The organism is Brachyspira murdochii DSM 12563 (assembly GCF_000092845.1).
GTDB classification, from domain to species: Bacteria; Spirochaetota; Brachyspiria; order Brachyspirales; family Brachyspiraceae; genus Brachyspira; species Brachyspira murdochii.
On record NC_014150.1, the window covers coordinates 1,672,473 to 1,730,143 of the forward strand.

General features: G+C 27.3%; 48 protein-coding genes (2 of these 48 cut by a window edge). 30 read left to right on the forward strand and 18 right to left on the reverse strand.

Features of this window, described 5'->3' with window-relative positions; all coding sequences use genetic code 11:
• From BMUR_RS07355 to fsa, 11 genes are all read left to right on the forward strand, one after another.
• Positions 1-1,931, forward strand: the 3' portion of a protein-coding gene (locus BMUR_RS07355; protein ID WP_244833419.1) for an alkaline phosphatase family protein. The gene continues 463 nt to the left of window position 1, outside the view; 1,931 of the gene's 2,394 nt are visible here — the last part of the coding sequence; its start codon lies off the left edge, out of view; the stop codon is at positions 1,929-1,931.
• 574 nt (positions 1,932-2,505) lie between these two features.
• Positions 2,506-4,104: a hypothetical protein gene (locus tag BMUR_RS14760; protein ID WP_013113974.1), complete on the forward strand. Its 1,599-nt coding sequence runs from the start codon at positions 2,506-2,508 to the stop codon at positions 4,102-4,104.
• 10 nt (positions 4,105-4,114) lie between these two features.
• Positions 4,115-5,071, forward strand: a complete 957-nt coding sequence (locus BMUR_RS07365; RefSeq protein WP_013113975.1) for a glycosyltransferase family 2 protein — start codon at positions 4,115-4,117, stop codon at positions 5,069-5,071.
• A 15-nt stretch (positions 5,072-5,086) separates the two neighbouring features.
• Complete coding sequence (locus BMUR_RS07370; protein ID WP_013113976.1) at positions 5,087-6,208, forward strand: NAD(P)-binding protein; 1,122 nt, start codon at positions 5,087-5,089, stop codon at positions 6,206-6,208.
• Complete coding sequence (locus BMUR_RS07375) at positions 6,205-7,083, forward strand: glycosyltransferase family protein (protein WP_013113977.1); 879 nt, start codon at positions 6,205-6,207, stop codon at positions 7,081-7,083. Before BMUR_RS07370 ends, BMUR_RS07375 begins: the two co-directional genes overlap by 4 nt.
• A 25-nt stretch (positions 7,084-7,108) precedes the next feature.
• Entirely contained in the window at positions 7,109-7,903 is a 795-nt protein-coding gene (locus tag BMUR_RS07380) for a glycosyltransferase family protein (RefSeq protein ID WP_013113978.1), read from the forward strand.
• 17 nt (positions 7,904-7,920) lie between these two features.
• On the forward strand, positions 7,921-9,033 hold the full coding sequence (locus BMUR_RS07385) for a Gfo/Idh/MocA family protein (RefSeq protein ID WP_013113979.1): 1,113 nt from the start codon (positions 7,921-7,923) through the stop codon (positions 9,031-9,033).
• Positions 9,026-9,961, forward strand: coding sequence for a Rossmann-fold NAD(P)-binding domain-containing protein (locus BMUR_RS07390; RefSeq protein ID WP_013113980.1), 936 nt, complete (start codon positions 9,026-9,028; stop codon positions 9,959-9,961). Before BMUR_RS07385 ends, BMUR_RS07390 begins: the two co-directional genes overlap by 8 nt.
• The gene (locus tag BMUR_RS07395) at positions 9,958-10,782 is read left to right on the forward strand and encodes a sugar phosphate isomerase/epimerase family protein (protein WP_083771108.1); all 825 of its coding nucleotides are present in this window, start codon (positions 9,958-9,960) and stop codon (positions 10,780-10,782) included. The genes BMUR_RS07390 and BMUR_RS07395 overlap by 4 nt, the downstream gene beginning before the upstream one ends.
• A 16-nt stretch (positions 10,783-10,798) precedes the next feature.
• Positions 10,799-11,584, forward strand: coding sequence for a glycosyltransferase family 2 protein (locus BMUR_RS07400; RefSeq protein ID WP_013113982.1), 786 nt, complete (start codon positions 10,799-10,801; stop codon positions 11,582-11,584).
• Positions 11,585-11,738: 154 nt separating this feature from the next.
• Positions 11,739-12,392, forward strand: a complete 654-nt coding sequence (gene fsa, locus BMUR_RS07405) for a fructose-6-phosphate aldolase (RefSeq protein WP_013113983.1) — start codon at positions 11,739-11,741, stop codon at positions 12,390-12,392.
• 321 nt (positions 12,393-12,713) lie between these two features.
• Here the strand turns inward: fsa and BMUR_RS14975 are convergent, their stop codons facing one another.
• The 3 genes from BMUR_RS14975 to BMUR_RS07420 all read right to left on the reverse strand — a co-directional run bounded on the left by BMUR_RS14975 (position 12,714) and on the right by BMUR_RS07420 (position 15,315).
• Complete coding sequence (locus BMUR_RS14975; RefSeq protein ID WP_244833422.1) at positions 12,714-12,866, reverse strand: hypothetical protein; 153 nt, start codon at positions 12,864-12,866, stop codon at positions 12,714-12,716.
• Between the two features lie 225 nt (positions 12,867-13,091).
• Complete coding sequence (ligA, locus tag BMUR_RS07415; protein ID WP_013113984.1) at positions 13,092-15,083, reverse strand: NAD-dependent DNA ligase LigA; 1,992 nt, start codon at positions 15,081-15,083, stop codon at positions 13,092-13,094.
• Between the two features lie 37 nt (positions 15,084-15,120).
• On the reverse strand, positions 15,121-15,315 hold the full coding sequence (locus tag BMUR_RS07420) for a hypothetical protein (protein ID WP_013113985.1): 195 nt from the start codon (positions 15,313-15,315) through the stop codon (positions 15,121-15,123).
• 77 nt (positions 15,316-15,392) lie between these two features.
• Here BMUR_RS07420 and BMUR_RS07425 point away from each other — a divergent pair, with 77 nt between their 5' ends.
• Together BMUR_RS07425 and BMUR_RS07430 are read left to right on the forward strand one after the other, a co-directional pair.
• Positions 15,393-15,608, forward strand: coding sequence for a DUF6290 family protein (locus BMUR_RS07425; protein ID WP_013113986.1), 216 nt, complete (start codon positions 15,393-15,395; stop codon positions 15,606-15,608).
• Positions 15,605-15,865 carry a type II toxin-antitoxin system RelE family toxin gene (locus tag BMUR_RS07430; RefSeq protein ID WP_013113987.1) on the forward strand — a complete coding sequence of 87 codons (261 nt, stop codon included), beginning with the start codon at positions 15,605-15,607 and terminating at the stop codon, positions 15,863-15,865. The genes BMUR_RS07425 and BMUR_RS07430 overlap by 4 nt, the downstream gene beginning before the upstream one ends.
• Before the next feature lie 168 nt (positions 15,866-16,033).
• On the opposite strand, the gene aspS is transcribed toward BMUR_RS07430, so the two are convergent.
• Together aspS and BMUR_RS07440 are read right to left on the reverse strand one after the other, a co-directional pair.
• A complete protein-coding gene (gene aspS / locus BMUR_RS07435) occupies positions 16,034-17,797 on the reverse strand; it encodes an aspartate--tRNA ligase (RefSeq protein ID WP_013113988.1) in 1,764 nt (587 codons plus the stop codon).
• 151 nt (positions 17,798-17,948) lie between these two features.
• On the reverse strand, positions 17,949-20,807 hold the full coding sequence (locus tag BMUR_RS07440) for a chromosome segregation SMC family protein (protein ID WP_013113989.1): 2,859 nt from the start codon (positions 20,805-20,807) through the stop codon (positions 17,949-17,951).
• A 614-nt stretch (positions 20,808-21,421) separates the two neighbouring features.
• Here BMUR_RS07440 and BMUR_RS14330 point away from each other — a divergent pair.
• Positions 21,422-21,841: a hypothetical protein gene (locus BMUR_RS14330; protein WP_013113990.1), complete on the forward strand. Its 420-nt coding sequence runs from the start codon at positions 21,422-21,424 to the stop codon at positions 21,839-21,841.
• A gap of 309 nt (positions 21,842-22,150) precedes the next feature.
• Here the strand turns inward: BMUR_RS14330 and BMUR_RS07450 are convergent, their stop codons facing one another.
• Together BMUR_RS07450 and BMUR_RS07455 are read right to left on the reverse strand one after the other, a co-directional pair.
• Positions 22,151-23,059: an Rpn family recombination-promoting nuclease/putative transposase gene (locus BMUR_RS07450; protein WP_013113991.1), complete on the reverse strand. Its 909-nt coding sequence runs from the start codon at positions 23,057-23,059 to the stop codon at positions 22,151-22,153.
• Positions 23,060-23,323: 264 nt separating this feature from the next.
• Positions 23,324-25,303 (reverse strand): ATP-dependent helicase, encoded by a 1,980-nt coding sequence (locus BMUR_RS07455; RefSeq protein WP_013113992.1) that lies wholly within the window; start codon positions 25,301-25,303, stop codon positions 23,324-23,326.
• Between the two features lie 224 nt (positions 25,304-25,527).
• Here BMUR_RS07455 and BMUR_RS07460 point away from each other — a divergent pair, with 224 nt between their 5' ends.
• The gene (locus tag BMUR_RS07460; protein WP_013113993.1) at positions 25,528-26,997 is read left to right on the forward strand and encodes a S41 family peptidase; all 1,470 of its coding nucleotides are present in this window, start codon (positions 25,528-25,530) and stop codon (positions 26,995-26,997) included.
• Positions 26,998-27,313: 316 nt separating this feature from the next.
• Positions 27,314-30,754 carry a DUF4132 domain-containing protein gene (locus BMUR_RS07465; RefSeq protein ID WP_013113994.1) on the forward strand — a complete coding sequence of 1,147 codons (3,441 nt, stop codon included), beginning with the start codon at positions 27,314-27,316 and terminating at the stop codon, positions 30,752-30,754.
• A gap of 196 nt (positions 30,755-30,950) precedes the next feature.
• Here BMUR_RS07465 and BMUR_RS07470 read toward each other — a convergent pair whose 3' ends face one another.
• From BMUR_RS07470 to BMUR_RS07490, 5 genes are all read right to left on the reverse strand, one after another.
• Positions 30,951-31,349 carry a hypothetical protein gene (locus BMUR_RS07470; protein WP_013113995.1) on the reverse strand — a complete coding sequence of 133 codons (399 nt, stop codon included), beginning with the start codon at positions 31,347-31,349 and terminating at the stop codon, positions 30,951-30,953.
• A 13-nt stretch (positions 31,350-31,362) separates the two neighbouring features.
• Entirely contained in the window at positions 31,363-31,677 is a 315-nt protein-coding gene (locus BMUR_RS07475; protein WP_148218323.1) for a hypothetical protein, read from the reverse strand.
• Positions 31,678-31,914: 237 nt separating this feature from the next.
• The gene (locus tag BMUR_RS07480; RefSeq protein ID WP_013113997.1) at positions 31,915-32,538 is read right to left on the reverse strand and encodes a hypothetical protein; all 624 of its coding nucleotides are present in this window, start codon (positions 32,536-32,538) and stop codon (positions 31,915-31,917) included.
• A gap of 86 nt (positions 32,539-32,624) precedes the next feature.
• Positions 32,625-32,816 carry a hypothetical protein gene (locus tag BMUR_RS07485; protein ID WP_013113998.1) on the reverse strand — a complete coding sequence of 64 codons (192 nt, stop codon included), beginning with the start codon at positions 32,814-32,816 and terminating at the stop codon, positions 32,625-32,627.
• Between the two features lie 540 nt (positions 32,817-33,356).
• Positions 33,357-34,469 carry a hypothetical protein gene (locus tag BMUR_RS07490; protein ID WP_013113999.1) on the reverse strand — a complete coding sequence of 371 codons (1,113 nt, stop codon included), beginning with the start codon at positions 34,467-34,469 and terminating at the stop codon, positions 33,357-33,359.
• Between the two features lie 291 nt (positions 34,470-34,760).
• Between BMUR_RS07490 and BMUR_RS07495 the strand changes: the two genes are divergently transcribed.
• On the forward strand, positions 34,761-36,158 hold the full coding sequence (locus BMUR_RS07495) for a DUF4132 domain-containing protein (RefSeq protein WP_013114000.1): 1,398 nt from the start codon (positions 34,761-34,763) through the stop codon (positions 36,156-36,158).
• 220 nt (positions 36,159-36,378) lie between these two features.
• On the opposite strand, the gene serS is transcribed toward BMUR_RS07495, so the two are convergent.
• From serS to BMUR_RS07510, 3 genes are all read right to left on the reverse strand, one after another.
• Positions 36,379-37,659, reverse strand: coding sequence for a serine--tRNA ligase (gene serS / locus BMUR_RS07500; RefSeq protein ID WP_013114001.1), 1,281 nt, complete (start codon positions 37,657-37,659; stop codon positions 36,379-36,381).
• 207 nt (positions 37,660-37,866) lie between these two features.
• The gene (locus tag BMUR_RS07505) at positions 37,867-39,162 is read right to left on the reverse strand and encodes a replication-associated recombination protein A (protein ID WP_041749994.1); all 1,296 of its coding nucleotides are present in this window, start codon (positions 39,160-39,162) and stop codon (positions 37,867-37,869) included.
• Positions 39,155-40,147, reverse strand: a complete 993-nt coding sequence (locus BMUR_RS07510) for a hypothetical protein (RefSeq protein ID WP_013114003.1) — start codon at positions 40,145-40,147, stop codon at positions 39,155-39,157. The genes BMUR_RS07505 and BMUR_RS07510 overlap by 8 nt, the downstream gene beginning before the upstream one ends.
• A 206-nt stretch (positions 40,148-40,353) precedes the next feature.
• Here BMUR_RS07510 and BMUR_RS07515 point away from each other — a divergent pair, with 206 nt between their 5' ends.
• The 11 genes from BMUR_RS07515 to BMUR_RS07565 all read left to right on the forward strand — a co-directional run bounded on the left by BMUR_RS07515 (position 40,354) and on the right by BMUR_RS07565 (position 52,577).
• Positions 40,354-42,204: a methyl-accepting chemotaxis protein gene (locus BMUR_RS07515; protein ID WP_013114004.1), complete on the forward strand. Its 1,851-nt coding sequence runs from the start codon at positions 40,354-40,356 to the stop codon at positions 42,202-42,204.
• Between the two features lie 297 nt (positions 42,205-42,501).
• Entirely contained in the window at positions 42,502-44,103 is a 1,602-nt protein-coding gene (locus BMUR_RS07520) for a flagellar hook-length control protein FliK (protein WP_013114005.1), read from the forward strand.
• Positions 44,104-44,175: 72 nt separating this feature from the next.
• A complete protein-coding gene (locus tag BMUR_RS07525; protein WP_013114006.1) occupies positions 44,176-44,967 on the forward strand; it encodes a flagellar hook assembly protein FlgD in 792 nt (263 codons plus the stop codon).
• 474 nt (positions 44,968-45,441) lie between these two features.
• Positions 45,442-46,494 carry a methionine ABC transporter ATP-binding protein gene (locus BMUR_RS07530; protein WP_013114007.1) on the forward strand — a complete coding sequence of 351 codons (1,053 nt, stop codon included), beginning with the start codon at positions 45,442-45,444 and terminating at the stop codon, positions 46,492-46,494.
• A complete protein-coding gene (locus BMUR_RS07535; protein WP_013114008.1) occupies positions 46,475-47,155 on the forward strand; it encodes a methionine ABC transporter permease in 681 nt (226 codons plus the stop codon). The genes BMUR_RS07530 and BMUR_RS07535 overlap by 20 nt, the downstream gene beginning before the upstream one ends.
• 55 nt (positions 47,156-47,210) lie before the next feature.
• Positions 47,211-48,179 carry an L-lactate dehydrogenase gene (locus BMUR_RS07540; RefSeq protein WP_013114009.1) on the forward strand — a complete coding sequence of 323 codons (969 nt, stop codon included), beginning with the start codon at positions 47,211-47,213 and terminating at the stop codon, positions 48,177-48,179.
• Positions 48,180-48,270: 91 nt separating this feature from the next.
• Complete coding sequence (locus tag BMUR_RS07545; RefSeq protein WP_013114010.1) at positions 48,271-49,071, forward strand: MetQ/NlpA family ABC transporter substrate-binding protein; 801 nt, start codon at positions 48,271-48,273, stop codon at positions 49,069-49,071.
• A gap of 25 nt (positions 49,072-49,096) precedes the next feature.
• Positions 49,097-49,894: a MetQ/NlpA family ABC transporter substrate-binding protein gene (locus tag BMUR_RS07550; RefSeq protein WP_013114011.1), complete on the forward strand. Its 798-nt coding sequence runs from the start codon at positions 49,097-49,099 to the stop codon at positions 49,892-49,894.
• Positions 49,895-49,911: 17 nt separating this feature from the next.
• Positions 49,912-50,709 carry a MetQ/NlpA family ABC transporter substrate-binding protein gene (locus BMUR_RS07555; protein ID WP_013114012.1) on the forward strand — a complete coding sequence of 266 codons (798 nt, stop codon included), beginning with the start codon at positions 49,912-49,914 and terminating at the stop codon, positions 50,707-50,709.
• Between the two features lie 103 nt (positions 50,710-50,812).
• A complete protein-coding gene (locus BMUR_RS07560) occupies positions 50,813-51,613 on the forward strand; it encodes a MetQ/NlpA family ABC transporter substrate-binding protein (protein ID WP_013114013.1) in 801 nt (266 codons plus the stop codon).
• A gap of 154 nt (positions 51,614-51,767) precedes the next feature.
• Positions 51,768-52,577, forward strand: a complete 810-nt coding sequence (locus tag BMUR_RS07565; RefSeq protein ID WP_013114014.1) for a MetQ/NlpA family ABC transporter substrate-binding protein — start codon at positions 51,768-51,770, stop codon at positions 52,575-52,577.
• 100 nt (positions 52,578-52,677) lie between these two features.
• On the opposite strand, the gene BMUR_RS07570 is transcribed toward BMUR_RS07565, so the two are convergent.
• A complete protein-coding gene (locus BMUR_RS07570; protein ID WP_013114015.1) occupies positions 52,678-54,303 on the reverse strand; it encodes a carboxylesterase family protein in 1,626 nt (541 codons plus the stop codon).
• A 298-nt stretch (positions 54,304-54,601) separates the two neighbouring features.
• Here BMUR_RS07570 and BMUR_RS07575 point away from each other — a divergent pair, with 298 nt between their 5' ends.
• Both BMUR_RS07575 and BMUR_RS07580 read left to right on the forward strand, forming a co-directional pair.
• Positions 54,602-55,243, forward strand: coding sequence for a hypothetical protein (locus tag BMUR_RS07575; protein WP_013114016.1), 642 nt, complete (start codon positions 54,602-54,604; stop codon positions 55,241-55,243).
• A gap of 10 nt (positions 55,244-55,253) precedes the next feature.
• Positions 55,254-56,483: an ABC transporter substrate-binding protein gene (locus BMUR_RS07580; protein WP_013114017.1), complete on the forward strand. Its 1,230-nt coding sequence runs from the start codon at positions 55,254-55,256 to the stop codon at positions 56,481-56,483.
• Positions 56,484-56,589: 106 nt separating this feature from the next.
• Here BMUR_RS07580 and BMUR_RS07585 read toward each other — a convergent pair whose 3' ends face one another.
• Together BMUR_RS07585 and BMUR_RS07590 are read right to left on the reverse strand one after the other, a co-directional pair.
• Positions 56,590-57,207: a cyclase family protein gene (locus tag BMUR_RS07585; RefSeq protein ID WP_013114018.1), complete on the reverse strand. Its 618-nt coding sequence runs from the start codon at positions 57,205-57,207 to the stop codon at positions 56,590-56,592.
• Positions 57,204-57,671: the end of a PIN/TRAM domain-containing protein gene (locus tag BMUR_RS07590; RefSeq protein WP_013114019.1), read on the reverse strand. 528 nt of this gene lie beyond the right edge of the window; only the last 468 of its 996 coding nucleotides appear in the window; the start codon falls outside the window, past its right edge; the stop codon is at positions 57,204-57,206. The genes BMUR_RS07585 and BMUR_RS07590 overlap by 4 nt, the downstream gene beginning before the upstream one ends.

Genomic DNA, 57,671 nt, shown 5'->3' on the forward strand with positions numbered 1-57,671 from the left:
CATTTTTGTATTTAATAACTTCAAATTTCATAATGCCTTTATTTTCTATGATAAGGCTTGATTTTAATGTACGCGATTTTTTATATACATACTTATTCGTAATGCTTGCTTATAATTTACTAGCGTATTATCCATTTAATTTAAGATGTATAAAAAATATTAGAATAATACTTACTTCTTTATTTTGTGTTGTATCAATATTCTCATTTTTTGTAATAGAGTCTATCAGTTTAACAGTACTAAGTATGGTAATAGTTTTTTCAGATATTGCCAATCTTTATGCCTCTCTTATTACTGTTCTTCCTGTTTATCTAAAAATTATTACTATTGCTGTAAGTATAATATATTTTTCTTCCATAGTAATATTTATATTATTATTTATTTTTAATTTATATAAGATGTTTATAAGAAATAAGACATCATCATTAATTATGACTTCTTGTATAATATTTATTTCATTTTATTTATTTTTAATACCAAAAAATATAGATATATGGAGTATAGACTTTGTAAGAAATGCTAGAAGAAAAGGAATAATAAATACTATAAACTATAGAATTAATTATGACAGATTAAATAATATAAAACCAAGTAAAGAACTTGTAGAAGATTCTATTAATTTACTTAAAGAATATGAATTGAAAAGAGATGTATCAAAACTTTATTTGAAATCTACAAAAGATATTTTTAATAATATAAGAAAATTAGAAGAAGATATTAATTCTATATTAATAAATGCTTCTAATGATAGTTTTGTTTATAATAATGAAAGAATAGATTATGATTATATAGAAAAGTTAAAAAATAATTATGCCGATGTATATAGCAATATAGGCACTTCAATCACAAATGATTTAGAAAAAATAGAAAACTTAAAGCATAGTTTAAAAAGAGATGTGTATTTAATATTTTTGGAATCATTTTATGATTATTCACATTTTAAAATATTATTTGAAAAAGATCCGTTTACAAAAGAGTATAGGAACTGGGCTTATAATTCAAGAAAAATAGCACCTAATGTTAATAACGGAAGTTTTTATGCAAGGCTCTCAGGACTTACAGCTTCATCTCCTCTTTATCCGAAAACACAGTCAGAAAAAATAGAAAATACTCTTCCAGATTTACTTTCAAAAAATGGGTATAATACTATAGCTTTAGAGGAGGCACTTAACACTTATAACTTAAAAACTTTTTATCCGTCTATAGGTTTTTCTTCTCAAGTATTCGGACTAGGAACTACTAATATTAATACATATTTATCTACAAATATACAAAATTTAAAGAGTCCTATATTTGCATCTGGTTTTACTATATTGGGGCATACTGATTCGCATTTGGATAATAATTTAAATATAGCAGAAAATAACAAAGAGTTTCTTAACTATTTTGAAGGTAACGATAAACTCCATATAATGGAAACACTTGATAACTCAGCTATGACAGCCATTGAAATAATAAAGATAAGAGATACTATATTAAAACATTCTCCAAATGCCATTATAATATTTAAGCATGATCATCTATATCCTTATCTTAAAGCTATAATACAGCGTTCAAATATAGATGAAAAAATAAAAAACAACTTTTTAAATGATTACAAACCTTCACCAATACTAATATGGGACGGTACTAATGGGGCATACAAAGCAGATAAAAATTTTACTCCGGAAAATATACCTCTATTTATAGCTGTAAACTTAAATATTGACTATACTAACAGTATAATATCACTGTTATATAAAGAAGAAATCGAAAATACAATAAGCACTTACAACAGATTTTATTATACTACCAACAATATTCAAATAAATCAAAATGAAGTTTCCAACCTCACAATATTTAAATACGAAAATGCTCAGCGAATATTATCTCAGGATATTTTTCAAGGTAAAAAATATTATTATGATTTAATAAATAACTCTAATAAATAATTTGACTATTTAAATTAATTGTGATATAATAGTGAAATATTATATTGGATTTTATTTATGAAGCAACAAGCAACAAGCAACAAGCAACAAGCAACAAGCAACAAGCAACAAGCAACAAGCAACAAGCAACAAGCAACAAGCAACAAGCAACAAGCAACAAGATTCTAACTTATTAACATCTTTATTTAATAATCTCTATAGCTATTGCAAAAATAAAAAAATTAAAATATACATAATATTATTAATTATTATATTTATAAGTATAATAATACTTTCTATTCTTGGTAAAAAAACTAGAGTTGGATATTTATCTGAGTTTAATTTAATTATAGATGACACATTAAAATTAAATAATCTTAACATAGAAAAAACTAAATATTTATTTACTATAGATAATGAATTAGATAATAATTCTATAATAAATTATATTTTCACTAATGAAGCTATTACAAATTATAGTTATAATTTCAGAATAAAATATTATTCTAAAGTTTTTAGAAATAGCGATATTTATAGTGTTTACATAGATGCTAATAAAATACTTAAAGAAAATAATTTCATTAAAGAAATAAAAATGTATGGAGATGGAAGTCCTTTCGGTAATTTAGTGTCTAATAAAAAAATAGATTTAGATAAAATTGAAAATATTGAATATAAATTAAAAATAAAATATTATCTTATTGCTATCGTATTAATTATATTATTAATTATAGATCTCATTTATATTTTCTCAAAACAATATTATAAATTGCTTAATATAGAATTAAGTAAGCCATTAAAGTTAGAATATATTATATATTCTATCATAGTATTTTTATGTTATGTAATGTACATATATTCTGATGTTCTTATCCATGTTCCTTTTAGTGTAAATTTATGGAATGTACATCCATTTAATTTTAATTATGAAGTTTATATGAAAGTAGGTTCATATCATTATAGTCATTGGCCTTATTTAGCTTATATAATATATTCTATACTATTTTTTCCTATATGGGTTTATACAAAATTAAAAGGTTTTACTTTTTATACTTGGCATCATGAAGCATTTTCTATAGATATATTTGAATTAATGTATATAAAAACTATACTATTTATATTTGTATTAGTATCTGCTCGTACAGTATATAAAATATCTAAAGAATTTAAACTATCTGATAATAATTCAAAATTATCAGAATATCTATTTTTATCATCCCCATTTACTATATTGCCAGCCCTTTTTATATCTCAAATGGACATTATTACAATATATTTCATGTTACTTGGAATTTTGTCTTATATAAAACATGATAAGAAATATTTAATGTGGTTTGCCTTATCTATATGTCTAAAAAATTATCCTATTTTTATATTATTTCCTTTAATTTTACTTAGAGAAAAAAAATTAAAAGAAATAATACTATACAATATAATAGCAATAGCACCATTTATAATTACAAATTCAATAACAAAAGTTGCTGACTTATTGTATTATCATAATCCTCCATTACCATATATTCCTGCTAAGGATATTTATGGTGAAGTATTTAGTCTGTTATTATTGAATAAAATAGCAAATTTACCAGTATTTTTAATATTATATTCTATTATTTGTATCTATTGTTTTTTCACTCCTAAAAAAGATGATGATAAAATATTATCTATAAATATTATATTTGTAACTTTTGTAAGTTTTTTATTCGGTCATTCAGAAATTGTACCTTTATATCGTTTAGTTGTACTATCTCCTTTTATACCATTACTATTGTTTACAACAAATTTAAAATATTTAAAATTTAATATTTTTATAGAATTTATATCTCTAACTTTTTATAGTATTTATTTATTAATTAGACATACTTATGTATCTCTTTCAGAAGCAACTCGAACATATTCTATACCATTAATTAAATTTTTCTATAAAGAAAAATCATTCAAGTATAATAACATAAGAGACCTAATACCTATTTTATCTACTGAATATATTAATAATTTTATATACTCATTTATGTTTATAGGATTATTAATATTAGCTTATTTATTTTCTTATTATTCATATAAAAATAATTTTCAATCATATTATAGTGAAGAAATACAGATAAAAAGATATCTCATCCTTATTAGATATATACCTGTTCTAGTTGTTATGATTGGATTTATTATTCTATTATTTGTTAATAAATCATTTTAAAGGGTTTGACATGTATGATATAGGCTTAATAAAAGTAAATATTCCAACTTATGATAAACATATATTTTTTGAAAAGAAAAATAAATACGCTTTATTAATACCTGTTTTAAATGAAGGAGAAAGATTTATATCGCAAATGAATAAAATGAAAAATGCTAATATATTTAGTATTTGTGATGTATATATATGTGATGGTGGAAGTAAAGATAATTCATCTAATCCGGACTTTATAAAAGAATATGGATGTAAGGGGCTTTTAATAAATACAAGTGATAAAAAAGGACAAGGTGTACAATTAAAGCAAGGTTTTTATGAAGCTATAAAATATGGATATGATGGTGCTATTATGGTTGATGGTAATGATAAAGATAATGTCCATGAAAGTTTGCCATTATTTATAGAAAAATTGGAAGAGGGTTATGATGTTGTTCAGGCTACAAGATTTACTTTAGGCGGTAAAGAAGAAAATACCCCTCTTTTAAGAAATATTGGTATAAGATTAATAGCTTCTCCTCTAATTAGTTTAACTTCAGGTTTTCATTATGATGATGTTTGTAATGGATATAAAGGGTTTTCGAGAAAGTATATTGTAGATGAAAGAATGGATTGGTTTAGAGAAGATTTTAATACTTATGAATATTGTTATTATCCATTAATACATGTTAAAAAATTAGGTTATAAAGTTTGTCAAGTTCCTACAACAAGAATTTATCCAAAAAATGAAGTTCCATCAAAAATAAAAGGCTTTTCGTCTAATTTAAAATTATTAAAAGAAATATTTAATTTAGCTTATAGTAAGACCAGACCAGACCAGACCAGACCAGACCAGACCAGACCAGACCAGACCAGACCAGAATTAATATATACAGCGATTGCATATGCTTTTATAATAATTCAAAATATCAAAAATTACAACCTATGCTGCAGCAATATAAAATTGCAGCATAGGTTTTTTGTGTTTAACTAATTTTAGGAATATATTATGGTATATGATTATATAATAATAGGTGCAGGTATTTACGGGTTTTATTCAGCTGACATTTTATCTGATAAATATAAGAATTCTAAAATTTTAATAATAGAAAAGGATAATAAAGTATTTTCAAGAGCCTCTTATGTTAATCAGGCAAGATTACATAATGGTTATCATTATCCTAGGTCATTGCATACTGCTATAAAATGTTCTCATTACTTTGATAGGTTTATTAAAGACTTTCCATTTTCAATAGTTTCAGATTATACTAAGATTTATGCAGTATCATCAAAATTTGGTATGGCTACTCCTAATAATTTTGAGCTTTTTTGTGATAATGCCAATATACCTTATGAAAGAATAGATGAAAGCATATTTTTTAATAAAAATACTGTAGATGCATGCTATAAAACAAAAGAATATACTATAGACACGCTAAAAATAAAGCATTTTTATTTAGAAAAATTAAAAGAAAAATTAAATATTACCATCATTTATAATGATTACATAAAAGATGCTGTTATTAATAATGACATATGGGTATTAAAATTAAATTCAAATAAAGTTATAAGTACTAATTTTGTTATTAATACTTCTTATGCTTCTTTAAACAGCATATTAAAAATATTTCACTTAAATACATTATCTATGAAATTTGAATTAGCAGAGATGATACTTTGCAATCCATCTGAAAGTTTAAAAGGTTTCGGAATAACATTGATGGATGGTCCGTTTTTTTCTGTAATGCCTTTTGATAGTCATGGTATGTATTCTCTATCATCAGTAAGATATACACCGCATCAAAATTGTTTTTCAGAATTGCCGCAATTTACCTGTCAGGAAAAATCCGAAACCTGCTGCGGACTATTTTTAGATAATTGTAATGCCTGCAAAGTAAGACCTAATACAGCTTGGATGCATATGTTTCAGCTAGCTAAAAAATATTTAAAATCAGAATTTTTACCAGAATTTAGAGAAAGTATTTTTGCTATAAAGGCATTAATGCAGTCCTCTTCAACATCTGATTCAAGACCAGTTATTATTATAGAAAATAATAAAGATCCAAAATTTATTAGTATTCTTGGCGGAAAATTAAATACTATATATGAATTAAATGAGGTACTTTTATGAAAGATAAAAATTATGCTAGTTTTATTATAGCTAAAATTGACAGCAAAGAAAATTATAAAATATTAGAAAATTATATATTAAATAAATTTGAGTATAGTGAAATAATTATATTAATAAATGATCATAATATTAAAAATATTAAAGAATATTTAAATCCTTCTTCTGATAATGTATTATGCCTTAATTTAGGTCAAAATACAGATGAAGATAATTCTATAAGGGCAGGATTAGAATTTTCAAAAGGAGATGTAGTTTTTGTAATTAAAGATTTATCTATTAGTAATATAGAAGATTATTTAGATAATCTTTATGAATCAAATAAGAAAGGTGTAGATGCCTCATTTTTAACTTCTAAATATTACAGGTTTAAGGATAAATTAACTATTAATTTAATATCATCATTTTCTAAACATAAATTAAAAAATGTATATGATATTTTATTTTTGGTTACAAGGCGAGTTATAAATGCTATTACAGAAGACAGTAGTAAAACAACTCCTATATCGTACATTATTCGTGATATTGGATATAGTTATAATGAACTTGAATACAATATAAAAAATAAAAAATATTATATGTCAAAACAAACTAGAAGTGTTTATTTATTACTATTTTCAGAAGCTTCTTCAAATTTTACAGCATCATTATCTTTATTAAGTGCTTTAATTGCTGTAGTGACAGGAATATATGCTTTAATTATATATTTATCTGATAATAAGCCAGTTGAAGGGTGGACTACAACGTTTTTATTTTTATCATTTAGTTTCACTATGATATTTGCTATATTTAGTCTTATCATAAGATATTTAAGTGTAATACAAAAAGAATTATATAATAAACCAAATTTTAGAGTAAAGTCAGTTTTTAAATTATAAATAATATGATAGGGGATAAAATTGTATGAATTTTGAAGAAATAAAAAAAAGAATTCCAGAATATACATATATTTCTTTTTTTGAAAAAAGAAATAAATATGCCTCTGTAATTCCAGTTTTAAATGAAGGTCAGAGATTTTTCAATCAATTAGATAAAATGAAAAGTAAGGATATATTCAGAATATCTGATATATTTATATGCGATGGAGGAAGTAGTGATTCTTCATCAAATCCAGAAATTATTAAAAACTATGGTTGCAAAGGATTAATAATTAATAAAAGTAATATTAAAGGTCATGGTACTCAATTAAAACAAGGGTATTATGAAGCATTAAAAGAAGGTTATGATGGTATAATAACTTTTGATGGTAATAATAAAGATAATGTAGAAGATACTTTGGAGTTATTTATAAAAAAATTTGATGAAGGATATGATGTAATACAAGCTACTAGATTTTCAATGGGAGGGAAAGGAGTAAATACACCATTATCAAGATATTTGGCAATTAAGTTGATAGCTTCTCCTTTAGTAAGTCTATGTTCTGGATATCACTATACTGATCCTACAAATGGATATAAAGCATTTTCAAGAAGATACATGACAGATGATAGAATAGATTGGTTTAAGGCGGAATATTCTAAATATGAATATGGTTATTTTCCGCTAGTGCATGCTAAAAAACTTGGATATAGAATTACTCAAGTTCCAACTATTAGGGAATATCCTATTGGAGAAATACCTTCAAAAATAAAAGGATTTAGCTCTAATTTGAAATTATTGAAACAGATGCTTAATAGTTTATTTAATAGTCCAAAATAGTAAAAGAGGTTATCTATATGAAAAATATAAAAATAGGATTTATTGGAGCAGGTCATATATCTAATTCGATGTCTAATGCTATAGATAATATCGAAGGTATAGAAAAATATGCTGTATCTTCTAGGGATATAAATAAAGCAAAAGAGTTTTCAAAATATCATAATTTTAAAAAGAGCTATGGTTCATACATAGAAATGTTGGAAGATGAAAATGTAGAATTAGTTTACGTAGCTACACCAGTATCGCATCATTACAAACATGTTAAAATAGCATTGGAACATAATAAACATGTACTATGTGAAAAAACTTTTACTTCAAATTACAAAGAGGCAAAAGAACTAATTACTATTTCTAAAAATAAAAATCTTTTATTAGCAGATGCTATGTGGACTAGATATATGCCTTCGAGATATAAAATAGAAGAGTTTTTAAATAGCGGTATTATTGGTATTCCTAAGATGCTAGAAGCAAATTTAGGATATATACTTACAAATAAAGATAGACTATTTAATAAAGAATTGTCAGGAGGTGCTTTGTATGAAATTGGTATATATACTATTAATTTAGCTTTATCAGTGTTAGGGCATAATATAAAAGGAATAAATGTTAATTCTATAATAGATTGCAACGGTATAGATTTACAAAGTTCAATCACATTAAATTATAGTAATGATGTAATAGCTACTTTAATATATTCAATAAACTCAATTACGGATAGCAGAGCTGTTATAGCTGGTACGGATGGTTATATTGTTATTGAAAATGTTAATAATCCTCAGAATATATATGTTTTTTCAAAAGAAAGGAAATTATTAGATAGTTATTATAAAAATGATGGTATTAAAGGTTATGAATATCAATTAAAATCAATTGTAAAATCTATAAGTAATGGAGAAATAGAATGCAAAGATATGCCGCATAATGAAATTTTAGAAGAAATGAAATTAGTTGATATTATCACAGAACAGAACAGAAACAGAACAGAACAGAACAGAACAGAACAGAACAGAACAGAACAGAACAGAACTAATATAATTATTTTAACTATATATTATTCTATTAAAAAGTCAATACATAAAAAACGTATTGACTTTTTTTATTTTAAAAATTCAGGAGTAAATTATGAATAAGTGTTTAATAGGTTATACAGGTTTTGTAGGAAGTAACATATTGCTTAAATCAGATTTTGAATTCAAATATAATTCAAAAAATATAAATGATATTAAAAATAAAAAATTTGATTTATTAATCTGTTCATCAATACCAGCCGATATGCAGCTTGCTAATACTAATCCAGAAAAAGATTTATCAAATATTAAAGAATTACTAAATATATTAAGCACTGTAAAAGCTAATAAAGCTGTATTAATATCAACTATAGCAGTATATCCTCAGCCTGCTATTTATGATGAAAATAGTAATGATTTTATTAGTGATTCTGATTACGGAAAAAATAGAAAAATAGCAGAAGATGAATTTGCTAATATTTTTAATAATTCTCATATAATAAGATTGCCTGCATTATTTGGTAGAAATTTAAAAAAGAATTTTATATATGATATAATAAATCCTGAGCCAGCATTTTTTACAGAAAAAAAAATTGAAACAATAAAAGATAAGATAGTTTTTTCAAAAAGATATTATAAATTTGACTTAGAAAAAAAGAGATATGTATTTGATAAAAATAGTGCAATTGAAGATAAGGTATTAAATATAATAAGAAAAGAGTTATTTGATATCAATGAAACATCATTGCAATTTACTAATTCTGAAAGCACTTTTCAATTTTACAATTTAGATAATTTGTATAGTGATATATTAAAATCAATAGAATATAATATTTATAGGCTTAATATATGTTCTGCCCCTATTTCAGCAAGAGATCTTATGAAAAATATTTTTAATAAAGAATTTATTTCCAACAATGCAAAATTATATAATTATAATATGAAAAGTATATATGCTGATAAATGGGAAAATGATAAACAGTATTTATACAGTGAAAAAAATATATATGATGATTTAAGAGAATTTTTTAAATTAAATGGAGTATTATGATGAAATTATGTATATCTGCTTTAGCTTGGAATATAAAAAATAAAGACAAGGTTTATAATTTTTTATCGAAAAAAGGAATAAAATTTATAGAAATAGTACCGTTTAAAATATCAAAATTAGGTTTATATGATGAGTACAATAATTATATTAAATTAAAAAGAGAATGGGAAAATTTTGGATTACAAGCCGTCTCTATGCAAAGTTTGCATTTTGGATTAAGTAATTGTTCATTATTCAATTCTGAAATTGAAAGAAAAAAACTATATGAATATACATTAAAGTCTATAGAGATTGCTTCTACATGTGGTATAGAGCATATAGTATTTGGTTCTCCAAAATTGAGAGTTATTCCTTATAATATGCCCTATGATAAAGCTAATGATATAGCTTTGGAATTCTTTACAAAATTAAATGATGATGCTATTAAATATAATGTTGTAATTGGTTTAGAGCCTAATTCTAAAGAATATGGTACTAATTTTTTAACTAATACTAAAGATACATTTGATTTTATCAAAAAAATAAATTTAAAAAATATAAAAATAAATTTAGATTTAAGTACTATAATTTTAGAAAATGAAAATATATCACAATCCATAGATTTAGTAAATTCATTGAATTATAGCTTTCATTGTCATATAAGCATACCTTATTTAAAAAATAATTATGTAGATTATAAAAATAATTTAATAGAATATTTTTCAAAATTAAAAAATTCTAGAGTTAATCACTGTTCAATAGAAACTGTAATAAATAATGATAGTGAGATAGAAAATATTAATATTATAAATAAAATAATTGATTTTATAGAATCAATATAAAAGGAAACAATTTAATATGTTGAGAGAAATACCCTATTATAAAATAGAAGAATTTTTTAATAAAAAACATAAATATTGTGTAGGTATTCCATTATTGAATGAGGGTGAAAGAATACAAAAAGAATTGAAATCTATGTTAGATAATGATATACCAAATATAGCAGATATTATTATATTTGATGGCGGCAGTAATGACGGATCTACTAATGAAGATTTTCTAAAAAGTGTAAATGTAAGAACTCTTCTTATAAAAACTGGTGAAGGAAAACAAGGAGCACAGTTTAGGATGGGATTTGATTATATTTTAAATCAAGGATATGAAGGTATAATAACTATAGATGGAAATAATAAAGATGGGGTGGAATATATAAAAGATTTTATTAAAAAATTAGAAGAAGGATATGATTTTATACAAGGTTCAAGATTTATAAAAGGAGGTATTCATAAAAATACACCAATATCAAGATATTTAGCTGTTAAATTAGTGCATGCTCCTTGGATTAGTTTTATGTCAGGTTTTAAATATACTGACACTACATCAGCATACAGAGGTATTTCTAAAAAATTATTATTAGATGAAAATATTAATATATTTAGAAATATATTTTCAGGATATGAATTATTATTTTATATGTCTGTAATGGCACCAAAATTAAATTATAAAGTTTGTGAAATTCCTGTATCAAGGATATACCCTAAAAATATTAAAACTCCTACAAAAATAACTTTTTCAGGTAATTTTAATATCATTAAAACTTTATATAAAATACATATGGGTTTTTATAATATTATAATAAAATAGTTATTAGATAAAATTGATTAATTAAAAAAGTAATATTAGAAAATAGAAGATTTAAGTATAATTCTATTAATTAATAATATATTAAAATAATATTGATAAAATATAATCTAGGCTATATAATATAAGCAATAATAATTTTAAGGAGATTTTATTAATGAAGTTTTTTATAGATACTGCTAATGTTGATGAAATTAGAAAAGCTAATGATATGGGAGTTATTTGCGGAGTTACTACAAACCCTTCTCTAATAGCTAAAGAGGGAAGAGATTTTAAAAAAACTATAGAAGAAATTACTACTATAGTTGACGGACCTATATCTGGTGAAGTGAAAGCTACTACTGAAAAAGCGGAAGATATGATAATAGAAGCCAGAGAAATTGCTAAAATACACAAAAATATGGTAGTAAAAATTCCTATGACATCAGAAGGATTAAAAGCAGTTAAAGTACTTTCTAAAGAAGGAATAAAAACAAATGTTACTTTAATCTTTTCTGCTAATCAGGCACTTTTGGCAGCAAGAGCAGGTGCAGCTTATGTTTCACCATTTATAGGAAGACTAGATGATATATCAATCGACGGACTTGAACTTATAAGAACTATTTCTGATATTTTTGCAACTCATGCAATAGAAACAGAAATTATTTCAGCAAGCGTACGCCATCCTATACATGTTACTGAATGTGCATTAGCTGGTGCTGATATTGCTACTGTACCATATAGTGTAATAGTACAGATGACTAAACACCCATTAACTGATCAAGGTATAGAAAAATTCAAAAAAGATTATGAGGCAGTTTTCGGAAAATAATTTATTATAATTATATTTTGTAAAGAGAGGTATTTTATTATAATACTTCTCTTTTTTGTTTTTTATTAAATCCCCGCCCTTTTAGATTTAAAAGCTTTATTTTTTTAATAGGTTTTAATTAAATTTATAAGTTTGTATTTTTTAAGCATACCCGCCCAAGCGTAATTTAAATTTGCACTTTACTCCACGCACGTAGAGATGATTTTTTAATACAGATTAATTAATAATTCTAACTTTACTAATATATAAGAATTAAGTTTAACGTGCGTTTAATGATACCTAAATATAATCTAATGATGATGTTAAAATAATATAATAAATTTAAAACCAATCTACGAACTGTACTGAATTTAATAATTTTAACTGCTCTTCTCTTCTAGCAATCTCTTTTTTTACTTCAGCAATGCATTCCTCAATTTTATATTTGTTTTTTTGATATTTGAAGATTTTATTTTGCTTTTGTTTGTCTGTCATTTTAGAAAATTTAGCTTATAATTTTTTTAAGAATATTTTATCTCTAATTAATTTTCTTTTCACATTTAACTTAAATATAGCTAGTTCAATAGGGATCTTAAAGGATTAATAATCATATAAATACCCACGAATTATTTTTTAGAATTATATATTATTTTACCAAAAAATAAAGACTGTGATATTTACAGCCTTTATTTATCCATTTATTATTTTTTATTTAATATTTTAGCTATTAGCAAGCTTTATAAACTCATCGGCTTCCATTATTGCTATACCTAAATCCTGAGCTTTTTTTAGTTTGCTTCCAGCTTTCTCACCTACTATTAAAATATCAGTATTTTTTGATACTGCCGACTGAACAGCAGCTCCCAATCTTTCAGCCGCCTCTTTTGCCGAAGTTCTTGTAAAACCTTCTATTGAGCCTGTTATTACAACATTCTTTCCGGTAAGAGGCGATTCCACTGTTACTACTTTTTCAAATACTGGATTAACTCCTGCTGCAAGTAAATCATCTATTAACTTTAATGTTCTTTCATTATGAAGGAAGTCGTAAATACTTTTAGCACTTATTTCGCCTATACCTTCTATATTTTGTAAGTCTTCAATAGCAGCTTTTTTGAAATTCTCTATAGAAGTAAAATATTTAGCAAGTAAGTCCGCAGTAGTTTCACCAACCTGACGAATACCCAATGCATATATAAATCTTTTTAAGGTAGTGTTTTTACTATTTTCAATGGATTCGAGCATGTAGCTTGCTAATTTATCTCCCATTCTTTCAAACTTAAATAAATCATCTCTTGTTATTTTGTAAAGATCTGCTGGAGTTTTTACAAGTCCGCTTTTTGTAAATACAGCAATCCATTCTTTGCCTATTCGCTCCATATTCATAGCAGGCTTTGAAACGAAATACTCTATATATCTTGTTATCTTACTTGGACACTCTTCATTGATACATCTTACTATTACATCGCCGTCAGTTACAGCAGTATCACCACCGCATACAGGACATTTTTTAGGAAACTCAAAAGGTTTGCTGTCTTCAGGACGCTTTTCTAATACTACTCTTGTAATCTTCGGTATAACATCGCCGGAACGTATAACTACAACAGTATCTCCGATTCTTATATCTTTTGATTTTATTTCATTAGGATTATGAAGTGTAACATTAGAAACAGTAACGCCTCCAACTTGAACAGGCTCTAATTTGGCAACTGGTGTTAATGCTCCAGTTCGTCCAACCTGCACTTCAATATTCTTTAAAACTGTTTCTTTCTCTTCGGGTTTGAATTTAAAAGCTACTGCAAATCTTGGAGCACGTGATAAAAATCCCAATTTCTCCTGATATTTCACATCATCAACTTTTATTACAAGCCCGTCAATCTCATAATCCATTTTGCTTCTTTTTTCCTGTATATCATAATAAGTTTCTAATACTTTTTTAGCGTCAATATTTGGATGTACTCCTTCCACTGTAAAACCTAAATCGGATAAAAACTCCATTGATTTATATTCATTAGTTAAATCAAAATCTTTATAATTAGCTATTTGATATGCAAAGAATTTTAATCTTCTTTTTTTACTTTCTGCACTGTCTAATTGTCTTAATCCGCCTGAGGCAGCATTTCTTGCATTGGCAAAAGGTATCTCTTCAAGCTCTTCTCTTTCTTTATTTAATGCTTCAAAATCTTTTTTTGTTATTAATGCTTCGCCTCTTACAATGAGTTTATTTTTTTCTTTTATGCTTTTAGGAACATTGCTCATCATCTTAACATTATTGGTAACATTCTCTCCAACTTGTCCGTCTCCTCTTGTGCTTGCTACTGTGAGTTTTCCTTTTTCATAAATAAGCTCTAAAGCAAGTCCGTCAAATTTATTTTCTACGGTGTATTTAATATTACTAGCATCAAGCTCTCTTTGCATTCTATTATCAAAGTCCAAAAACTCCTCTTCGTTCATAACATTAGAAAGAGAGTACATTGCAATTGGGTGTTCAAACTTTTCAAACTTTTCTAATATAGTGCCTCCAACCTTATTTGTAGGACTGTCATCTTTTTTTAATTCTGGAAACTCTCTTTCAAGATTTTCTAATTCTCTAAAAAGTTTATCGTATTCATAATCTTCTATTTCAGGGTTATCATCTGTATAATAAAGTTTATTATGGTAATTAATAGTTTCTGTTAATTGTTTTATTTTTTGTTTAGCTTCTTCTTTATTCATATTTATTCCTTGATAAAAATATTTAATTTATATAAATTTACTTTTTCATTTTATGTCTTATTATTAAATCTTCTAGCATTATTTTTATAAATTTGTATCCGTCTTCAGTATGTTCATTTAAATTGACTTCTTTTTCCTGATGTTTTCCATCATCTGATTTTATAACTTCTACTAATTTAGCCTGACCATTTTTTAATAATTCATCTACTTTAAATTTATAATCTTTGTCCATTAAAACCTCTATATTGTAATTTATACTATTATAATATAAAATGGCTTGAATTCAATACTTAAATTTAGGGGATAAATATGGTATTAGAACTTCCTTCAACACTAAAAAAAAATATAGAAAATATTGCCAAAGAAAAGAATATATCTGAAAGTAAATTGATAGAAAATGCTATTATAGAATATTTAGAAGATTATTATGATTATAAAATTATTTTAGAAGCAGAAGAAAGATTAAAAAAAGGTGAAGAATTATATTCTATTGATGAAGTAAAAAAAGATTTAAATATAAAATGAAAGTAAGCATTACAAAAACATCTAAAAAATCATTGGAGAAATTAGACAATACTATTCAAAAAAGAATATTAGATTTTTTATCTGATTTAGAAACATTAGAAAATCCTAGAATAAAAGGTAAATCTTTAAAAGGTGAGTTAAAAGAGTATTGGCGTTATAGAGTAGGTGATTATAGAATTCTAAGTAAAATTATTGATAACGAATTAATTATTCTAGTTATAGATATTGGTCATAGAAAAAATATTTATAATAATTAACCATAAACTACAATTTAAAGAATATGAATTATTATAGTCTTTTAACAAAGCAAAACTGATTTATATTATAATACATTAAATAATTATGAAATATAATTGTTTAGCTATATATAATAATAAAGCCCCATTATAATAATGAGGCTTTTATTTTTTATTAAATATTAAAAATTATTCTTCAACTTTTAAGTGAAGCTCTTCAAGCTGATCATCATCTACAGTAGAAGGACAGCCGCTCATCAAACATTGACCTTTCTGAGTTTTAGGGAATGCTATAACTTCTCTAATACTGTCTTGCTTTTGTAGAAGCATAATAACTCTGTCTATACCAAAAGCCATACCGCACATAGGAGGAGCTCCGTATTTTAAAGCATCTAGTAAGAATCCAAATCTTATTTTAGCCTTTTCATCATCTATACCTAAAAGACTGAATATTTTAGCCTGTACTTTGCTGTCATATATACGCTGACCGCCGCCGCCTATTTCGTTGCCATTTAATACCAAGTCATAAGTATCGCTTCTTACTTTTAACACATCTGTATCTAATAAAGGAACATCTTCAGGTACTGGAGCTGTGAATGGGTGGTGAGTAGCAGATATTCTTTTTTCTTTATGATCATATTCAAATAATGGAAACTCTACTACCCAAAGGAAGTTTAATTTATCTTTATCTATTAAGTTTAATTTTTCACCTACTTTTAATCTCAAATTACCTAATGCATCATAAGTAACTTTCGGAGTATCAGCAACAAAGAATAGTAGGTCTCCTTTTTCTGCTTTAGTAACTTCTAATATTTTTTTCTGATTGTCTTCAGAGAAGAATTTAACTATGTTAGATTCAAGTCCGTTTTCAGTAACTCTCATCCAAGCAAGTCCTTTAGCTCCGAATATACCTACATATTTTGTGAAGTCATCAATATCTTTTCTGCTTAATTTATCAACGCCGCCTTTAGCATTCAAACATCTTATTATAAATTTATTATCCAAAGCATTTTTAAATACTGCAAAATCACAGCCTCTAACAGCTTCTTCAACATTAATAAGTTTTAATTCAAATCTAGTATCAGGCTTATCGCTTCCGTACATTTCCATAGCATCATAATAATTCAATCTAGGAAAAGGAGTAGGTAGGTCAATACCATAAACATCTTTAACTATATTAGCAGTAACACTTTCCATAATGGATAAAAACTCATCAGTATTAAGGAAAGAAGTTTCAATATCTACTTGAGTAAACTCAGGCTGTCTGTCTGCTCTCAAGTCTTCATCACGGAAACATTTAGCTACTTGATAGTATCTGTCAAAACCGCCTATCATAAGTATTTGTTTGAATATTTGAGGAGACTGAGGAAGTGCATAAAAATCACCTGCATTTAATCTTGAAGGAACAAGGAAGTCTCTTGCACCTTCCGGAGTGCTTTTATTTAATATAGGAGTTTCTACATCTATAAAGCCGTTATCAGCTAAATGTTTTCTAAAGGCATTAGTAATTTGAAATCTTTTATATAGGTTATTAAATACTTTAGGTCTTCTTAAATCTAAGTATCTGTATTTAAGTCTTATATCTTCTCCAGTATCAATATCATCTTCAAGAAGGAAAGGAGGAGTTTCAGAGGTATTAAGAAGTTCCATTTTTTCAACCATAACTTCTATTTCGCCAGTAGGAATTTTTGGGTTAATCATCTCTTCGCTTCTAGCTCTAACTTTTCCTTCTACACTAATAACGTATTCGCTTCTTAAATCCTGAGCGTCATTATGTGCTTCTTTGCTTATTTCTGGATTGAATACTATTTGTACAAATCCTGTTCTGTCTCTTAAATCTACAAATATTACTCCGCCATGATCTCTTCTTCTTAAAACCCAACCAGCTAGTTTTACTTCTTTGCCGATATCATTTTTGCTTAATATTCCATTATAGGCACTTTTAAAACGCATATTAATTCCCTCTTAAAAAATTATTTATTTAATTAAGTTATTTTTTATTTAGTTTGAATAAACATAATTATTATATTATATATATGTATAAAAATCAATTACTTTAATCGTATTTTGGTAAGTACTCTTTGATATATTTATAGCTTAAAAATTATTCATTGGTAACTAGCTTATCTTCGCTTCCATTAACTTTGCCGTCTTTATCTACTTTTACAGTAAATATTTTAGACACTCCTTTCTCTTCGGCAGTTATTCCATAATAGGCATCTGCTATTGTGGCAGCTACTTCATCATGCGTAATGATTAAAAACTGAGTATTATTAGATAGATTTTTAACCATGTTCTTGTATCTTATAATATTAGCTCCGTCAAGTGCAGCGTCCACCTCATCTAATATACAGAAAGGACTAGGTCTGTACAAAAATATTGCAAATACCAAAGCAAGCCCTGTCATAGTAAGCTCTCCTCCTGAATATGACACTATATTTTCCATCTTTTTGCCCGGAGGCTGAGCGAATATATCTATAGGGCTGTTTAATAGATCCTCTTCATTTTGTATTTTTAATCCTGCATTACCGCCGCCGAATAATATTTTAAAAGTCTCTGAGAATTTTTTATTTATTTCATTAAATGTTTTTAAGAAATCCTCTCCTGCCTTTTTATTGGCGTCTGCTATAATTTTTAATATTTCTTCTTTTGATTTCTCTAAGTCTTCTTTTTGTTTGCTCAAAAACTCAAATTTATTTTTAGCTTCCTGATATTCGTCCAAAGCCATTTCATTAATATGACCTAGATTTTTTATTTTTTCATTGATAGAGTTTAATTTATTTTTAAATGCATCTTCATCTATAAGATTTTGAGTATTCTCTTCAAACTCTTTCAAATTAAGAGCATAATTTTCATAGAAATGAGTATATATATCATTAATTTTATCTTTGCTCTGATTTATTCTCTCGCTTACTCTTGTAATGTTTTCATTTGTTTCATTTAATTTTCTAACTCGTTTTGCATGGCTTACTTCAAAATTAGATAATGCCGATTCTGCCTTTTTTATTTCATTAGCTTTATGTCTTGATTCGCTTTCTGTTTTTGATTTTTTCTTTTCTAATTCTTTATAGCTTATAGAGTTTTGTTTGTATTCTTCATTAAGTTTTTTATAATCTTCTTCAAGTCTTGCTATTTTTTCATTGAGCGTTGCAAACTCATCTTCTATTATTTTCATGCTTTTTATTATCATCTCTTTTCTGTCTTCAGAGGCTTTTTTGTTAGTTTCGTATTTAGCCCTTTCTATTGTAAGAGTAGTAAGCATCGCATTAGATTTATTAATATTATCAGTGGATAATTTTATTTCATTATTTAAATCTTCCATTTTTTCTATATTGCTTTTAATAAAGTTTTCCAAATCGGCAATCTCTTTATCTATTGCCTCCTTTTGCATATATGTACCTTCTTTATCAAAAAGCAAATCAACGAAAGGGTCTTTTATTTTAGTATATTCTTTAAAAATGCCCTGTAAAAATAATGCATCTTTTTTTTCTATTTCTAAACTCTCTCCCAAATTTTTTATAAAGCCGCATAATGAATTAAAGCTAAGTTCATTTAAACTTGATAATACGCCTTCTTCTTCAAATTCTTTTATAGTTTTCATCTTTGTATTTATCGCATTAAGTAAATTATTAAAGCCTATATCAATATCACTTTCATGTTTTCCTATATTCTGATAAAAGCTGTTTCCCATAACATCTTTTTTCTTTTCATCAATCTCGCTTATAATTTTATTTATTACGTCAAGCTGTCTTTCTCTTGCGTCTGCAATTTTTAAAGTAGCGTTTTGATTTTCTTCTGTCATAGAAGATATTTTATCATTTAAACTTGCTATTTTATTTTGTTCATTTGCTATATTGGTTTCTTCAATTTCCTGTTCTTTTAATGATCTCTCTATATTTTCAGCTATATTTTTAACTTCTTCTTCAAGTTCTGCTATTTGAGTTTTATCTTCTTCTATTCTTTTTAAGAGAGTATTTTTTCTGTTAAGAGTCTCTTCTTTTTCTTTGCCTGCATTGTCAAGCTGATTCTTTAATTGGTTCGACATCTTCTCTATATGCGTAAGTTCCGTAACTATTAATGATACCTGTTTATCAAGCTCTATAGACAAACTTCTTGTCTCTTCAAATTTTAAAAGTTCCTGCTGTTTCTGATTGTCCAAATCTTGAAGTTCTTTTTCTAATTCCTGTTTTTTATTATTATGCTCTTCAAGGCTTTTATTCTGCTCTTCTAAAGTAATTTTTAATTTTTTTACCTGATTAACATTCAAGCTAATACTTATTTTTTTCTGTTCATCTTTAAGATTATAATATTTTTCTGTTCTTGCTGCCTGTTCTTTTAAGGATTTATAATGTTTTTCAGATTCTTTGATTTGTATTTTTACATTGTCAAGATTTCTTTCGGATTCTTCAAGTTTTTTGGCAGCCTCTCTTCTTCTTTCAAGATATTTACTAATTCCAGCTGCATTTTCTATAATGCTTCTTCTCTCTTCTGGCTTTTGTTTTGCTATTTCAGAAACTGTACCCTGCTTAATAACAGAGTAGGCATTTTTACCAAGTCCAGTATCCAAAAACATATCAACTATATCTTTTAAACGTACCTGCTCATCATTAATATAATATTCTGACAAGCCTTTTCTATAATATTTACGAGTAACAACAACCTCGTCTGTATCGTATTTTTTTATCCATCTTGATTTATTATCTAGCGTGAGTGCAACTTGTGCTAGTGAAGAAGGTTTTCTAGTATCAGTACCATGAAAAATTACGCTTTCAAGACCTTTTGAGCTGTCTATTCTTAATCTGCTTGCAGACTGCTCGCCCATAACCCATAGAAAAGCCTCTACTATATTACTTTTACCTATTCCGTTTGGTCCAAGTACTACAGTAACACCTTCATTAAACTCTATATTGGTTTCTATGGCAAATGATTTGAATCCGTGCAAATTAAGATTCTTTATATACATCTTGTTTCCTATCTTACCTTAATATATCTTTATAATTATACAATTCTATTAAAAAATAATCAATTAATTTAATCTATAATATATAATATATAAAAATACTATAAATTTATTTTAATTTTATTGATAAAAATATAATTACGATAACAAATTTTCGGTATAGTTATTTGTTATTTTAATCAAATAATATTGACATAAATGATTTAATATTTTATAATAGCGTTATGAAAGCAATATTTACTTTATTGAATAATACACTCGACACTCGACACTCGACACTCGACACTCGACACTCGACACTCGACACTCGACACTCGACACTCGACACTCGACTAATAATTTAAACCTTTCAAAAAAATCAATATCATCTGAAAATTATAATAATTATAAAAAAATATATTTTTCTTTATACGCATTTCAGTCAATATTTTCATTGCAAATAATTTTAAAACTTTATTTATTTAATTCAATCAAAAAACAATTATTTATAATAAGAAATTATCAAAGATTCATTATTATATATTTTCTCAATTTTTTGAGAATATTTTTTAACTATGATAAAAGCATTTTAAATAATGTTTTTTATAAAAATTATCATTTACACAAGGAGTTCTAATATGAACAAAAAATTATTATCTATTCTTTTTACTTTATTTTTATCAGGCATTTTATCTGTAAGCTGTTCAAATGCAGATAAAACAGCTCAAGGAACAGGTATAGACAGCAAATATGCAGGTACTTGGTTAGGAGGCGGAGATTTAGCAGGTCAAACAATTATTATAAATGCAGACGGTTCAGCACAAAATCAAACTGAGGGTGTTGATATGCCTGCTTCAAGTATAACTAAAAATTCTGATACTTCATATACAGTAAATTATACTCTTAATCCTAGCAGTGGATTTACAGTAAAAGGCACTATGAATATAGAATTTACTACTGATACTTCTGCTAATGTTACAGGTCAAAATATAATTACTTACCAAGGCGGAAGTGAAACTCAAAACATTAATGGTACTTTAACTAAGCAGCAACAATAATCAATCATATTCTTTTAATTAATGCTTAAACTATTTAAAAGTTATTAATTAGTTTAAGCATTTTATTTTTTAATTTCTTAATTACCGCACGCAGAATAGATTTTAAAATTAACTTTATTAATAATTCTAAACTTATGTGCACAAATAAAATTTTGCTATACGTGCGTGATTGAACGTATAAAATTTAAATCGCATTAGGGTGGGTATGCCCAAAAATAGTAGGTTTATAATTTTAATCAAAGTATATATAAAAAATAAAGCTTTTAAATCTAAAAGGGTGGGGATTAAAGTAAAATTTTTATATTTTTATTATAGTTTCTCTACTTCTTCTATACTTAATCCTGTTAATTCACTGATAAGACTTATATCCATATTTTTATTTTTCATATTTTTAGCCATAGATATTTGGGTTTCTTTAATACCTTCTTTAATACCTTTTTCAATTCCTTGTTCTATACCTTCTTTCAATCCTTCTTCCCTTCCTAATTTTCTTTCCTCATCAAGCATTATTTGATTACCATATAAATAAGTCTCTTTTTTCTCATATTCCATCATCATCAATCTGCTTTTCACAAAATTATTATATTTTTTCTGCACTTCCTCCATTATAGGTTTTTCTTTTACTATTTCAGACATAGACGCCTCCAAATTTTTACTTGTAAATACTTTTAGCCAGCAATTTAAATCTTTTGATAAAATATTTTTCTTAAATTTTTTTAACTCTATTATATGTATCTGTAGATGGTCAGTTAATAACTTTTTATTATTCATCTCATAGAGCATATAACATGAATGTATATTTTTAGTTTTATCTAAATTGAAATTAAGAAGATTAATACTTATCACTGGAGTAAGTTCATCATATCTTTCTCCATGCTTTAATAATTTACTGTAATTAACTGACCAATAATAAAGTATTCGTTCTGGAAATCTTGAATTGCCTTGTAATTGTATTTCTATTATAACAACAGATCCATTCTGAGTGATACATTTAACATCTACTATTGTTTCTTTTAAATTCCTATTTTTTTTTAAATTAAATGGAGTAAGAATTTCAACAGAACGAAAAGTCTTCATATTAGCATTAATCATTATAGAATTAATAAAGTCTAAAAGTATAGACTCGCTACTTCCTTTATCAGTAAAAAGATAACGTATGAAATAATCATTTAAAGGATTAAAATATTTTATTTGTTTTGTATTTAATTTCTTTTTCATAAATATATTATAATTAAATAATGTATAAATGTCAAAGTATAATTTTTAGATTTTATTTTCACACCCACCCTTTAAATTTTTTTATACGATTTGTTATTTATAAATTATTTTTCTTCTTTAGCTTTTGCTGTTACTCTGGCTGCCCACCCAAGTGCATTTTTAATTTATAATGCTAATCAACGCACGTTTAGTTTTATTCTTATAAGAAGTTAAAATTGCAATTATAAATTAGTTAATATTTTAAAAATCTGCTCTGCGTGCGAATTAATAATCAAAAGCATCTTCATCTATATCCATGTAATTGCCGGAGTAATAATTAGCCTTTTCTTTTATAAGCATTAAACGCTTTGGTATTTCCATCAAAAATGATGAAGGTATCTGCTCCATTATGCCAGAACTTATTCTTCTTTTTTTGGAGTAGGTGAGATAAAGTTTTCTTTTAGCCCTTGTTATTGCTACATAAAGAAGCCTTCTCTCTTCATCAATGCCCCCTTCCTCTTCAAGCGAGAAATAATGAGGAAAAACTCCCTGCTCTAAACCAGTTATAAATACAGCATCAAATTCCAGCCCCTTTGCATTATGCACAGTCATAAGAGTAATGTAATCTTCATTTTCGTTTTCTGTGTTAATGTCTCTATATAAAGTGTTTTCTTCCAAAAATGTTATCAGCGATGCATTAGGCTCTGTATTTTTGTAGTCGTAAAAACCTCTGAAAAGCTCTTTTATATTCTCTTCTGCTGTTATTATTCTTTCATTGCCTTCGCTTTTAAATATTGAAAAATAATCTATATCTTTTAAAAAATTAAAAAATATCTCTTCTATATGTATACCGTCTTCGTTTGAAATATCTTCTTTTATTTTTATGCCGTATTCTTCTATTATGCTTTTGTATGCCTTAATCGATGAAGCAACCTTTTTGCTTAATGATATTTCATCAGCATAATCAATAGCTTCATAAAGACTTATTTTTCTGGTATTAGCAAAGGTTTCTATACTGTTAAAACTCTTCTCTCCTATTCCTCTAGGAGGCACATTAACAGTACGCCTTACGCTGAAATTATCCCCAAACCCCATCATAAGCCTTAAAAAAGAAATAGAATCTTTTATCTCAATGCGTTCAAAAAATCCTACGCCTCCTACTATTTTATAGTTTATAGAATGAAGTTTTAATTCTTTTTCATATGCTCTTGATTGGCTGTTAGTCCTAAATAGTATTACTATGTCTTTAGCCTCAAATCCATTATCAAATAAACTCTCTATTTCATTAACTACACTTCTTGCCTCTTCCAAATCACTATAGCAAATCCAATTTTCTATTTTAAATTCGTTTGGTTTGTTTGAAAATACATTTTTTTCATGACGATTGGTATTATTTTTTATAATGCTTAAAGCTGCTTCCACTACATCTTTCGGACATCTGTAATTTTCTTCAAGACGCACTATTTTTGTATTAGGATAGTCTTTCTCAAAATCAAGTATATTAAGAACATCAGCACCCCTAAATGCATATATACTCTGGTCATCATCGCCTACAACTGTTAAATCATTATCAGCGTTCTGTGTTAATAATTTTATGAGTTTGTACTGCTGAGGGTTCGTATCCTGAAACTCATCTACCAAAACATATTTGAATCTGTTTCTATAGAAGTTAAGAACTTTTTTCTCCTCTTCAAATAATTTTATGGTGTTTAATATAAGGTCGTCAAAATCCATCACATTTTCATTTAATTCATGCTCTGTATATTTTTTGTATACATTTTCAAAAATATCCCTGTCAAAAGTAATTCCGTCATCCATATTGTTTTTTACAGCGGATATAAATTTGTTTATCATTTTTGGAGTAATACTTTTTGGAACTTTCTCTTCTTTCATTATTCTTTTAATAACGGATAATTTATCACCCTCATCTAATATAAGAAAATTAGACTTATAACCTAAAAAATGAGCATTCTCTTTTAATATCCTAAGACATGCGGAGTGAAAAGTTCTTATAAATAATCTGCTAGGCTTTATATCAGGTACAAGAGCAGATACTCTTTCTTTCATCTCATAAGCGGCTTTATTAGTAAAAGTAACAGCGATTATATTTTCGGGCGGAGTTTCAAGCTCATTAATAAGATAGGCAATTTTTCTCGTAATCACCAAAGTTTTACCGCTTCCAGCCCCAGAAAGAAGAAGAAGAGGGCTTCCCCTATGCAAAATACCTTCTCTCTGAACCTCGCTCACATTTTGAAGTATATCCATATCATCACCTTAAAAATTATTTTAGCATTCAGAATTATTTTTTATTAGTGTTATAATTTTTTACAGTTATTATATAATATTAAGTATAAAACTCAAATATTGTTATATTAAGTTATCATAATATTTTTTGCTGTTTGTATATATAAATTTTTTACTATTTATGTTATAATTAATTTTTATAAGGTATAAAAACAGCATATTTTTATAATTAAGGATAAAAAAACATGATAAAAAACAAAGAAAGACTTTTATGGATATTTCTTTTAATTTTTGTAGCGGCAATTTCTTTTTTCAACTTTAAAAGTCCTTCTCTTGCTATAGCCCAGCAGGGAAAGGCTCAGTCGGATAATGACTTTTACTATTACAGCCGCTTATTTCAAAAAGTATTTGCCACTTTGCAGCAGAATTTTGTTGATACCAACAGCGTAACAACAAAAAAATTAATGTACGGTGCTATTAAAGGAATGCTTGAGGCTACAGATGATCCATTTACATTTTTACTTGATGAAGAGCTTAATCAGGCTTTAAATACAGAGATGTCTGGAAGATACGGCGGAGTGGGGCTTTCTATATCAAAAAATGCTGATAAAGGTCTTATGGTTGTTTCGCCTATAGAGGACGGTCCGGGCGAAAAAGCTGGTATTTTATCTGGAGATATTATCACAGAAATTGATGGTAAAAGTACAAAAGACATGTCTGTTGATAATGCTGCTAATATCATGAGAGGAAAAGAAGGAACTAAAGTTACTCTGACTATAGTACGCGATGGAGTAGCAGAGCCTATTAAATATCCTCTTACAAGGGCAATAATAGAAATAAAAAGCGTTAAATATAAAATGGTTGATGATACAGTAGGTTATATAAGAATAACTACTTTCGGCGATGATACAGCTAGAGATTTGGAAGATGCTTTAATAGATCTTAAAAAACAAGGTATGAAAAAACTTGTATTAGACTTGAGAAATAATCCGGGCGGAAGACTTGATACAGCTATTAATATAGTAGAAGAGTTCTTAACAGAAGGAAAAATAGTATACACAAGAGGAAGAACAAAAAACGAAAATCAGGATTATTATGCTTCTAAAAAAGGCGATGAATGGCTTGAAGGCGATATGGTTGTATTAGTTAATCAGTATAGTGCTTCTGCTTCAGAAATACTTTCAGGAGCTTTGCAAGACAGCGGAAGAGCTAAACTTTTGGGTGAGACTACATTCGGAAAGTTCAGCGTTCAGTATGTACTTCCTTTAGATACCAGAGATAATACTTCTTTCAAATTTACAGTAGCCCATTACTACACTCCAAACGGAAGAAGACTTCATGGTAAAGGATTAACTCCGGACTTTGTAGTGGTAGAACCAAAATTAAGCAGTACAGATATAACAGCATTAACCGAACTTAGAAAAGGCGGACAAATATCTGCTTATGCTAAAAAATACCCTAATGAAAGTTCTGATGCTGCTGCTTTGCCTGCTTTTAAAGAAGAGCTTAGAAATCAAAACATTATGGCTAGTGATTATTTACTTGAGCGTTTAATATACAATGAACGTAATTTGGATAATTATAAAGAGATATATGATCTTCGCTATGACAAACAGTTAAAGGCGGCTATTGAATATCTTGAAACAGGAAAAGAACCTCCGCAAGATAAAGAAGAGCCTAGAGAAAATTGGTCAAATGAAAAAGAAGAAAATTAATAATATTTAATTATATAAAAGGGTGATAGTATTATTTATATTATCACCTTTTTTATATTATAATTAAATTAGCAGCAGGTATATTTTTGCGTCATTTTATAGGTAAAATAATTGACATATAAATATTTAGAAAATTTATTTTTAGGGATATATAAATTTTTTTTATAGCTAAAAATATAGTACAAAAAATTTATTACAAAACTTAATATAAGTCAATAAAATTATTTTGTTATAAGCTAAATAGTAAAATATATTCATTGACAAATAAATAAAAATGTATATACTATATATTAATATAGATTTCGGAGGTAAAATTATGGACTTAGAAAAAAAACTTGAAGCATACTATAAGGGCTCTCCTATAGAAGATGATATGAAGAAATGCGAATCTACAAATGATTTCAGCAAAATAAGGAAGAATTCTTATGATTATTTTTATTATAGAGATGAGTTTTTGAAAGATTATTTTACTATAGAAGATGAAGCATTAAAGAAAAGATATGAACATTTCGTTAAGATACTTCTCTACGGAAATGACAAGGAAGGAGAAGGCGGAACTAGATACGTTATTCTTGATTATATAGTCAATAAAGATTTTGAAAAGTCACTCAGATATATGGCTTACGGATATGAGAAAAGACATAAAGAGAATGTAAGAACTCTAAATGGTGAAGAATTAATATATACAGTTTTTGAAGATTTTAATAAATACTTCAGTAAAGAGTTTGAAGAATACACAGATAAATATATTGATATTATTAATAACAATGACAATAAAAAAATACTGCATAAAATGGGAAGAGATGCTGTAATACCATTGATTGCAATATGTTCTGTTATAAAAAATAATAAAGAATGCGATGAAAAATACATAAATGCGGCTATAAAATCATTTGATGTTTTTCCAAATCTTTATGACACTTTAAATGTGATTGCTTCTCTTTTAGATAAAAACGAAGCTGTAAAAAATAAATTTGTAGAAGTATTAAATAATAATGAAGAATATATTATTGATATGAATATTGAAATTGGACACTATTTAAGATTATTAGATTACAGCAATCCTTATAAAGCTAAAGATAAATTCCTAAGAGCAATAAATTATCCAAACTCTTTTATATTTATAGCAAAACATTTTGAAGATTATTTTCATTATGAGTTTATTTATGGAGCAAGAGATTTATATTTAAACTATAGAGAAGATTTTTATAAAATTTATAATTTAGTAGGAAATGATTTAAAAAATGATAGAAACAAAAGAATATTTATAGTGCTTAGCGGTATTTTATTAGAGCATAATGATAATAAAATAGACACAAATAATTTAAAAAAGTCAATACCTGTATTTCAAACTATAGTTAATAAATTTACAGAAGATAATTCGGATAGATATAATAAAAGACCAGCATTTACCACTACAGTAAAAATAGAAGAAATATTTGATAAAGATAAAAATAAACTCTTTAATGAACTTATAAATTATTATACAGACAAAAAAAATATATACGATTTATACAGCAGATACAGATGGGCAAATACTCTGCCTGAATATAGTCTTGATACAGAACTTTATTATTTATACTCTCTATTTAATTATGATAGTGCAGAAATGAAAAACTATAAAAAATTTGCTATTGATATTTTTAAATATCTGCCTGTTCAATTAGCAGTGAGAAAATATATAGAAGTGCAGGCATCTATAGGAAGTAAAACTCTAAAAGAAGTTATTGATAGTTTATTAAATAATAAAGAATTGAATATTACATTAAAAGAAATTCTCACTTCATACTATTTTGATTATGCAGGAGATCTTTCAAATTATTATTATGACTATGGCGGCAAATGCCTTCCTACATTATACAAAGAGCTTAGATGCGTAGATGAAAATAATAATGTTATTATAAACAGCGTAAAAGATGAATTGTTTAAAAGCTATTTTGATGAAGTGGTAAATATATTAAATGATGATAAGTTTATAAAAGATAATATAGCATCAAATAAAAATACAGCATTAGATATATTAAAGACTTTGTATAATAAATATAATTATGAAAATTATCATTTGATTTATACAGTTCTTGAAAATACAAAGAGAGCCGAAGTAAAAAGACATTGTATCAAAGTTATTTCTGATAATGAAAAGATTACAAGAGAATATGTCGAAAAGATGTCAGAGAAGGTAAGATCATCAGAACTTAAAGGGGCATTAAAAAATATTATTAAGAATTGGAATCTTAAAAAATACGGCAATAATTTCAAAAGTATTGATGAGGTTTTGGAGTTTATAGATACCTACTACAATACAAATTATGAAAAAAATATAAAATTCTTAGATGATGTTCATTTGACAAAAGTTTTATACAATAATGGAAAATTGGCTGATGAGAGAATATTTAAATATATTATTATGGAATATATGAACTTAATTGAGCCTGCCAGATTAAAAGACTGCGATATGCTTACTGAGATTCTTGATACCTCTTCATTTACTAATGCTTTAGAAATGTTGTATATTTATTGGAAAGATTCTAATTACGAAGCTAACAAAAAAAATATTTTAATACCTTATCTTTTATATTCTGATAATTCAAAGATAGATAAAGTTTATCCTCTTATAAAAGAGTTTGCTAAAGGTTCACGCACTGTTATGGGTGCATTTATTGTAAAATGTATCGCATTAAACGGAAAAAGCTATGCATTAATATTAGTAGACAGCCTCACAAGAAAAGCACCTACTGCTAAAATAAAAGAAGTGGCAATAGAAACTATGGAAAATGTTGCCTACTTACTTGATATGACAGCCGATGAGCTTTCAGACAGAATAATACCTAATTTCGGATTTGACAGAAAAGGCGAAAAAGTTTTAAGCTATGGAGGAGAGGCAAAAAGAACATTTACATTATCAATAAACAATGATCTTGAACTCACAATAACAGATAATGACAAACAAAAAATAATAAAATCGCTCCCAGCTCCTAACAGCAAAGATGACAAAACAGAAGCAGATAATGCCAAAAAAGAATGCTCTGCTCTCAAAAAAGAGATAAAAACTTTAATACAGAGTCAGAAAATAAGACTTCAGAAAGTATTATTAAACGGTAGAAAATGGACTTATGATAATTTCAAAACTGTATTTGTTGAAAACCCTATAATGAATTTATTTGCATTAAAACTTATATGGGGCATTTATGATGAGAATAACAATTTAATAGAAAGTTTCAGATATATGGAAGACGGCACTTTTAATACTGTTGATGAAGAAGAATACACTCTCAAAGAAAATGCTTTAATAACTTTAGTACACCCTTCAGAATTAGATTCTGACACTATAGCAAAATGGAAAACCCAATTATCCGATTATGAGATATCGCAGCCTATAGAACAGCTTGATTTCAAATATTCTGATATTACAGAAAAAGATATAAGCGAAGATAAAATTACTTCTCTTAATTCCAAAAAAATAAAAGCAGGCGTATTAATGTCATTAGCAAATAAATATGACATGGCTAGAGGCGAGACTATGGACGGCGGAAGTTTCTCTGAGTACATATTAAAAGATACTTACCTCAATATTGCTGTTCATATCTCATTTGATTATATGTATTTTGGAATGGACGCTAATGAAGATGTTGAGTTTGGCGATATAGAGTTTTGCGAGATAAATGAATGTATTGAAACTATAATTAATCCTCTAAAAGTAGAAAAAAGATTTGCTTCTTCAATTTACAGCATAGTAAAAAGCATTTTTGGAGACTAATTTTATTTGATTGAAGTAAAATAAATTTATATTTTGATATGTGGGGCTTTCCTATATGGTGAGCCCCATTTCTTTGATTATGATATTATGTTTATTTAAATATTTTATATTTGAACTCCTTTTTATTTAACGGCTATTTATTAATTTAACCATCATAAGATCATGATCTATATAAATATTTTCAATTATATCCTTTTTAACGTTTACCCATCCAACCTAGTTGTAAAATAAGTTTATAAGGGTCATAATAGATTTCATATATTACATAAGAATTATTGTAAGGCTCATACAACTCTTCTAATTTTGATATAGTGTATAATATAAGGTTTTTAGTTATATCTGTAATATCTTTTTTTGTAATAGAAGGTAGACCATTATCTTCTGTGATAGTCATACTCATTAATTCTATTTTTATACAGAAATCTGAAATATTTTTTTGTTTTGCTATTGATATACCATTAACTATATCTTTTTTTATTCTTTCTATTGAGGTATCATATTTTATAGTATATACAGGGTAACTAGAAGTATACACAGCTAGAGCAACGTTACTTATAACAATTACTCCTAATAAAATAATTAATAATTTTTTCATTTTTTATCCACCTTTAATATAAGTGTGAAAAATCAATTAAGAAAACCGTAGTATTTTTAGTTTCTTTAACTTTTTTACATTTTACATTTGATCCTGCTACTGTTTTTACAAATCTTTTTTCTATATCAGATCTAATATAATCGGTATTCCATTCGCTGTCTGTGAAATTAAATGTCATATAGAATGTGAAAATTCCGCTTCTTGTTAGGTCATCCATCCTTAAAACAGCCATATAAAACATCATTCTCCCATTATCAGCTTCATAAGGTTTATCACTAAAATCTTTAACATCTATCCTCTCATTATAGAGATTTTGTGAATAAACCATACCCGCTAAAACAAATAATAAGATTAATATTTTTCTCATTTTTTTACTCCTAAATATAGTTATTATTTTAATATGGTATTATATATTGACCATTTTTATCTTTAAATTTTCCTATTAGCAAGAAAAATATATCTACAAAATAAAAAAATCCAAATACATAATAATTTGGTGTACTAAATGAAACTATTAAAATTATTAAATCTATTATGCCCGTGAATATTTTACCAGCATAAAATCTTATAATCTATCTATTGTCATATCTCTATATAAATCTAACATTGTTAAAAAATCTTTATAAAATGATTTATAATTGGCTCTTACCGTTTTTGAATTATCAAGAACAGAATTTCCTTCAGAATAATATAATAACTTATAAAATACCACATCTAAATCATTTCCATAATCATTTATCATTTTTTTTAATTTTTTATGCAAATCTGATAGCTTTGAATATTCATCATAACCTGATGGCGAAAATGCTTGACATCTATATGAATTATCTGTAATATCAAATTCTGAAAGATAAAAACCGCCTATATTAGAAGAAAGATTTATTTTATCAGTACCTGTTTTATTTTCTAAGTAAACAATATTATGACCAAAAAGTTTTGTATAATTTAAATTTAGGTCTATTTTTGGGGTTTTAATAGAATAAGAAAATCTAATACCTCTTTCAGTATCCATTATAGTAAAATAATAATCATCTGTAACTAATACATAATATATTTCCTTATCTTTCCTCTCATCTGAATATGAAGATTCATCTTTACTTAAATCTATAACCGTAACATTATCAGGTATTTCAAAAGAAAATAACATTGAATTTATAATAAAAATAAAAAATACCAATAATTTATTCATTATTTACTCTCCTTAATAAATATAAAAAATATGTAGTGGATAATATTCATCTAATATTATCCACTAATTTAAGAAATTAACTTTTATTACTTTTTACCAAATCCGCTAAGTATATTAGTGATAATAGCTATCTTATTTTCAAACTCATTAAGATCTCTTTTAGCATTAATATCATTAGGATTTTTCTGCACTCTTGCTTCAGCATTTGCTTTTCTAGAATAAGTTCCTCTTAGTGTAGCTTCTAATGTAGATTTTGGCATTTTTGTGTAATCTGGCATAATAATAGCCTCCTTAAATTAAATTTAATATAAATAAAAAATTGCAATAAATTACAATTTAATACTTGCTGTTTTAAATAATTCTTTGCAATGCCGAAAGAGATGGCATTAATATATTTAAGTATTTCCAAAGATTGAAATAAATTTTTGATAGTGATTTGATAGAATGAGTTTATAAAGTTTAGTAAGATATTATAATGCGATGCGATGCGATGCGATGCGATGCGATGCGATGCGATGCGATGCGATGCGATTAAACAACATAATTAAATAAACCTTATATTAGTATTTTCATTAATTAAGTATATAATATAATTAACATTTGTCAATATTTTACAGCAATTATTATTGGTTTTTATTGTTTGTGTATAGCATTTTAAATTTAAATAACGCTTGGGCGGGTGCACTTTAGAAGATTTAATCAAAGTTTATATAAAAAATAAAGCTTTTAAATCTAAAAGGGGGGGATTAGAATAAGTTAAAAAAATATGGCAGGGATTAAAATTAAGCCCTGCCTTTATATTTTATGACAACGATGTTTTATTGAGCATTAGGATTTAAAGAAGGTAAATACCAATGTATTCCGCTGTTTGCTCCGAATGCTATAGGCAATCCGCTTACTTCAGACTGAAGTTTAGGCACTCCATTATTTACATCCATTTCAAAGTACCATTCCAAAGCAGGTGTAGGTCTTACATAAACTTCTCCGTATGCAGACCAGTATACACTATGTTCAAGTTTGCTTCCTTTTCTTCCGTCATCTTCAACTCTGTATCCCAAGCCGGGTTCAAATACAAAGTTTACCATATCAGTATTAACGCTTAAAGATATACTAGGAATTATTCTCAAGTCATAAGGGTTTCTGTCATATGTTTCTTGACCAGCAGTTGCTTTAGTGGCACCTACTACTGACCATGCTTTAATATCAGTAGTATAACTGCCATTAAGAGTTCCAACTATAGCAGCTTTTCCTTTAGCGTCTAAAGCAGAAGCGAAATCTATTCTTAAGAAAGGATTAACCACTACATTGTCTATTATAGTATTTAAGAAATGAAGTCTCAATTGGAAGCTTAAATTTTTAGCAGAATATTCTGCTCCGCTTAATTTGTATGAGTTTTGACCATAGTTAAATTCAAATCTTATGTAGTTGAAAGCATCTATTCCAGTGTAGTATCTTACTTGTGCAGGTATGCTCAAACCAAAATAATCAGTTTTTCCATTATTAAGATTATCTTTTTTACTTATGCTTACAGGTATTGCCACTCTTAAATTATTATTAACAGCATTAAATACTACTACAGGTGTATGAGCATCTACTATTCCTGCACTAGCATTATTGTAAGTATAATTATAACCCACACCAACTCCGAAACCATCGCCAGTATATCCTATACCGCCTGATATAGTAGCCTCTAAATTTTTATTACCCTTTGTTGTAAATATCTGACCATTTAATCCAGTATTAGCCTTAAATCCGAAAGTACCTTTAATAGTGCCGTTTCCTAATGTAAAGCCCAGCTGATTCATTCTCGCTCTTAGCTGATTTCCATGAATAAGAAAGAAAATCCAGCTATTATCAGCACCGTACATACCAAAAACTGAACTGCATGCTAATACAAAAACAGCAGTTACCGTTAATAAAAATTTTCTCATTTTGCTTACTCCTAAAGATTTTTTATTTTATAGGTTTAGTCTAGGAAAATTATTTATGGAATTCAAATTTTTTTTTAAAAATTTTTTTAGATTTTTAAAAAAAATCTAATTTTTTTTAATATGGTTTTATTATATGAAATGAGATTTTTTCATGTTTTTGTAATATATATGAACAATTATATCTTGTTAATGAGAATAAATTAAATAATATTTGTAATTTATTTTTATATATTGATTTTTTATTTAAATGAATATAATTTATAAATAAAAAATAAAAAAGGTTTTATTATTATGAATAATATACTTTCATTAGATGAAATTAATGATATAACAGATAAAAATTATAACAAGAAATTTGATAACCTTACTTCATTTATAGATGATTCTCTTATATCAAATGTTCTTACTAAAGATAAGAAATCATATGTTTCAAGTAAGGTAATAAGATATATATTAGGGGAATATATTGAAATAAAAGAGCCTTACAGATTAAGAAATCCAGACTTGATATGTTTTTCTTTAGATATAGAAAGTTTAAGCGAAGCTTTTGAAAATGTATATAATATTTGGGAAGAAGATAATAAAACCAAAGGAATACTTTATCCATACTGTATATTTGCAAATAATATTCAGCTTGATAGGCTTTATCAAAGAGCTAAAGATATAGCAAGCAGCAGATTTAAACTAGCATGTTTTATTTTGGAGGCAATAGCTTTAAGCGGAAGTAAAAGAGGTTTAGGTTTAGTTTATGAAGCTTCAAGGAAGTTTAAACAAGCTAGTGTGAGAAATACATGTTCTAGTATATTGGACTATATTACAAAAAAATTGGGTATAAGTAAAGAGGCTTTTGCTGATAAAATTATACCGGATTTTGATTTTGATAAAAATGGAATTAGAATTATAGAAAGCGAAGATAAAAGATTTAGAGTAACTTTAAATTATGATTTTACTATATCAATATTTGATGAAATAAAAAATAAAGAGTACAAAACTCTGCCCAAAGATTTTCCAGAAGTACCAAAAAAGGAATTATCAAAATTAAAAAGCGAAATAAATAAAGTATTAAAACTTCAGACAGAGCGTTTACAGTTAGTTTTTATGGACGCTAGGAAATGGACATTAGACGAATGGAAAGAAATATTTTTTGAAAATCCTATTATGAAAGTATTTGCTGTAAAACTTATTTGGGGCATTTATGATAATAACAATAAACTTTTAAATACTTTCAGATACATGGAAGACGGTTCTTTTAATAATGCCTATGATGAGGAGATAAGTATAGAAGGAGATGTTTTTATAACTTTAATAAGCCCTATAGAATTAGAAAAAAGTTTAATAGAAAAATGGAAAAATCAGCTTGCAGATTATGATATAATTCAGCCTTTCAAGCAATTATCCTTAGAAAATAAAGATGATCTTATAGAAAAAATACCTAAAACTATAACTGTTGGTGCTATGAAATCTTTAGCTTCAAAGTTTAGTATGGAAAAAAATGATGGGGACGGAGGCTTTATTTATAATTATTTTATTCATGATACATATAAGGATGCTTATATTATAATTGAGCCTTCAAATGTTTATTATGGCTCTTCAAATAATGATGAAACTGATATAAAAATAAAATTTGAAAATGCTGATGAAAGATTTGAATACGGTGCTTATTTAATGCTTTCAGAAAATATTAAATAATAAATATTTTTATAACTTAGTTTTATATTAATAATTACCTATTTTATGATACAAAATTGCTGTGTGAGGCGTTGGTATTTTACTTTAGAAAATAACTAAAATTTAATTGTTTCATTGTACTAGTATAAATGTATTTCTATAATTATTTTTAACCTGATAAAAAAGTGCATACCTTATTTAAGATATGCACTTTAATAAACTAATTATTTATATTATGTATTTAATTAGGCTTTTCTATTTTGTCAAAACCAGTAAATGGTCTTAAAGCCTCTGGTATAATGACACTTCCATCTGCCTGCTGATAATTTTCAAGTATAGCAATCCAAGTTCTTCCAACAGCAATACCAGAACCATTTAAAGTATGTACTAATTCTGTTTTACCATTTCTTCTAGTTCTCATCTGCATACGTCTTGACTGATAATCCCAGCAGTTGCTCACACTTGATATTTCTCTGTAAGTATTCTGAGAAGGAAGCCAAACTTCTATATCAAAAGTTTTGTAAGCAGCATTACCTATATCCCCAGAAGAAAGTACAACAACTCTGTATGGAAGCTCTAAAGCCTGCAAAATACTTTCTGCATCTTTAAGCATTTTTTCATGTTCTTCTTTAGATTTATCAGCAGCACATACTTTTACAAGCTCAACTTTATCAAATTGATGCTGTCTTATAAGACCTCTCATATCGCGTCCGTAAGAACCAGCCTCAGAACGAAAACATGGAGTGTAGGCTGTCGCATATATAGGAAGCATATTCTCTGGTATTATCTCTTCTCTGTAAATATTGGTAAGAGGAACTTCTGCTGTAGGTATGAGGTATAAAGCAGGGTCATCAGTAGTTTTAAATAAATCCTCTTCAAACTTTGGCAGCTGACCAGTACCGGTCATAGTTCTGCTATTAACAAGCATAGGAGGAACATACTCTGTATAGCCATGTTCTGAAGTGTGTTTTTTAAGCATAAAATTAATCAATGCTCTTTCTAATGCTGCTCCTTTACCCTTCATAAGAGAAAAACGAGTTCTAGCCATTCTTACAGCTCTTTCAATATCAAGTATATCAAGTCCCAAAGCTACATCAACATGATCTTTTACTTCAAAATCAAATTTACGAGGCTCCCCCCATCTGATAATCTCTTTATTGGCATTCTCATCATCACCCTCTGGTACATCTTCTGAAAGCATATTAGGTAAGTAAAGTATTTCATTATTAACCGATTCTTCAAGTTCTGTTAATTTCTCTTCTTTTTTATTTAAGGATTCTGTAAAGTTTTTCATCTCTTCTTTTATCTTTTCAGCTTCTTCTTTATTGCCTGCTTTCATATATTCGCCGATTTTTTTAGAAGCTTCATTTTTTTTTGCTCTGTCCTGTTCTACTTCTTTTAATAAATTAAGTCTTTCATGCTCTAAGGCTTTTAATTTATCCAAAGATACTTTGCTTCTTCTCTTTCTTAAATTTTCTTCTACTAATTCTATATTTTCTCTTATTAATTTTACATCTATCATAATAAAAATCCTTAAATAAAAATTTGTATCATTATACTACTTATTTAAAAATAGTAAATTGTATTTTGATAAAATTTATAATATAGCTAAATAATTATAATATGTAGAAAATAGAGTTATATTTTATTTTTAATATCTTTGTATATTTTTGATGAAAGTTAAATAAAAATTGACAAACTTAATACTAACAAAATTAATCAGAAGAAATTATATATGCTTTATAATCCATTCATAACGTTTTTTAAGCTCGCGTTCTTCTCCTATATCAACAGGCTCATAATATTCTTTTTTTATGCCATGCTCTAAATAATCCTGCTTTACTATATGATAAGGAAATTCATGCGGGTATTTATATTCTTCATTACTTTTTTTATCAAATGACGCTGAATGATTATCTTTTAAATAATTAGGTATAGAATAAAGCTCTCCGTTTCTTATGTCTCTAATAGCCTTATTAATAGCATTATAAGCAGAGTTTGATTTAGGACATAAAGCCAAATATATAGTAACTTCTGCTAAAGGAATGCGTCCTTCCGGCATACCTATAAAATCAATAATACTTACAAGAGAAGAGGCAATATTCATAGCATTAGGCTCGGCAAGCCCAATATCTTCAGAAGCTAATATACATAAACGCCTTGCTATATATCTAGGGTCTTCTCCAGCTTCAAGCATTCTAGCTAAATAGTAAACAGCAGCATTAGGATCGCTTCCTCTTACACTTTTTATAAAGGCACTTATTGTATTATAATGCTCATCTTCATCAAATGTCATAGACTGCTTGCTTGTAACATCTTTTACTATTTCTTCTGTAATTGTGAGTTTTTCTTTAGTTTCATCTATTTGAGTAGCTAAATACGAGGCTTCAAGATATGTAAAAGCCTTTCTTACATCTCCATGTGAATAGCGTACTATTAAACTAACAGCTCCGTCTTCTACAGCAACATCATCTTCGCCTAGTCCTCTTTTATCGGTAATAGCTTTTAATAGAGCTTCTCTTATATCATTATCATCAAGATTTCTAAACTCAAAAAGCATTATACGTGAAAGAAGGGCGTTATTAAGATAAAAATACGGATTTTGAGTGGTGCTTCCTATAAGTATTACAGAGCCGTTTTCTACAGCTGGAAGAAGGGCGTCCTGCTGACTTTTATTAAATCTATGTATTTCATCTATAAAAAGAATAGTTTTTTTTCTGTTTTCTAAATTTTTCTCTGCTTTTTTAATAGCCTCTCTTATTTCAGAAACATTTGAAAGCACAGCATTAAGCTTTATATATTCGCTTTTAGTTTTTTTTGCGATAATTGATGCAACTGTAGATTTACCTACACCCGGAGGACCAAAGAAAACCATAGAAGTAATTTTATCATTATCTATCATTTTTCTTAAAGTCTTATCTTTGCCGAGTATATGCTTCTGCCCGAAAACTTCTTCTATTGAAAGAGGACGCATTCTCTCAGCCATAGGCTTGAAAGAATTAATATCTTCTTCAAAATCAAACATTGAGTTTTTCAATATATTCCTCTACTAATGGTATATAATTCATAATATTTTCTATTCTATCTTTTATTTCATACTCAAGCAAATCGGCTATAGATATATAATCCTCATTTGCAAAAGCATCAAGCACATTATTCATCATTTCATTAAAATCACTGATAGCATCAGAAAGAGATACTGAGTTTATATAAATTTGAGAATAGTCTATAGAATAAAGCGAAGCGGCATTTGAAAGTATGCTGAATGAAAAACTCACTATTCTTGAAAATTTTTCAGCATATATAAAAGCCTCTTTATCATTTCCAGACTGAAGTTTATTAACTATAGAATCTAATATATCTAAAATTAGAGGTAAGAATTTAGGCAGACTTCCAACTTTGTATAAAACATTGCTTTCTGTTATATTATTTGCAAATAATGCAATAGTGTTTATTTTTGCCTCTTCTACGACAAGCTCCATAGCAGGAATCATCTTATCATTTAAAAAAGGCTTTAAATCATCATTAAAAAACTCATTAACTTTATCTAAACTCTCTGATATACTGTTTAATCTTTCTAATTTTACCTCAAGCATTTTTAATATATGTATTATATTATATGATTCCAAACTCATATTAAATAAGAATATAGTTCTAGGCACGGAATCAAGTACCCAAAGCATTCCGTCTTTTAATGCTTCTATATCTTTTTCAGTTATTTTCTCAGTATTTGAAACATTCTGCAAATATTCTATAATCGACATAATAGAATAAAGAGAATATTCGGCATGACTTAATGCCTCTACCTCTATTTTCTGAACATTATCTATAGGTATAGTTTCATATTCTTCGTCTATATATGGCTGTAATTCTCTTCCGTCTATATTAACTTTATTTATTAAGAAATCATTAGAATTGCACCAACTTTCTATTGGCTTTAATATTTCATAAGCATTTTTTTCATTTTCAAGCATTACTGATAATTCTTTGCCGTTTATAAATATATTCATATTTTTGCACCGTAAAATAAAAATTATTTTAAAAAAATCTATATTATTTTAGATTTTCGGATTTAATAATTTTTTAATAACGACTTTTTAAATATAAAAACTAATATAAGAAAAGACAAATACAAAAAATTATTGACGATATGAAAATAATTATTATATTACATTCTGTATAATATTTATTGATTGTATATGGAGTGAAAGTAAAAATGAGAAGATTCAACAGTCTGGCATTTAAAGTGCCTGTAATTCTTTGTATTGTTACTACTATACTTATAACAGTACTTCTGATAATTTCCCTTACAATAGCTGGAAAAGGAATATCTAAAAGCAGGTTTGAAGGTTTTGAAACAACGGTAAGGGGTTATTCATCAGTATTTGATGCTTGGTTTAGAACGCAGTCCTATTTATTAGAAACTTATGCCTCTGTGCCGATAGTAGGAGAATATCTTGAGTACAAAGATTATACTACAACAGACAGATTAAATGCTACATTAAAAACATTTAGAGAAAAAAATGCCTGTGCTATACATGTTGGAATAGTCGATAACAACGGTATTGTAATAGCTGACAGTGATTATCCAAAATGGATAGGAAGTAAATTTACAGACAGTAATATTGATATATGGAATAAATTAAAAAATAGACAATACGGATACGGCAGTGTAAGCTATGGTAATGAACTTACAGCCTCTGAGGTTAATGGAGAATTATCTTTTATTTTTGCCGCTCCTGTAAAAAATGGAAATAAAGATGTAGGATATTTATATACTGTCTTTAATTGGAGGGAATTTTATAATAATTATATAGAAGGTATACAATTAGGAAAAACTGGCGGTTTGGATGTAATAACGCCTAGTTTGAAAGTAGTAATGAATACCGACTATAATAAAGTTAATACAGATGCTCCTTCAGTTTATAAAAGTGTATTTGATAATAATTTGTCTAAAGGCGTAGTTACATATACTGCTAATGAGCATAAAATGATGGGCTCTTACACTAAAATGAAATATGTTCCGTGGATTACTTCTATGACTATGACTTCAGAAGAAATATTTGCAGAAAATAAAAATGCTGTGATAAGCGGTATTATATTCGGTATAATAACTATAGCTTCTATAGCCGTTTTTATTAATATATTTATACGTTCTATAACTAAGCCGCTTTCTATAGTAGTAAATGAAGCACAAAAAATAGAAAGAGGCGATTTAAGTACTTCAAAAAGAAAAATTAAGCCTAGGAAAGATGAAATAGGACTTCTTGCTGAAAGTTTTAATAATATGAGAAACAAATTAGTAGAAACTATTAAAGAAGTTAATAATGCATCTGTATGTATAATGAATGCTTCTGAAAAATTGGCTGCTGGCAATATGGAGCTTTCTAAAAGAACTGAATCGCAGGCAGCAAGTCTTCAAGAGACAGCAGCTTCTATGGAACAAATGGCTTCTACTATAAAATCTTCTACTGAATATTCTTTAACTGGAAATGACATGATGATGTCTTCAAAATCTTCTATAGATGAAGCAGGAGATATTATTATACAAACTACTTCCAATATAGAAGAAGTTTATGAGGCAAGTACAAAAATAAGAAATATTACTAAGATAATAGAAGACATTGCCTTTCAGACTAATATATTAGCACTTAATGCTTCAGTGGAGGCAGCAAGGGCTGGAGATCAGGGAAGAGGTTTTGCTGTGGTAGCAAGCGAGGTAAGAAACTTAGCTCAAACTACTCAGTCATCAGTAAAAGATATTACTGATTTGGTAGACAATGCCTATGATAAAATCAATAAAGCCACAGAAACAGCAAGACAATCACAGGAAATATTTAAAGATTTAAAAACTAAAATAGATGAAACAGCTAATATAATGCGTGGAATAAGTTCAGCAGCTGTAGAACAGCAGTCTGGAGTAGAGCAGGTTAATAGGGCTGTTTCAGAGATGGACGGGGCTACTCAGCTTAATAATACATTAGTAAGTGAAGCTGAGGCTGCTTCAAAAGATTTGGTTGCACAGGCTAATTCATTACAAGATGCTATGAATTTCTTTAAACTGTAAAATATCTTAAAATATCTTCATAAATAAGGCATATGTTTTAATGATATATGCCTTATTTTTTTATTTTATAGTTTATTGAATAGTAAAAATATTTTTATTATCATAATGTAAATTGAGGTATTTACCTTAAACAAACTATATTTGTTTAGATATATATAAAAAATAGTAAAAGCATAAAAATAATTATTCTATGTTATAACAGTTTTTTATAAACATAATATATATTTTTGTAAAGTAAATTTTTATACTTCCGAATATTAATATGATAGTAATAAACTAATAATTAGGAAGTAAGTTATGATAAACGGATTAGGAAATTTATTATCTTTTGTTGATACTAATGTTTCATCTAATAATAATACATATAGTGTAAACAATTACAGCTATAATGACTCTTTTGCTGATATGCTTAATAAAACACAAACTGAAGATATTTATTTATCCCCATCAAATGTTTCAAATAAAGTAGTAGAAAGAAATAATACAGAAGATTACAGCCCAAAAAGTTATAATGATTATGAAGAATATAATAATGACTATAACAATTATTACAGTGATGATGCGGCAAACTCTTCAGCAGCAGAAGAAAAAATATCATCTAAAGAGAATCATTCAGAAAACAATATAAATAAAAGCTCAGAAGATTCTAATAGTAATGAAGAAAATAAAGTTTCTGATAATTCAGAAGATAAAACTGTAAAAGAAGATAAAGATGAAATAAAAGCTGATAATAATGCTTATGAAAAAGCTGACAAAACTAATTCTGAAAATATATCATTAAAAGAAAAATTGGCACTAACAAAAGAAAAAGCTAAATTAATAATTCAAAATGCTTCCAACAATGATGATAAGAAAGTTTTACTAAGCAGCAAAGAAAATGCATCTGATAAAGCAGATAAAAAAGAAAATACTAAAAATGCACAGGATATAGAAAGTATAAAAAAACAAATAGAATCATTAAATTTAGAAGATTTAGATGAAGAAGATAAAAAAGAATTAGAAGATTTAATAGCATCATTAGAAAACATTAAAGCTATGATAGATAGTGATAATAAAGAAGATAAAAAAGAAGTTCTAACTGATGATGTTAAAGACAGTATTGAAGTAAAAGATGCTGATATAAATAAAGAAATAAAAATTGCATCTAATAAAGATGATGATAAAAAAATAGAAACAAAAGACATTAATACTGAAGATGCCGCTATAGACTTTGACAGCAGTATTTCAGATGTTAATATCGCTAATAATATAGATAATAATATTGCAGAAAGTAAATATGCTGATAAATATGATAAAGATAATTCTGAAATAAAAAATAATAGCAGCACTGTAAATAATACTATTTCAGATGATAAAGGAGCAGAACTTACAATAATAAACATGAAAGATTCTGCAGAAGGCAGTAATTTAAAAGGATACAATCATTATAATAATAATGTATCAAAAACACATAATAGTACCAACCTTACAGACAGCATGATAAAATTCCAAGACTTAATGGGGAAACTTGTAGAAAAAGCTCAGGTTGCCGTTAATAACGGAAAAAGCGAAGTGTTAATGAGCCTTAATCCGGAATATTTAGGAAAAGTAAGATTAAAAATAAGTATGGACGGAGACAATTTAATAGGAAAGATATTCGTTGATAATGCTGATGTTAAAGATATATTCACTAAAAACTTGGATACGGTTATAACTTCATTAAATGAAATAGGAATTAACATAGAAGGTTTTGATGTAATGCTAAGACAGGATATGCCTAATAATGAAGGCGGCTTCGGTGAAGAATTAGAGAATATTGGAAACAGGTTTGCTTCAGAAAATATTGATAATGTAGAAGAAGTAAAAGCCGATATAAAAGCATATATAGTTCCAGAAAGAAAATTGAATTTACTTATATAAGTATTATTCAAAAAATAATCTATATTTAATAGATAAGTATAATCAGAGATAATTTTTTAAGGAGATGAATAGATGATATCAGCAGATGCTTTAAAAATGTCAGAGAGAGAAATAAAAATCTTAAAACAAGAGGTAGGAGCCTATAACTTACAGAATAATTTTCAAAGAGACCCTACTCAAAACTCTTTGGGTAAAGATGCATTTTTAAAACTCCTTACAGTACAAATGAGCCATCAGGATCCTCTTTCTCCTATGGACAACAGAGATATGATAGCTCAGTTAGCACAATTCTCATCTGTTGAACAAATGACTGAAGTTAATAAAAATCTTGACTCTATGAAAACATTCTATTCAAGTCAGACCGGATATTCTATGCTTGGAAAGAGTGTTGAAGTTATGGACGAGGCTGGAAACAGATTTTTAGGACCTGTTGAAATGGTTATGGAAAATGATACCGGAGTAGCCCTTGCTGTAAGAACAGAAAGCGGACTTATTACTGTACGTCCTGAAGATGTTATGATAGTACATTCAAACGGTAATTTAATGGCTTCTGAAGCTGCTGCTGTTTCACAAGTAAGAGAAGCTCAAAGCGAAGATGAAGCTGCAAAAGTGTTTCAATCTTCTTTAGCTGATAAAGCTCAAATTATTACAAGACCTTCTGATGATGAAAATGGTAATGTAAATAATGAGTTCGGAGAGTTAAAAGCTGCAAACGAATCTCAAATAAATACAGCTGTACAAAGTGAGGTTTCTAAAACAGATAATGCTAACTTAAATAAAACAGAAAAAACTGCTGGTATGATGAAAGCAGAAGAAGCATTGATGAATGCTAAAGAAAGCGGAAATAAAGCAATCAAAAAATAATTGAGTGATATTAAATAGAAATATAATTTATGATAAAGTAACAAATCCCTATAATACTATATTTATAGGGATTTGTTAATATTTTTATATACTTTAGATAACTTTATATCTATTATTTCTAATTTTGACGCTTGTATCATTTATAATATACTTATACCATAATGTTAAAAAAACATATATACTTTTATCCATACATTTATGCCAGCTGTATTTTTGAATATTACAATCTAACTATATAAAACTATATAAAAAAATCTATTGTATTATAAATTTTTATAATAGCTATATTATATAATGCTTATATACTTTATAAATATATAGCTTTTTTATTAAAAATCATATAGTGATAGTTTTCATTGATAATTACTATTGACAGATATATTTTAAAATTATATAATACTTCAAAGTTTTATATATAATAATTTTTTTAAGTATATATAAACTTAATTATTATAACTTAATATTAGGAACTATATGATAGTTTTAGAAAATGTCAGTAAAATATTCAAAACTGAAAAAAATAAGCAGCTTAATGCAGTAAATAATGTTTCTCTCAAAATAGAAAAAGGCGAAATATACGGCATAATAGGCTTCTCAGGTGCTGGAAAGTCTACATTAGTTAGATGTATAAACTTACTTGAAAGGCCTACATCTGGAAAAGTATATATTGACGGCGAAGATATTACAGCATTAAACCCTAGAGAATTGAGACAGAAAAGAAAAAAAATTGGAATGATATTTCAGCAGTTTAATTTATTTGCTTCAAGAACGGTATTTAAAAATGTAGCCTATCCTTTAAGATACAGAGGGCTTTCAAAAGAAGAGATAGAAAAAAAAGTAATGTCCTTGCTTGAACTTGTAGATATAAAAGAAAAGGCATATGTTTATCCTTCTCAGCTAAGCGGCGGACAAAAACAAAGAGTAGCTATTGCAAGAGCTTTAGCCAATGATCCGAATATACTTTTATGTGATGAAGCCACTAGTGCATTAGACCCGCAGACTACTTCTTCTATTTTAAAATTGTTAAAAAAATTAAATGAGAATTTGGGTATTACTATAGTTGTAATAACTCATGAGATGAATGTAGTTAAAGAATTATGCCACAGAGTAGCAGTTATGAATAAGGGGAATTTAATAGAAGAAGGCGATATATTTGAAGTATTTTCGCACCCTAAAAATAAAATTACTCAGGATTTTATAGATACTACTTCTAATCTTTCAAAAATATATACGCTTGTAGAAGAGAAGGATAATATTACAAAAATTAAAGCAGGCGAATGTATAGTAAGATTAAAATACAAAAAAGAAAGTGTAGGTGAGGCTTTGGTTTCTCATGTTTCAAGGAAGTTCAATGTAGATCTTAATATAATATTCGGTAATGTTGAGCTTATAGATGACAGTCTTTTAGGAGGGCTTGTTGTTATAATGCATGAAAAAGAAAAAGGCGGCATAACAAATACGCTAAACTTTCTTCAAGAACAAAAAATAGACGTAGAGGTGATTACTGATGCTAGATATGATGAATAATTTAATGCCTAATGTTATGGCTGATTTGCCGAGACTTTATCAAAGCATAATACAGACATTTGTTATGCTTATTTATTCGGGTGTAATATCTTTTTTTATAGGCGGTTTTTTGGGCGTATTATTAATAGTTACAAAAAAATTCGGTATTATGGAAAATATATTGGTGTATGAAGTATTAAGTAAGGTTATAAATTTCTTTAGAGCAATACCATTTATAATACTACTTGCCATGCTTGTACCTCTTACAAGATTTATAATGGGTACTGCTATTGGTGTAAAGGGAGCTATAATACCTTTAATATTCGGAACAGTGCCTTTCTTCGCAAGACAAATAGAGAGTGCATTATCAGAAGTTAATCCCGGTCTTGTAGAGGCTGCTCAGTCTATGGGATCATCTCCTATAGCGATAATATTCAGAGTATATTTAAAAGAAAGTATTGCTCCGATAGCTAGAGGAACTACTATAACTGCTATCAGTTTAATAGGGCTTACTGCTATGGCTGGTGCTGTAGGTGCGGGCGGACTTGGTACTTATGCTATACAGTCTGGATATTATAGAAATAAACTTGATATTATATATGTATCTGTAATACTTTTAGTTATATTAGTAGGTATTATACAGGCTATAGGAAACTTTGTGGTAAAAAAAGCAACACATTAAATTTTATCAATAAAATAATTAAAAAAATAATTTAATTTATAAAGGAAATTTATTTATGAATAATACTATAAGCAATTCTATAAAAAGAAGAAAATTTGTTTTAATCGGAGCAGGTCATGTAGGCTCGCATGCAGGATATGCATTAGCAGCACAGGGGCTTGCCGAAGAGATAGTTTTTATCGATATAGACGAAAAGAAAGCATTTTCTCAGGCTTTGGATATATTTGATTCTACAGTATATCTTCCTCATAGGGTGGAAGTTAAAGCAGGAAATTACAGCGATATTGACGATGCAGATATAATGGTAGTATGTGCTGGTCCATTGCCTAATATGAATCAAACTAGAATGGATACTTTAGGTGCCACTATAGAAGTGATGAAAGATATAATAGAGAAAATAAAAAAGACTAAGTTTAACGGCATAATAATAAATATATCAAACCCTGCCGATGTTATCACTCACTATCTTCAAAACAAATTAAACTACGACCCAAAAAGAATTATATCTACAAGCACAACATTAGACTCAGCAAGATTGAGAAGAGCAATATCTGAAGCTATCAATATAGATCAAAAATCAATATATGCCTATGCTTTGGGAGAGCATGGAGAAAGTCAAATGGTAGCTTGGTCAGCTGTAACTATAGCTGGAAAACCTTTATTTGAACTAATGAAAGAAAAAGAAAAATATTCAAAATTAGATTTAAATGAACTTGCAAGTAAAGGCAGAAGAGGAGGCTGGGAAGTTTTGGGAGGCAAAGGATCTACTGAGTTTGGAATAGGTACTTCCTTAGCTGAAGTTGCACGTGCTGTACTTTCTGATGAACATAGAGTGCTTCCAGTATCAGTTTATTTAAATGGCGAATATGGACAAACTGATGTTTATGCCTCTGTACCTGCTGTACTTGGAAAAGACGGGGTTGAAGAGATAATAGAGCTTAATATGGACGATGAAGAGAAAAAATTATTTAATGCTTCATGTGAAGTGATGAAAAAAAATTATGAATTAGCTTTAAGTATGTAATAAATACTTGATATAAAATATCATAAAATAATAAATAAAAAACAACACTATAAAATTAATAAATGAATTTATTTCTTGGAGAATCAAATATATGAAAAGGATCATTTTATTTTTGAGCATGACTTTATTTTTAGCTTCATGTTCATCTGGCAATAAGAATGAAAATGTTGTAAAGGTTGGGTATATAGGAGAGTCTGACAGAGTTATTTGGCAGGAGGTTATGAGACAGGTTTCTAATGATAATATAAAAATAGAGCTTGTATCATTCGGAGATTATCTTCTTCCAAATCAGGCTTTAAATGACGGTGATATAGATATGAATAATTTTCAGCATTATGCTTTCTTTAACAATGAAGTAGAAACTAAAGGATATAAATTAACTGCTATAGCTGATACTTGTCTTGCTGCTATGAATATCTATTCTGACAATATAACAAATGTTGATGAAGTAAAAGAGAATGATAAAATAGCCATACCTAATGATCCATCAAACGGAGGAAGAGCTTTAAAAGTTTTGGAAGCTGCTGGTCTTATAAAATTAAGAGATAAGAATATAGCAAATCCAGTATTAAACGATATATCAGAAAATAAACTTAATTTGGATATAATAGAAGTTGATGCTGGAAGTATATACAGCCTTCTTCCAGATGTGGCTTGTGCTGTAATTAACTGTAATTTTGCTCTGAACTTCGGTCTTAATCCAGATAAAGATTCTATATATAAAGATAATCCTACAAACTATGCAGATAAAAATTATATAAACCTTATAGCTGTACGAGAAGAAGATAAAGACAATGAAATATACAAAAAAATAGTGAATGCTTATCAGTCAGACGAGGTTAAAGAAATTTATAGTAATGACTTTAAGGGGGCTTATATAGCGGTTTGGTAATATTTGTAATGAATATAGGTTTTTTATGACGAAGAAATTTTATATATTTTTTTTATTAATAATAATATCATATTCATGCAGCTGCAGCAATAATGCAGAAATTATAAAGATAGGGCATATAGGCGAGTTTGATTCGGATATATGGAATCAGATAAATAAAGAGATCGAACAGGATAATTGTAAATTAGATATTGTTTATTTTAATGATTATGAACTTCTAAACAAGGCATTAAATGACGGTGATATTGATTTGAATGCTTTTCAGAATTATATTTATTTTGTAAATGAAACGAATGAGCATAATTATAAACTTTCTATTTTGGAGAGAACTTTTGTAGCACCTATGCATATATATTCAAAGAATTTTACAAATATAAATCAAATACATTCAAATTCTAAAATAGCTATTCCCATTGATAAAGTAAACTTATCTAGGTCTTTGCAGATATTAGAAGAGGCAGGTTTGATTAAATTAGAAAGACATAATAATAACTTTTATTCTTTAAGCAATATTTCTGAAAATAATTTAAACTTGGAAATTATACCTATGGAAGCAAGTATAATATATTATAATCTCGATAAAATAGATGCAGCAATAGTTAATTATAGATTTATCACCGATTATCATAATTATAATATTATATATTATGATGATGTAACAAAATATTCACCTCAGGGACAAAAGGCATATGTTAATTTAATTGTATGCCGTGAAAAAGATAAATCGTATAATATTTATAATTTTATAGCCGTAAGCTATAAACAAAAAATTAAATCTAAAATAGAAGAAAATAAATTAAAAGGGCTTATCGTTATTGATTAATAATTGAGGAGCAAAAAATGAATAATAAAATATTAAAAATAATGATATTATTATTTCTGATTATTTCATGCAGTAAAGAAAATAAAAAAGATATTACTGTAAAGCTAGGATGCATAGGAGAGCTTGATACTTATGTATTAGAATCTTTAAAAGGAAAATTAGAAAAAGAAAATATAATTTTAGATTTGATAACTTTTTCGGATTACAGCGTATTAAATAAGGCTTTAGTAAGCAAGGCAATAGACTTAAATCATTTTCAGCATTATGCTTATTTTGTAAATGAAACCAATAAAAACGATTACTACTTATCTATTATAGCAAAAACATTTATAGCTGATATGAATATGTATTCGGATAATCTTACCAATATAGGACAAATAGGATTAAAATCTAAAATAGCAGTTCCTGAAGATGATATAAATTTATCAAGGGCACTTAAAATATTAGATTCTATAGGTTTTATACGATTAAAAGAAAATAATAATAAAAATCATAATTTTACATTTGATGATGTAAGAGAGAACTATTTGCTTCTTGAGTTTGTACCGATAAAATCAAGCGATATGCATTCTATTATCTCAAAAGTTGATGCGGCTATTGTAAATTACCATTTCAATTTTGATTTTAGAAACAGTAATATTATATACAAAGATGATCCAAGTAAATATCAGTCAGACATGTATGTTAATGTAGTGGCAGCAAGGCTTGAAGATGAAAATAATATAACTTATAAAACTATAGCAAATCTTTATAAGGAAAAAGTATCAGAGCTTATAAATTCAGGTAAAATAGAAAGCATTACGATGATTGATTAATATGAATTAAAAGTATATACTGAAGCTATTTTGCAGATTTAATTAATTTAAATATATTAATTATTTCAATTATAAACTATAAATTTATTTTAAGGAGAAAAAAATGAAAAAGATTTTATTATTGTTTATGACAATTATAATATTATCATGCGGCTCTAATAATCAAAAAGGCACTGTAGTAAAAATAGGGCATGTGGGAGAATCTGACAGAATCACATGGAAACCTGTTATTGAAAAGTTAGCTAAAGAGGGTATAACTGTAGAGTTAGTATCTTTTTCTGATTATACTTTGCCTAATCAGGCTTTAAATGACGGAGAAATAGATTTAAACGCCTTTCAGCACTTTGCTTATTTTAATAATGAATTAGCATCAAGAAATTATGATCTTACAGCAATAGGAACTACATTTATATCATCTATGAATATATATTCAAAAAATATTACAAATGTAAGCGAGCTTAAAAATAATGATAAAATAGCAATACCTAATGATCCTGCAAACGGCGGAAGGGCTTTAAAAGTTTTGGAGGCTGCTGGAGTTATTAAAGTAAATCCAGAAGCAGGAGATTCTCCAAGTATTGATGATATAACAGAAAATCCTCTTAATATAGAATTAGTAGAAGTGGATGCAGGAAGTTTATACAGTCTTCTTCCAGATGTTGCCTGTGCTGTTATAAATGGAAATTATGCTATTGACTTCGGACTTAATCCGGGTTCTGATTATATATTTAAAGATGATCCTTCTATATACACTGGAAACTCTTTTTATAATTTGATAGCTGCTAGAACTGAAGATAAAGATAATGAAATATACAAAAAAATAGTAGAAGCATATCAGTCTCCAGAAGTAGAAAAAGTATATGCAGAAGATTTCAAAGGGGCATACTTACCTACTTGGAAATAATTTTATTTTAATGATAATTTATTATAGTATTTTTAGACTTACTGCAAAAATAAATTGTAGTTTTGCAGCAAGTCTATTTATTTATTATTGAAATTATTATAAAAATAATATAATCTAATATGAAATTATTACCTAATAAAAGGAGAAAATAAATATGAAAAAGATTTTATTATTGATATTGTCTATGACATTTATAATATTATCATGTCAAGGTTCAAAAACAGATGCAAACAAAACTGTAAAGGTTGGATTTGCAGGAGAGTCTGATTATCAGATTTGGGATCCTATAGTAGAAAAATTAGCTGAAGAGGGTATCACTGTAGAATTAGTATCATTCTCTGACTACACTATACCTAATCAGGCTTTAAATGACGGTGAAATAGACTTGAACGCTTTTCAGCATTATGCATACTTTAATGATGAAGTATCAAATAAAAAATATAATATCACTGCTATAGCTGATACTTATATATCTGCTATGAATATTTATTCTACTAATATTACAGATGTAAGTCAGGTAAAAAATGGCGATAAAATAGCTATACCTAATGATCCTTCTAATGGCGGAAGAGCTTTAAAAGTGCTTCAGGCTGCAGGACTTATTAAAGTAAAACCAGAGGCAGGAGATACTCCTTCTGTAAGCGATATAACAGAAAATCCTCTTAATCTTCAAATAATAGAAATGGATGCTGGTGCTATTTACGGAGTGCTTCCAGATGTTGCTTGTGCTGTTATAAATGGAAACTATGCAATTGACTTCGGGCTTAATCCGGGAAAAGACTATATATTTAAAGATGATCCTTCTATTTACAGCGGAAAATCTTTTGTAAACTTAATTGCTGCTAGAACTAAAGATAAAGACAATGAACTATACAAAAAAGTTGTAGAAACTTATCAGTCTGATATAGTAGAAAAAGTTTATAATGAAAACTTTTTAGGTTCTTATCTTCCTACTTGGAAATAAATTAATTGTAAATAAAAATTAAGCCCTATATACTTTTTATATATAGGGCTTTTTTAATTGTTTGTATAATTATTTAATTAATTTTTTAACTAATTAATAATTACTCCCATAAATTTATATTATTATAGTATTTATCCAAACTATCGCTGAACCATCTGCCATTCATTACATTTTTTATCATCTTATCTTTTAATTCTTCAGATAATTCAGTATCATTATTCATTTCATTTATAATATCTTCGTATGTTGTACTAACACTCTTTGATTCATATACTGCTTTATCATCTTTGGCATCTAATACCATAGAAAGATGAGTTTCATTATTCCATCTCTCCCAAGTGTTTAAATTATCAGAATTAGGATCTCCTGTATAGAGGAAGTTTTTTAAATATTGATTGAATACATCAGAAACATCTTTATATGAAGCAGATGAAAATAGATTATTATCTATATTTTTATAATTATGTTCTTTAGCAAGCATAGGTATAAATATACCATGAAAAGCACCGAATGTCGGTATTTTATAGTCTGAAGTATAATCTCCGTAGTTTATAGAACATAGATATATAGGAGCATTATAATTATATTCGCTCATTTTTTCTGCTGAGGCTTCTGCATTAAAGTATGCATACATTTTGCTTCCGTATTTTATTGCGAAAGTTTTTGCTTTTTCTATATCTTCTGCACTGTAATTAGTCATATCTTCTGAAGAGAAATATGAATCTCCATTTGCAAACATGCTGAACTCTGTATTTCCAGTAAGCATTATAATAGGTACGGCATTATAATCTTCTGTATCAAAACCGGCTTTAGGTAATACTTCATCATCTCCATAAAGATGAGGGAATACACTCATTCTTATGCCTGCATTTCCCATAAGAGGTATTAATCTTTCTGAAGATATGCTGTATAAATAGTCAGAAACATCAGCTCCTGAAGTTAAAAGCCAGTTTACAGCTTCTTCTTCGCTTGCTGCTTTGCCGTCTTCTACTGCAAGAGGTGCTATTGCTTTTGCTATTTGTCTTCTGCTTAATGTTTCATCAGCTATAGTCATACCGCCGCTGAATGCTATAGCTTTTTGGAATTTACCTTTGAATATAGGGCTTACCAATAATGCCATTACATCTCTTCCGCCTGCACTAAATCCTGATATTGTAACATTTTCAGGGTCTCCTCCAAAAGATGCTATATTATTTTTTACCCAGTCTAAAGCTAATGCTATATCCAAAAGAGTATAATTTCCTGTTGTATTAGTTTCATTAATAAGAGCAGGTAAATTATTAAAACCTAATAATCCCAAACGGTAATTAACAGAAACAAATACTATATCATCTTTTAAAACCATATCTGTACCTATAAGTTCTTTTGTATTTCCAGTCTGATTGTTTCCTCCATGCAAAAATACCAACACTGGTAAATCTTTGGCACCTTCTTTACTATATATATCCAAATTCAAACAGTCTTCACTTCCAACTACTTCATTTCCGCTTAACTGCAAAGCTAGTCCCTTCCACACTGAAGCATCATATTCATTACTCCAACTATCTGGATTTTGAGGAGCCTGCCAGCGTGAAGCCTTACCATAAGGAACACTGTACCATACTAAAGCTCCGTTTTCTTTTGTGCCTTTTACTTTTCCGAATTGTGTGTCTCTTATAGTTTCGCTATTATTACTGCAGCTTAAAATTAAAAAAAGAGAAAAAAATAATAAAACATTCTTTTTCATTTTTGTTATCCTTAAAATAAATTATTCTTTTGAACGAATTATATTATAATACTTTTATCTATTCTTTTGTTAAGAAATAGTGAGTAATTTATATAAAATTTATATTTTGCTATATAAAAATGCCGTACATTAAAACATATAATACATATAAATTGATACATGTATTATTTTATATATTAAAAGATACACTGTAGTCATGCTGTATACATTTCTATATCTAAAATAAAATACTAATTTAATACTTGAAAAAACAGAAAATATTTATATCTTTAATATGATAATAAACTGGAGAAAGATTATGAAGAAAGCTGTATTAACTTTGTTTTTATTTGTATCTGTTATGACTTCAAGTCTTATTGCTAAAGAAGGATTTGGTGTTGATTTAAGCGTACCTTTAGGAGCAGGTATAGGTTTTTATCTTGAAGATGGAAAACAAAGTGAAACTGTAAAACCATATGGCGGGTTTGAGTTTGGTGTTTATTTAAAGCCTAATTATTATTTTGACTTAACTATTTTATCTTTAGGTATATCATTAGATTTCGGATATCAAAGAGATGTATTTGCATATAAATCGGATTTGTCTAAAGGCAATGTTACCTTTGACAGCTTATCTATAGGTTTAATGCCTAAAATAGATGTATTATTTATGTCTATAGGAGTTGGTGCAGGAGTGAAATTCCCTCTTGGCGGAAGCAGTTATTCTAAAGAAAACAGCGGCGGGGAGACAATAGAAAAATATACTCTTAAACAATTGCAAAATAGATTTTATAATTTGTATATACCGTATCTTAAAGCAAGTTTGGATTTTTTGCTTCTTTATAATGTAACTTTGGGAGTTTATGTTTCTTATGATTTTCCTCTTTTGGAGTATAAAGATATATCTCCGAAGACAAAAATAGGAGCACTTGATATAGGCGGGCAGATAGGTATAAGATTTTAAGGAAAAAATAATGTACAATCGTCTGTATTATGCAGTATATATTATTCTTTTATATAGCAGTATAATATTTGCTCAAAACACTTCTTTTGTAAGTAAGCTTGATAAAAGTCAGTTAGATTTAAATTATTATGAAAAGTTAAAAGATAAAAATATTATATTGAATGTGTGCAATTGGGGGGAGTATATAGCTGACGGCTCTAAAGGCTCTATGGACATTATAAAAGAATTTGAAAATCTTACCGGAATAGAAGTAAATTATATAATACATAATTCTAATGAAGAAGTATATGCCAAATTAAAATTACAAACTGAAAATTATGATGTAATAACTCCTACTGATTATATAATAGTAAGAATGATAAAAAATAATATGATACAGAAACTAAACTTTGATTTACTTCCGGCTGTGAAAAATAATATAGACCCTTTCTTTTTTTCATTAGCCTATGATCCGGAAGGCGAATACAGTGTTCCTTATACTTGGGGAATGAGCGGTATTATATATAATAAAAAAAATATAGATATTAAAGAAGAAGATATTGACTGGTCTATACTTTTTAATGAAGATTATAAAGATATGATATTAATGTCAATAGCTCCAAGAGATGCTTTTGCAGCTGCTAATGGTTATTTAGGCTTTGATTTGCATACTACAAATGAAAAAGAAATATTAGAATCGTTTGATGCTTTAAAAAAGCAAAGATATGTAGTTCAGGATTATGTTATGGACGAAATACTATATAAAATAAGAGATGAAAAAGCATATATAGGAGTTACATACGGAGGCGATGCTTTAACTGTTATAAAGCAAAATACAAATATAAATTTTGTTATACCAAAATCAGGGGGGAATCCTTTTGTTGAGTGTTTGGCAATTCCTAAAAATGCAGAAAATATAGAAGCAGCTCATATGTATATAAATTTTTTATGTGAGAGACAAGTAGCATATGAGAATACAAAATATATAGGATATGCCACACCCAATACAGCAGCTTTAGAATTGCTTCCAGATGAAATAAAAAATGATAAAAGAATATATCCAGATAAAAAGAATATTGTATATATGTCAAAACGAATATCTGAACTTGATGACAGATCCGGTATTTTAATGGAAAACCTTTGGAATAATTTTCTTAATAATAAAAGTGTTAAATTGCCTTTTAATAAAATACTTGTATTTGCTGTTATTATTACTTCTATAGTTTTAATAATTTTAGAGCTTAAAAAGAAAAAAAATTAATTCTTTATTATTATTGCTAATAAAAATTGTTCGCTAAAAATCTATAGCAAATGGATTTGCAATTTTTATATTTAGCTTTCTAGTATTTAAAAATTATTATTTTTTGTTATTCAATTACAGCATATGCTCTTACAGGCGAGCCTTCAGAGCCTCTTATTTTTAAAGGTGCAGCACTAAAGAAAAATTCTTTATTTGATACTTTATCTAAATTGGCAAGTCCTTCTATAATGCATATGTCATGTGAAAATAAAATATTATGTATCAAATTATTATTAATATTATCGACAGAAGGACTGTCTATGCCTATTGTTTTGATTTTTAAATTAACTAATTGATTTGCAAAACTTTCGCTTAAATATGGAAAATATTTATAATAATAATCTGTATTAATATTCTTATGCCAAGAAGTATTAATAAGAAGTATATCGTATCCTTTTATAGTACCAAAATCAAAATTGTGAGGAAAGTTTATTTTGTTTTCTTTATCTGCTTTAATATCGATGCAGTAAGCACTGCCTATAAAATAATTTAAATCTATATTTTCGGTAGAAGGTTTATTGTTTATGCCATGAAGAGGTGTATCAATATGAGTGCCGCTATGGACACACATATTGATATTTGTTATATTAAAATATTCATAATTGAAACTTTCAACTTTTACATCAATATCATCAGGGTAATGAGGCATATTGCTGTAAATTGGAGAAGAAAGATCTATTATCATTTATCATGTCTTTTTTTATTATTATTTGATTGTTTGGCCCCTACAAGAGAAGCAAATATTACTCTTCCAGCTTCTTTAGGGAGTACATTGTCTATTTCTATTTCAACATTTTTTCCTATTAAGTGTTTAGCATTATCAACAACTATCATAGTACCGTCTTCCAAATATCCAAGTGCCTGCTTATCTTTTCCTTCTCTTATCAAATCAATTTTGATAGTTTCACCGGGAAGAACTACAACATGAAGCGAATTAGCCAAATCATTTATATTTAATATTTCAACCTCATGAATAGAAGCTACTTTCATCAAATTAAAATCATTAGTAATAACTTTAGCGTCCATTTTTTTGGCAAGCTCTATAAGTTTTAAATCTACTTCTTTGATATTAGGAAAATCTATATCCGTAATAGAAAGAAGTATATTTTTAGAAGATTTCATTTTATTTAATATCTCTAATGCCCTTCT

What these genes read in the sequence shown, in the direction of transcription:
- BMUR_RS14760 (WP_013113974.1), top strand. Translation starts at nt 2,506, where the DNA reads ATGTATGGAGATGGAAGTCCTTTCGGTAATTTAGTGTCTAATAAAAAA.
- BMUR_RS07365 (WP_013113975.1), top strand. Translation starts at nt 4,115, where the DNA reads ATGTATGATATAGGCTTAATAAAAGTAAATATTCCAACTTATGATAAA.
- BMUR_RS07370 (WP_013113976.1), top strand. Translation starts at nt 5,087, where the DNA reads ATGGTATATGATTATATAATAATAGGTGCAGGTATTTACGGGTTTTAT.
- BMUR_RS07375 (WP_013113977.1), top strand. Translation starts at nt 6,205, where the DNA reads ATGAAAGATAAAAATTATGCTAGTTTTATTATAGCTAAAATTGACAGC.
- BMUR_RS07380 (WP_013113978.1), top strand. Translation starts at nt 7,109, where the DNA reads ATGAATTTTGAAGAAATAAAAAAAAGAATTCCAGAATATACATATATT.
- BMUR_RS07385 (WP_013113979.1), top strand. Translation starts at nt 7,921, where the DNA reads ATGAAAAATATAAAAATAGGATTTATTGGAGCAGGTCATATATCTAAT.
- BMUR_RS07390 (WP_013113980.1), top strand. Translation starts at nt 9,026, where the DNA reads ATGAATAAGTGTTTAATAGGTTATACAGGTTTTGTAGGAAGTAACATA.
- BMUR_RS07395 (WP_083771108.1), top strand. Translation starts at nt 9,958, where the DNA reads ATGATGAAATTATGTATATCTGCTTTAGCTTGGAATATAAAAAATAAA.
- BMUR_RS07400 (WP_013113982.1), top strand. Translation starts at nt 10,799, where the DNA reads ATGTTGAGAGAAATACCCTATTATAAAATAGAAGAATTTTTTAATAAA.
- fsa (WP_013113983.1), top strand. Translation starts at nt 11,739, where the DNA reads ATGAAGTTTTTTATAGATACTGCTAATGTTGATGAAATTAGAAAAGCT.
- BMUR_RS14975 (WP_244833422.1), bottom strand. Translation starts at nt 12,866, where the DNA reads ATGACAGACAAACAAAAGCAAAATAAAATCTTCAAATATCAAAAAAAC.
- ligA (WP_013113984.1), bottom strand. Translation starts at nt 15,083, where the DNA reads ATGAATAAAGAAGAAGCTAAACAAAAAATAAAACAATTAACAGAAACT.
- BMUR_RS07420 (WP_013113985.1), bottom strand. Translation starts at nt 15,315, where the DNA reads ATGGACAAAGATTATAAATTTAAAGTAGATGAATTATTAAAAAATGGT.
- BMUR_RS07425 (WP_013113986.1), top strand. Translation starts at nt 15,393, where the DNA reads ATGGTATTAGAACTTCCTTCAACACTAAAAAAAAATATAGAAAATATT.
- BMUR_RS07430 (WP_013113987.1), top strand. Translation starts at nt 15,605, where the DNA reads ATGAAAGTAAGCATTACAAAAACATCTAAAAAATCATTGGAGAAATTA.
- aspS (WP_013113988.1), bottom strand. Translation starts at nt 17,797, where the DNA reads ATGCGTTTTAAAAGTGCCTATAATGGAATATTAAGCAAAAATGATATC.
- BMUR_RS07440 (WP_013113989.1), bottom strand. Translation starts at nt 20,807, where the DNA reads ATGTATATAAAGAATCTTAATTTGCACGGATTCAAATCATTTGCCATA.
- BMUR_RS14330 (WP_013113990.1), top strand. Translation starts at nt 21,422, where the DNA reads ATGAACAAAAAATTATTATCTATTCTTTTTACTTTATTTTTATCAGGC.
- BMUR_RS07450 (WP_013113991.1), bottom strand. Translation starts at nt 23,059, where the DNA reads ATGAAAAAGAAATTAAATACAAAACAAATAAAATATTTTAATCCTTTA.
- BMUR_RS07455 (WP_013113992.1), bottom strand. Translation starts at nt 25,303, where the DNA reads ATGGATATACTTCAAAATGTGAGCGAGGTTCAGAGAGAAGGTATTTTG.
- BMUR_RS07460 (WP_013113993.1), top strand. Translation starts at nt 25,528, where the DNA reads ATGATAAAAAACAAAGAAAGACTTTTATGGATATTTCTTTTAATTTTT.
- BMUR_RS07465 (WP_013113994.1), top strand. Translation starts at nt 27,314, where the DNA reads ATGGACTTAGAAAAAAAACTTGAAGCATACTATAAGGGCTCTCCTATA.
- BMUR_RS07470 (WP_013113995.1), bottom strand. Translation starts at nt 31,349, where the DNA reads ATGAAAAAATTATTAATTATTTTATTAGGAGTAATTGTTATAAGTAAC.
- BMUR_RS07475 (WP_148218323.1), bottom strand. Translation starts at nt 31,677, where the DNA reads ATGGTTTATTCACAAAATCTCTATAATGAGAGGATAGATGTTAAAGAT.
- BMUR_RS07480 (WP_013113997.1), bottom strand. Translation starts at nt 32,538, where the DNA reads ATGAATAAATTATTGGTATTTTTTATTTTTATTATAAATTCAATGTTA.
- BMUR_RS07485 (WP_013113998.1), bottom strand. Translation starts at nt 32,816, where the DNA reads ATGCCAGATTACACAAAAATGCCAAAATCTACATTAGAAGCTACACTA.
- BMUR_RS07490 (WP_013113999.1), bottom strand. Translation starts at nt 34,469, where the DNA reads ATGAGAAAATTTTTATTAACGGTAACTGCTGTTTTTGTATTAGCATGC.
- BMUR_RS07495 (WP_013114000.1), top strand. Translation starts at nt 34,761, where the DNA reads ATGAATAATATACTTTCATTAGATGAAATTAATGATATAACAGATAAA.
- serS (WP_013114001.1), bottom strand. Translation starts at nt 37,659, where the DNA reads ATGATAGATGTAAAATTAATAAGAGAAAATATAGAATTAGTAGAAGAA.
- BMUR_RS07505 (WP_041749994.1), bottom strand. Translation starts at nt 39,162, where the DNA reads ATGTTTGATTTTGAAGAAGATATTAATTCTTTCAAGCCTATGGCTGAG.
- BMUR_RS07510 (WP_013114003.1), bottom strand. Translation starts at nt 40,147, where the DNA reads ATGAATATATTTATAAACGGCAAAGAATTATCAGTAATGCTTGAAAAT.
- BMUR_RS07515 (WP_013114004.1), top strand. Translation starts at nt 40,354, where the DNA reads ATGAGAAGATTCAACAGTCTGGCATTTAAAGTGCCTGTAATTCTTTGT.
- BMUR_RS07520 (WP_013114005.1), top strand. Translation starts at nt 42,502, where the DNA reads ATGATAAACGGATTAGGAAATTTATTATCTTTTGTTGATACTAATGTT.
- BMUR_RS07525 (WP_013114006.1), top strand. Translation starts at nt 44,176, where the DNA reads ATGATATCAGCAGATGCTTTAAAAATGTCAGAGAGAGAAATAAAAATC.
- BMUR_RS07530 (WP_013114007.1), top strand. Translation starts at nt 45,442, where the DNA reads ATGATAGTTTTAGAAAATGTCAGTAAAATATTCAAAACTGAAAAAAAT.
- BMUR_RS07535 (WP_013114008.1), top strand. Translation starts at nt 46,475, where the DNA reads ATGCTAGATATGATGAATAATTTAATGCCTAATGTTATGGCTGATTTG.
- BMUR_RS07540 (WP_013114009.1), top strand. Translation starts at nt 47,211, where the DNA reads ATGAATAATACTATAAGCAATTCTATAAAAAGAAGAAAATTTGTTTTA.
- BMUR_RS07545 (WP_013114010.1), top strand. Translation starts at nt 48,271, where the DNA reads ATGAAAAGGATCATTTTATTTTTGAGCATGACTTTATTTTTAGCTTCA.
- BMUR_RS07550 (WP_013114011.1), top strand. Translation starts at nt 49,097, where the DNA reads ATGACGAAGAAATTTTATATATTTTTTTTATTAATAATAATATCATAT.
- BMUR_RS07555 (WP_013114012.1), top strand. Translation starts at nt 49,912, where the DNA reads ATGAATAATAAAATATTAAAAATAATGATATTATTATTTCTGATTATT.
- BMUR_RS07560 (WP_013114013.1), top strand. Translation starts at nt 50,813, where the DNA reads ATGAAAAAGATTTTATTATTGTTTATGACAATTATAATATTATCATGC.
- BMUR_RS07565 (WP_013114014.1), top strand. Translation starts at nt 51,768, where the DNA reads ATGAAAAAGATTTTATTATTGATATTGTCTATGACATTTATAATATTA.
- BMUR_RS07570 (WP_013114015.1), bottom strand. Translation starts at nt 54,303, where the DNA reads ATGAAAAAGAATGTTTTATTATTTTTTTCTCTTTTTTTAATTTTAAGC.
- BMUR_RS07575 (WP_013114016.1), top strand. Translation starts at nt 54,602, where the DNA reads ATGAAGAAAGCTGTATTAACTTTGTTTTTATTTGTATCTGTTATGACT.
- BMUR_RS07580 (WP_013114017.1), top strand. Translation starts at nt 55,254, where the DNA reads ATGTACAATCGTCTGTATTATGCAGTATATATTATTCTTTTATATAGC.
- BMUR_RS07585 (WP_013114018.1), bottom strand. Translation starts at nt 57,207, where the DNA reads ATGATAATAGATCTTTCTTCTCCAATTTACAGCAATATGCCTCATTAC.